We start from the raw sequence: 55,484 nt of genomic DNA, 5'->3' as shown, positions 1-55,484 counted from the left end.
GAGCACGTCGCGCCGGCTCGCCAGGGCGCCGCTGACCAGCAGGGCGATCCGCAACGCGGCCACGGTCGTGGTCACCGCGCGTTCCACGCCCCGGATCAGCTCGTCGTTGTTGCGCCGCACCAGGTCCAGGGCCAGGTAGCCCTGCGCGCTCACGGCGAGCTGCGTGAGCAGGTCCTGGTGCCGTTGCCGGATCGGGTGCAGCACGTCCGCGCGCAGCGCCCGCGCCCGGTCGGGGTCGGCCAGGTCGAGCACCTCGGCCTGCCGGTCGATCGCCGCGTCCACCGCCTCGGCGAACGCGGCGGCCTCGGCCAGCTTGCCCATGGCCCGCCACAGCCGCTCGCGCTCGCCCTTGATGGCCGCGTTGTCGCGGCGCAGCACGTCCTGCCGGTGGCGCAGGTCGACCACCAGCGCGTTCACCGGCTCGCCCGCCGCCCGGTAGCGGCCGAGGGCCTTCTTGGCCGCGTTGGCGACGGGGAAGACCTTCAGCAGCTTGCGGCCGGTGATCGGCAGCTTCGCCGGGTCCAGCTCGGCGACGGTGCGGCGCAGGTCCGACAGCGAGGTGGTGACCCGGACCTGGGGCGAGTCCTCGCGCAGCGCGCGGGCGGAGCGGTCGAGCATCGTGCCCGCCACGCCCGCCGCCGCGCGCATGTCCGCCTCGCCGACGGCGAGCGCGTCGTCCAGCACGGCGGTGAACTCCGGCGACCGGACGTCCAGCGCCCGGAGGCGTTCGGCGAACCGCTCGGCCCGCCGGTCGACGTCCGCGGGCACGTCCTCGCCGAGGGTGACCAGGCCGGCCGCGCGTTCGACGGGGACCGGGGTCACGGGCTCCGGCGGCGTGAGGGTGAACTCGTCCATCACGCGGAGACCGCGTCGAGCAGGCGTTCCAGCGTCTCGAACGACGGCGGCTCGACCGCGTCCACCAGGTCCGCGGGCGCCCGGTCGCCGACGACCTCGGCGAACACGCGCGGGTCGGACGTGCGGAAGCCGAACGTGGCGGCGAGCTCGGCCAGCTCCGGATCGGTGCTCAGCAACCGGCCGACCTGGTCGCCCCGGTCGGACAGCGGGACCAGGGTGTGCTTGGAGTAGACCGTCGGCGCGAGGTAGAGCAGGCGCATGTCGGCGCGGATCGAGCCGTCGGCGCGCCGCACCCGGTCGAGGTACTGGGACTCGTAGATCAGCGCGAGCGGCGTCTTGCCCATGCCCGCCGCGAGGTAGTCCTCGAACGGCCCTTCGGTGCTGTTCTGCGTGTAGCCCTGGTCGCGGAAGAGCCTGGCGACGTCGGGCAGCACGGCCGCTTCCTGCTCCGGCGTGCCGACCACGGTGTTGCCGTTGGCCACGAACGACACGATCGACAGGTACATCGCGGCGGAGTTCGACTCGCCCGGGTTGGTCGTGGTGATGAGGACGTTCTTGCGGGCCGGGTAGGCGGTGTTGCCGGGCAGCTGGTCCCAGCGCGTGCCCGCCCTGGTCAGCTCCAGGTACTCGGCCACGTCGAGCACCTGGTAGTCGCCCGCGCCCTTGGTCACCACGCCGGCGGCTTCGAGCAGCTTCACGATCGGCTCGAACGTCGCCACGGCCATCGGCGACTGGAACGGCGTGTGCGCGGCGGCCGTCTTGCGGTCGCGCTGGATCCGCTGCGCGGCCGGCGAGGACGACGGGAACGCGAACTCGTACTTGCCGAGGTCGACGGAGGTGGCGATCTGCCGTGAGCCGGCCGTGTCCACCTCGACCTTCAAGCCGTGCTTCGCGAACGCCTCGACCACCCTCGGGTCGCTGAAGAAGGCCAGCTTCTCCGACCCGATGACCCCGCGCACGGTGGTCAGCCCGCCTCGGGCCCCGCCCTCCGCGTCGTCCGAACGACCCCACACGACCACCGCGACGACGGCGGCCAACAACACCACGGCCAAGCCGATGGACACCCGGCGCTTCACCTGACCCGCTCACCCCCGTGTTCACCGGCGATCATCTCCGCCGCTCGACTCGTTTGACGCGCGAAGCGGCGATCAAGGGGCGAACGGTTGATGAACGGACGGCGTCGAAACCGCGTACACGGCGGCGGCCACGGTGAGCGCGCACGCCGCGTACGCGGTCGTGCGCGGAGAGGTGAGCTCGGCGAGCGCCGGCCCGGCCAGGGCGCCGACGACCGTCGCCGCCGCCTCACCCGTGACCAGCAGCGCGCCGACCCGGCCCAGCACTCCGGTCGGCGTCACCCGTTGCAAGGCGGTCTGCGTGACGACCAGTGCCGCCGAACCGGACAACCCGATCAGCGCGGCGGCGGGCAGGGCGGCGGTCAGCGACGCCGCGTTGAACAACAGCACGAAGCCGATGGAGGTGGTGGCGAGCGCGCCCGCCAGCAGCGGACCCGGCGGCAGGCGGTCGACCAGGACGCGGGTCGCCGGCGCGCCGAGGAGGAAGCCGACGCCCAGCGCCGACATCACCAACCCGACCGGCCCCTCGCCGCCCAACGCGGTCATCCCGAACGGGACCAGCAGCGCGCTGAGCGAGGCGTTCGCGGTCAGGAAGGCGGTGCTGACGACGAGGAGCACCCTGGCCGTCCGCCCCGATCGCACGAACGCGAGTCCTTCACGCAGTCCCCCGCCGACGCCCGGCCGTTCACCGCCGCCCGCCCCGTCACGGCCGCCCCGGGACAGCAACGCGATCAACCCGGCCGAGACCAGGTAGCTCGCCGCGTCCGCCACCACCAGCACCGGGAAGCCGACCAGCGCCGTCAACGCGCCGCCCAGCGGTGCGCCGACGAGTCGCGCCAGGCCGTCGGTGGTGGAGTTCAGGGCGTTGGCGCCGCTCAGCGCCGCGCCGGTGCCGACCACGACGGGCGTGTGCGCCTGGGCCGCCGGTCGGAACACCACCGTGCCCGTGCTCTCCACGACCACCGCGACGTAGAGCAGCCAGAGGTCGCCGGGCTCACGGGCGAAGAGCAGCAGCGTGACGGCGGCGGCACGCAGCACCTCGGCCGCGACCATCGCCCGCCGCCGGTCCCACCGGTCGACCAGCACCCCCGCGACCGGCCCGAGCAGCAACGGCGGCAGGAACTCCGCGGCCAGCGCCGCACCCGCGGCCGACCACGAGCCGGTCAGGTGGAAGACGTGCGCGGGCACGGCGACGACGAGCAGCCAGGTGCCGAGCACGCTGACGGTCCGTGCCGCCCACAGCAGCCGGAAGTCCCTCACGCGCAGAGCGGTCAACACCCGATGACTATCTCCAGAAGATAGCCATCGTGAACAGTGTTCTGACAAGATTGACCGCGTGGGACACGAACTCGGTCGGCGGCTACGGGCGCTGCGCGCCGCGAACGGGCGGACGGTGGCCGCGGTCGCCGCCGACGCGGGACTCTCCGTGCCGTACGTGGCGAACCTGGAGAACGGCCGGGGCAACCCCACCGTCGACGCGCTCGGCCGGCTGGCCGGGGCGCTGGGCACGCGGCTGACCGTCGGGTTCGCCGACGACGACCACCCCGCACCCCCGCCGACCGACGTGCCCGCGGCGCTGGTCCGGCTCGGCCGCACCACCCGCTTCCGCCGCGACGTCCGAGCCGTGGCCGAGGCGACCGGTCAGGACGCCGCCGACCTGGCCGGCCGACTGCTGGACGCGCTGGCCCGCCTGTCCGCCCTCACCGGCCGCGACCTCACCGAGCCGGACTGGCTGCGGCTGCTCGACGCGCTGCTGCTCGTCGCCGTGCACCCCGACCCGGGTGAAGGGGCTCAGTAAGCCATGAAAAGGATCTCGTCCCGCGAGTAGTCGTGGCCCGGGTGGTTCTCCTTGAGGTGCTTCTGGGTCTTCTCCACCAGGTCGTCCTCGTCCTTGCCCTGGATCGGCTCGCCGCAGGGGCAGGTGATGTTCCGCTTCATGACAATCCTCCGCTGGTGATCTCTCCCTTTCGACTCTACTGAACGTGACGACGTTGTCGACCGAGCGAGTTCGGGGCCGCCGGCGCCCGCAGCACGGCCGCCACCAGACGGTGGTTCTCCGCCGCGCCCCCACCACCACCGACCGCGAACCGGCGCCGGGTGTAGCTGTAGGCGACGCCGCTGCGCGGATCGGCGAACGCCTGCGCGCCCACCGCGCCGCTGTGCCCGAACGCGTCCGCGCCCAGCCCCGCGTACCGCACGCCCTGCGCCTCGAAGCCGAGCAGGAAGTGGTCCCGCTCCCCCGTCACCAGGTCGACGCCGGTCGAGTGCGGCCGGGTGAACTCGGCCAGCACGTCCGGTCCGAGCAACGGCTCCCGACCGTCCACCGGACCGATCGCCGCCGCGTACATCCGGGCCAACCCGCGCGCGCTGCCCACGCTGCCCGCCGACGCCTGCCCCAGCTCGCGCACGCGCCGCGTGTTCGCGAACGCCACCAGGTCCAACGGCGTGTTGAACGCGAGCGCGGTCAACCCCACCGGTATCGGCGACGGCGAGACGGCGGGCTGCACGGGCGCGTACCGGGGTTCCAGGTCCGCCGGCAGCCCGAGGTGGAAGTCCAGCCCGTACGGCGCCCGCACGCGCTCCTCGTACACCTGCCGCAACGTCCGCCCGGTCGCCCGGCGCACCACCTCGCCGGTCAGCGCGCCGATCGTCAGGGCGTGGTAGCCGTACCCGTCCCCGAACGCCGGGCGCTCGCCGGCCAGCCGTTGCGCGAGGAGCCGGTCGTCCGCCAACTCCTCCGCGTCGAACCCGCCGGGCACGCCGACGAGCCCGGCCCGGTGCGCGAGCAGGTCCCGCAGCGTCACCCGCTCCTTGCCGCCGGCGGCGAACTCGGGCCAGTACGACGCGACCGCGCGGTCCAGGTCGAGCACGCCGTCCTGCACCAGCAGCGCGACCACGAGGTGCGCCGCGCCCTTGCCCGAGGAGTACAGCGCGAGCAACGCGTCCTCCGCCAACCCCGCCCAGAGGTCGACCACCAGCTCTCCGCCCCGGTAGACGGCCAGCTGTGCGCCGAGACCGGGCTCGGCGGCCACCACCGCCGCGAATTCCTCGCGCACGCCCTCGTAGCCCGGCGCGACGGCGCCCTGGACGGTCATCACGCCGCCGCGACCGCGCGGGCGAAGCGGACCACGCGCTCGGCCTGCACCCGTGCCGCCGCGCGGACGGTGTCGTCCACGGCCGCCGTGCCGCCCGCGTCGTGGTGCGAGGTGCCGTACGGGTTGCCGTCGGCGAACTTGTCCGGGTGCGTGTAGCCGGGCGCGACCACGATGCCGCCGAAGTGGTGGAACGTGGTGGCCAACGCCAGCAGCGTCGACTCGTGGCCGCCGTGCAGCGTGCCGGTCGACGTGAACCCGCTGTAGACCTTGTCGGCCAGCAGACCCCGCTGCCACACGCCGCCGAGCGTGTCGAGGAACTGCTTGAGCTGCGAGGCGACGTTGCCGAACCGGGTCGGCGTGCCCACGATCACCGCGTCGGCCCAGACCAGGTCGTCGGCGACGGCGACCTGCAGGTCGGCGGTCGCGGCGTCGTTGGCGGCCCACTCGGGGTTGGCGTCGATCGCGGACCGCGGCGCGAGCTCCGCGACCTTGCGCAACCGGACCTCGGCGCCCGCCTTCTCCGCGGTCTCGGCCATCTCCTGGGCGATCTGCGCGATGTTGCCGGTGGCCGAGTAGTACACGATCGCGACCTTCACGCGGCCGTCCACGACGGCCCCCTCCTGCTGCTTGATCATGACCACGACGATATAGTCATAGTTGGTGATCGTCAATATTGGTGACTATCACCTCAGGTGACCAAAGGAGGGTCCATGCGCCGAGGCGAGCGCAAGCACACCGACCCCGACCTGGGCGTGCTCACCGGCCGGCTGCTGTTCGCCGTGCAGGAGGAGCTGTTCGACACCCTCGCCCGGGACGGCTACCCCGACCTGCGCCCGCAGCACGGCGCGGTGCTCGCCTACCTGGACGAGGAGGGCACCCGGGCCACCGACCTCGCCCGCCGGTCCGGTCAGCACAAGCAGGTCGTCGGCAAGGTGCTCGACGAGTTGGAGGCGCTGGGGTACGTCACCCGGCAGCCGGACCCGGACGACCGGCGCGCGAAGCTGGTCGTGCCCACCGAGCGGGGGCTGGCCCAGATGAGCCGGTCGGACGCGATCGTGGCCGCCATCGAGCGCCGCCACGCCGAACGCGTCGGCGAGGACGCGTTCGACGGGTTCAAGCGGCTGTTCCGGGAGGTCGTGGCCGGTCAGCGGGCATGGCGCGACGGGTGAGCCGGCGGCGCGGCACGCGCGGGTCAGCACCCGGTCGGGACGGGTGAGCGGAACGGCAACCGGGGCGTCTGCGGTGGCACGGGGGTGGTCCCGCCGGCGTCGTTGCCGCGGGACCACCCCCGGTCGAGGCGTCAGCCCGCGTACGCCTCGAACTCGGCGAGCTGCGCGGCGGGCCAGCCCGTGTTGCCGGTGAACGTCAGCCGCAGGTAGCGGTGCGCGCCGGAGACCGGGACGCTCACCTGGTTGCCGGACGCGGGGTCGAACCGGAACCCGGTCGACGCCACCAGTTGGCCGTAGGTCGCGCCGTCCGCGCTGCCGGACACGGACAACGTCTGCGTGCGCGCGGCCCACGCGGTGGCCGGCGGGAGCTTGAGCACGAGCCGGTTCACCGCGATGCGGCTGCCCAGGTCGACGGTGAACGTCTGCGGGAACGCGTTGTTCGGGCTCTCCCAGTAGGTGTTCGCGTCACCGTCCACCGCGTTGCCGCCGTTCTCCGACCGTCCGAGGTCGACGGTCAGCGACTGCGGGAACTGGTTGTTCGCGCTCTCCCAGTACGTGTTCGAGTCACCGTCCACGGCGTTCGCGGCCGGGAAGCCGCCGTTCACCGTGGAGGCGCTGACCGCCTTGCCCCTGGCCAGGTTGCCGCCCGGCGGAACGGTCGTGGTGGTCGTCGTGGTGCTGGTCGGCGGGTTGGTCGGATCGGTGTAGATCGGGTCCGGCCACGGGCCGCAGTACGACGGGCCGTCCCAGCCGGAGTTGCCCGCGCCCTTGGTGAGCTGGAACCCGTTCTCGCCGAGGCAGCTGTAGACGCCGGCCCGGCCGAGACCGGTCGCGGTGACGTTGGTGAACGACGCCGCGCCCGGCGACTGGAGCTGGATGCCGAACGTGCCCGCGCCGTTGATGCGCACGCCGTCGAAGTGGACGTTCGTGATCGTGCCGCTGATGAACTGGATGGCCTCGTAGTTGCTGTCGATCAGGTCGGTGTCGGTGACGTCGATCCGGCCGTTCATCGCCCCGTCCCGTGCGTCGAACCACAGCGCGCCCACGCCGAACTGCCAGTTCGAGTCGAGCACGCCGGCGCGCAGCGTGGTGTTCTTCGACAGGGTGGTCGTGCCGGACAGGGGCACCGACGAGAAGCGGTTGCCGACGTGGATGCCGCCGCCCTGGTCCTGGGTGTCGGCCACGACGTTCTCGGTGGCGACGTTGTCCCGGCCGCCGTAGATCGCGATGCCGTTGGCCTTCATCGGCACCACCACCGTGTTGCGCCGGATGGTGTTGCCGTGATCGGCCTGGTGCTCCGACCAGAACGCGATGCCGTCGTCGCTGATGTTGCGGAACAGGTTGTGCTCGATCAGCACGTCGCTGATGCCGCGGTGCAGGTTCATCCCGTCGGCCAGCTGGTCGACGACCTTGTTGTCGCGGATGGTGAGGCCGGAGAACGGGCCGTCCAGCCACAGGCCGACCTTGGTGTGCTGCAGGAACATGCCGGAGATCACCGAGCCGCCGCCCAGCGCGCCGCCGATGGCGTTGGTCTGGTCGCAGTCGACCCGGTTGGTGACCTCGCCGATGATCGCGAAGTCGTGCAGGCCGACGCGCGTGCTCACGCCGGAGTTGCCGCCCTGGCCGCAGCTCGACGGCTCGCCGAGGCCGTAGAAGCCGACCCGGTCGCCGGCGACCACGCTGTGCCAGTGGCCCGCGCCGCGGACGGTGACCTGGTCGACGGTGACGTGCTTGGTGACGGTGAACCGCCCGGCCGGGATCCACACCTCGCGGCCCGAGGACTTCCCGGCGGCGACCGCGGCGTCGAAGGCGGCGTTGTCGTTCGTGCCGTCGTCCGGCGTGGCGCCGTGGTCGGTGACGGAGACCGAGTTGGCGGGTCGCGCGGCCGCGGGGGCGACGAGCTCGAAGTCGGCCAGGTCGATCGTGTAGGACGGCGCGGTGTCGCCCGCGTCGACCTGGAGCATGACCTTCGAGCCCGCGGCGAGCGTGCGGCCGAACAGGGCGCGGGTGGAGTCGTAGAGGTGGTGGGGCTTGCCCTGGTTCGGGTCGTTGGCGTAGGGGTAGCCGCCGTAGCGCCACGCGTACTTCGAGGTCAGCGTGAGGCTGCCGGTCTTCGTGCCGTCGAGGTAGAGCGACAGGGGCGCGGTGATGCCCGCGCCGCCGTTGCCGTCCGGGACGCTGTACCGCAGGTCGATCGAGTTCGCCGGCTCGGTGAGGGTGAACTCGACGAACTTGCCCTGGCCGGACAGGGTCACGGCACGGCGGCCGGACGCCTCGCCCTCCAGCGTGCCCCGGCGTCGGCCGGGCCCGATCTTCGTGCCGTTCGTGGCGGCGGTTTCGGCCTCGTGCTCGACGAACGGCACGTCGGCGCCCCGGCCGGGGATCCCGAACGGCGACCTGGCCGCCGCGGCGACCTGGGCGGCGACCTCGCCCGGCGCGGCGGCGATGGTCAGCGCGGCGAGCAGGGACGTGGCCACCGCCGTCGCGCCGAGCGCCAGGGGGCGTCGGAGGGTGGGGTTGACTCGCATGGGTTCAGCCCTTCGTTGGACGGGACCTCGAGCTGCGGGCAGGGAAGTCACAAGGTGTGGCGTGGCGCACACCATAAGCAGGACGATCAGGTGACCGCAAGATGTCTACTGAAAGACGCAAAAAGTTGACTACCGCTTCTACGGGCAGGCCGCACTGGCCGCTTGCACGGCGCTTGCGGAAATTTGCGTTCGCTTGCGGGGGGCCGCTCGGCGGTCTTCCCGGCGGTCAGTAGGTGCCGCTGAGCTTGCGGTGGTCCCAGGAGACGACCGAGGTGGGCGCGAACCGCAGCCCGACCCGTTTCACCGCCTGGGCGGTCACGAACGCGTCCAGTTCCGGCCCGCTGTGCCCGGTGTAGCGCGCCGCCACCGCCACGCCGATGCGGGCCACCTCGGCCCGCTCCTCGACCAGCCGGGCGTCGCACTCCATGGCCACGCCGCGCAGCTGGTCGTAGGTCTCCCCCGCCTCCAGCTGCAACGTCGCCTCCGGCTTGCGGCGCAGGTTCGCCACCTTCTGCGACGACCGGTAGGTCCAGCCGACCAGTTCGCCGTCCTCCACCACGAACCACAGCGGCACGAGGTGCGGCCTGCCGTTCGGGCCGATCGTGGCCACCGTGACGACGCGCTGCTCCTCCAGGAACGCGCGCACCTCGTCCGTCGACATCGTGATCAGGGCCCGGCGCGACATGGCGTCAGGATAGGCGGCTGTCCTCCCGCGGCACCGCCGAGCCGGGTCCGGCGGACAGGTCGCCGACCACGCCCTTCTCCAGCAACGCCAGGAACACGTCGACCAGGTCCGGGTCGAACCGCGCGCCGCGGCCGGAGCGCAGCTCGCGCACGGCCTGCTCGTGGGTCAACGCACGCCGGTGCGGCCGGTCGGCGCGCATCGCCGCCCACGCGTCGCACACCGACAGGATCCGCGCCTCGACCCGGATGCCGTCGCGGGCCAGGCCGTTGGGGTAGCCGGCGCCGTCCCACCGCTCGTGGTGCTGGCGGATGACCTCGGCCACCTCGCCGTGGTCGGGCAGCACGCCGACCATGCGCGCGCCGCTGTCGGGGTGTTCGTGCAGCAGGTGCCACTGCTGGTCGGTGAGCGGGCCGGACTCGGTGAGCAGGTCGTCGGGCAGCACGATCATGCCGACGTCGAGCAGCCGTCCCGCGCGGTGCGCGTTGTGGACCTCGGCCTGGTCCCGCTTCAGGTGCTCGGCGACGGTGCGCGCCCACTCGGCGATGGCCAGGCTGCGCCCGGGACTGGCCACGCGCAGGTCGACCAGGTCCGCGACCTGGTTCAGGTAGTCCACCGCGACGTCCTCCCGGTGCTCGGTGAGCGATGTGCCACCGGCGACCGCCCGGTCCCGACCGAGATCCTTGGCCAGGTACAACGCGCGGTCAGCCGCCGACACCAACGCGGACGCGGTGCCGTAGTGCGGCGCGAACGCGGCGGTGCCGGCGGAGAGCGTAACCGTCACCGATCTACGACCGCTCACGGCGATCGGATGGTGGGAGACCCCGTGCCGCAACCGTTCCGCGAGGCGGCTCAGGTTCTCGGCGTCCACACCGGTCGCGATCAGCGCGAACTCCTCGCCGCCGTACCGGGCGAGCACCCGGCCCGGCCCGGCGATCGCGCGCAGCCGGTTGGCCACCTCGACCAGCACCCGGTCACCCGCCGGGTGCCCGAACCGGTCGTTGATCGACTTGAACCGGTCGACGTCGAGGATCACCACGCCGAGCGGTAGCCCGGTGCGCCTGGCCCGTGCCAGGTCGTCGGCCAGGCGCGCCTCGAAGTAGCGACGGCTGCGCAACCGGGTGAGGCTGTCGGTGATGGCGAGGCTGCGCTGGTCGACCGCGAGGCCCGCGAGGCGGGTGGCGGTCAGCGCGAACAGCACCGCGCAGCCCGCCGCGATCACCGGCACGTCCCGGCGCACGCCCTGGGCGTTCTGCACCAGCAACAACGCCGGTCCGATCAACGCGCCGCCGGACAGGATCGCCAGCCGCGGCCAGCTCAGCCGCAGCGCGGGCACGTCGACGGCCTGCGCCATCCGCCCCATCGACGGGTGCAGGGCGCACGCGCCGAGGGCCAGGTTGCCCGTCAGCCAGATCGCGTCCAGGAAGTTGCCCGCCGCGTAGCTGAGGTCAAGGCGCTGCAACACGTACACGGTGTCGGCCGTGAGGATCGCGGCCAGCCACAGGGCCAGCAGCACGAAGGACGCGTCACGCCGCCCGCCGCCGAACAGCAGCCGCAGCGAGACCAGCAGCAGCACCAGGTCCATCAGCGGGTAGGCCAGCGACACCATCTCGACCAGCAGCGGCGTGCCGAGCCGGGTCTGCGGGCCGATCACGAAGACCCACGACAGCAGGCCCGCGACGACCGTGAGCGAGACCGCGTCGAGGAGGCTGGGCAGGTCGCGGTCGGCGCGGCGCTGCCGGATCAGCATGAGCAGGCCGACCACGACGAGCGGGTAGTGGCCCAGGTAGAACGCGTCCGCGATGGACGGGTAGCTCGCGTCGTTGAGCACGTAGTGCGCGATGTAGAACGTGGTGTCGGCCAGGGCGTACACGAGTTGGCTCAGGCCGAGCACGATCCACGGCGCGCGGGGTTCGGGCCGGTTGCGCCGCACGCCCCACCACACGGCGAAGGCGGCGGACGTGCTCACCGCGCAGTAGACGACCACCCGCAGCGGAATCGTGCCGACGAAGATCGGCAGCGCGTAGTAGACCCCGACCGATAACAGGCCGAAAGCCAGGTAACCCATCCACAGCTGATGCTGTTTACCGATCGGGATTTCGCCGTTTTCGACCGACGGTTCTCCGGCGACGCGCAATCCCGGCACTCCCCACTGAGGCAACGCTGACGTTCGACAAGGCGGGGACATGAGACCGGTAAAGGGGAGTCCGCGTCAATCCCTGTTGCCGACTCTTCATCCACAGAACCGACGCGCATGCCCATCCGCGCGACGCCGGGAGGCTCTATAGAGTGCCTATTGGTCATGCCGCCGTCTGCGGTGACGGGCGGTGCCGGGACGAGGGGGAACGATGGCGAAGGACGCGAAAGACCTGTTGGAGCGGGTGCGGGAGGAACTGAAGGGCGAGGGCGGGACGAACCGGCTGGTGCCGCTGATCGCGTCCGGCGAGGCGCCGCTCGCCACGTTGCAGGCGTTGGCGGCCGAAGAGCACCGCATCGTGCAGAGCGACTGGCGAGCGTTCCTCACGTTGGCCGCGCAGTCTCCCGTGCCGGCGCAGCGCGAGTTCTTCGCGACGGTCGCCGGAGGCGAGGGGCTGGCGTTGGCCAAACTGGCCGATTTCGCCGCCGCGTGCGGCCTGACCTCGGATGACGTGGCCGCGTACCGACCGTTGCCGGGATGTCAGGCATATCCGTCGTTCGTGGCCAGGCTGGCGTTGGACGGCAATCCGCACGACGCGCTCCTCGCGATTCTGGCGAACTTCGCGGAATGGGGCGGCTATTGCGCGACGATCGCCGCCGCGCTGCGCGAGCACTACGGTTTCGACGACGCGGGCTGCGCGTTCTTCGACTTCTTCGCCGAACCCGCGCCGGAGCTGGACGCCCTCGGCCTGCGCGCGTTGGACGGCGTCCTGGACACCGGCTGGTCCCCCGCCGCCGCCATGCCGGCCGCCCGCCTCCTGCACTCCTACGAGCTGATGTTCTGGAACACCCTCGCCGACCTCCCCTGACTCGCGCGTGTCGAACGTCCAGGCCCCGCGTGTCGAACCCTCAGGCCCACTGAGTCCTACGTTCGGGTACCCGCCGGCGGTTCAACCCGGAAACCCGGGCGTTGAACCCAGGGGCCTGAAGGTTCGGCACGCGGGGTCAGTGGGGGACGGAGGGCTGGGTGTCCCAGTTCTCGGCCAGGTCGGGGCGGCCGAAGAGGTAGCCCTGGGCGTAGGCGCAGCCGGCGTTGCGGAGCCAGTCCGCCTGGGCCTGCGTTTCGATGCCCTCGGCCACGGTGTGGGCGCCCAGGACCTCCGCCAGGTCGATGATGCAGCGCACGACGCCTGCGGTGCGCCCGGTTTCGGAGAGGGCGTTGGTGAACGACCGGTCGATCTTCACCACGTCGAACGGGTAGCGCTGCAGGTAGCTCAGCGACGAGTAGCCGGTGCCGAAGTCGTCCAGCGCCACCCGCACCCCGGTCTCCCGCACCTCCATCAGCCCGCGCATCGCCGCGCCGTCGGCCCACACCGACTCGGTCACCTCGATCGTCAGCCGCTCCGGCGGGAGCCCGGTGGTCTTGAGCACCCGGTCCAACGACGGCAGGAACGCGGGCGCGGACAGCTGCCTGGTCGACACGTTCACCGTCACCCCGAGCGCACGCCCCTGCTCGCGCCACCGCATCGCCTGCTCGCACGCGCCGGCCAGCACCTTGTTGCCCAGCGGCACGATCAGGCCGGTCTCCTCCGCCAGCCCGATGAACTCGCCGGGCCCGAGCAGCCCGTGCCCCGGCCGCTGCCACCGCACCAACGCCTCCGCGCCCGCCGCCTGCGACGTCGCCAGGTCCACGATCGGCTGGTAGTGCAGCACCAGCTGCCCGTCGGACACGGCCGTGCGCAGGTCGGCCTTGTCGCGCTGCCGGGCCAGCACCCGCTCGCCCATCTCCGGCCGGAACAGCCGGATCCGCCCGCCTCCCTCGCGCTTGGCCACGTACATCGCGGTGTCCGCGTCACGCAGCAGGTCCGCCGTACCCACCCCCGGTGACGACACCGCGATGCCGACGCTGGCCCGGATCACGGTGTCGTGCCCCAGCCCGGTCAACGGCCGCGCCAGCTCCGACAGGATCCGGGTGGCCAGCCGTGCCGCGTCACGCACGTCGTGACCGGGCGCGAGGACGGCGAACTCGTCGCCGCCGAGCCGCGCGGCGGTGGCCACGGGCCCGACGGCCCGGCCGATCCGCTCGGCCGCCGACACCAGGTACCAGTCGCCCGCCTCGTGCCCCTCGGCGTCGTTGACCTCCTTGAACCCGTCGAGGTCGATCACCAGCAGGCCCACCGCCTCGCCGGCCGGCAGCGCCTGGTCCACCAGGTGCAGGAAGTGCGTGCGCCCGGCGAGCCCGGTCAGCTCGTCCCGCTCGGCCCGGGTGCGCAACTGGTCCTCCAGCTCACGGCGCTTGCTCACGTCCAGCGCGGTGACCAGGGTGTGCCGCTCGGAGACGTCGTCGACCGGCACCGCCTGCACCGCGAGCACGCCGGTCGAACCGTCCGCCCGGGTCACGCGGACCTCCACCGCGTCGTCGGCCGAGCGGCAGCCGCGCTCGCAGTCGGTGATGTCCGGACCGTGCGGGCACGGCACCCGCCCCGGGCTCGCCCCGGACCAGGCCAGCAGCTCACGGGCCCGGTCGTTGTGCAGCCGCGGCGCGCCGTCGGCGTCGACCAGCACCAGCCCGACCGGGCTGGCCCGCACGACGGCCTCGACGGTGCGGTGCGCGTCCCGCACGAGCCGCGCCGAGCGCGCCGTCTCGTGCAACGCCGTCGCCACGACCGCCAGGCCCACCAACGGCATCACGACGGAGGCGACCATCGGCCCCGTCACCGCGACGGGGGTGACCGAGAGCCACACCGTGAACCCGGTCAGGAACCCCAACAGGGCAGGCATCGCCCGGAGGGGGAAACGCTCGTGGTCGGCGCCGCGCAGCGCGCGCTGCACCGTCACGGCGAAGACGAAGCCGAGCGCGGGCTGCGGCGTGGGCAGCACGAACATCGCGCCGTGCACGACCGCGCACTCCACCAGCGCGATCAGCCAGCTGTCCCGGTTCGGTCGCGGCAGCCACGACACGAGCACCAGCGGCACCAGCGCGGCCAGCACGAAGCGGCCGGGCCCGGCCCCGATGACCACCAGCTGGACCGCGAACGCGATGGAGCTGAGCCAGGCGTAGGCCCCGGTGAGCAACCGGACCCGGCGCAGCCCGGCCTGACCGGGTGACGAAAGCGGGTCGTCCACCACGGAGCGGGTTGGACGAGCCACGCCCGGTTACCCCCAAGTCAAGCGGCGATCGGCTGAACACCCTCGCGGAAGATCGAACTATCCATACCGGTGTTCACGTTCTCAACCGCCATTCGGGTGAGTCCACTATGGACCTGCCCCGGAGGCGCGGCGAAGATCAGGATCCGGGGACGGGGCCGTGCGGCGGCTCGCTGTCGGGCAGGGGGTCCGGCGTGGTCCTGGCGAGGTCCGCGGCGACCGCCTTGGCCTCGTCGATCCGGCGCCGCGAGGCGGCCAGCCGCTCGTCCTCCTCCGGCGTCTCGACCCGGAACTCCTCCGGCGAGTGACCCTCGCGTTCGCGCTCGTCAGCCATGCGACCAGGGTTTCCGCCCACCCCGGCGGCAAACTTGGACACCGGCCGCACGGCGGGCTACCGTCGATAAGAGCCCGCTGGTTCGTAAAGCCGCCGAGGAGACCCGATGTCGAGCACGACGACCGCGCCGCCCCGCCCGTCCGCGCGGCGCCGCGTCATCTTCACGGCGGTGCTGCTCACGGTGACCGCGCTGCTGTTCTGGGTGCCCTGGACGGGCCTGCTCGCACCGGGCGCGCGGTGGCCGTGGCCGGTGCAGGTCCTCGGCACGGCGTTCTTCGTCGTCACGTCGGTGGCGTTCCCGCTGCTGCTGGTCCGCGCGCACGGCCGCCGGCACTCCGACCGGGCGTCCCGGGTCGCGCACCTGGTGCTGGGCGTGGCGTGGGTGTTCTTCGCCTGGACCCTGATCACGCACGTGCTGCGGATCGTGCTCGCAGTGGCGGGCGTGGAGAACCCGTTCCGGGCGCGGTTCGTCGCGGTCACCCTGCTCGTCGTCGGCCTGGCGCTGGTCGGGTACGGCCTCCGCGAGGCGCGCCGCGTGCCGCGGGTGAAGCGGACCGACGTGCCGCTCCCCCGGCTGGACGCGGCGTTCGACGGGCTCACCGTCGCGGTGCTCGCGGACACCCATTACGGCGCGATCGACCGCACGAAGTGGTCCGCGGACACGGTGGCGGCGGTCAACGCCCTCGACCCGGACGTCGTCGTGCACGTCGGCGACATCGCGGACGGCACGGTGGAGCAACGCCGCGGCCAGGCCGCCGCACTGGGCGACATCCGGGCACCGCACCGGTTCTACGTATCGGGCAACCACGAGTACATCAGCAACGCCCAGGCGTGGCTGGACCACATGACCGAGCTGGGTTGGACGAGCCTGCACAACCAGCACCGGGTGCTGGACCGCGGCGACGCCCGGCTGGTCTTCGCGGGCGTGGACGACATCACCGGAGCGCACTCGGGCGAGGCCGGGCACGGTGCGGACCTCGACGCCGCCCTCGCGGGCACGCGCGCCGACGACCCGGTGGTGCTGCTGGCGCACCAGCCCAGCGAGATCCCCAAGGCCGTCGCGGCGGGCGTCGACCTCCAGCTGTCCGGGCACACGCACGGCGGGCAGATCTGGCCGTTCCACCTGCTGGTGCGGCTCCAGCAGCCGGTGCTGGCGGGGTTGAGCCGCCACGGCGAGCGCACCCGGCTGTACACGAGCCGGGGCGCGGGTTTCTGGGGTCCGCCGCTGCGCGTCTTCGCACCGAGCGAGATCTCGTTGCTCACGTTGCGCGCCGCCTGATCCACCGCCCGTGCACGCGGGCGCGCACCCTGGGTACTTCGGCCCTACCCACAAAGGTGCACACCTGACACGAACGGGTGAGTGCCGTTGTTCGACGGCACGAGCGGTCGCACGCTCGGCGGAGAGGTGCGGTCGGTCGCGGTCGGAGTCACGACACCGTTGGGGGGCCTCGAAGAACCCGACGCCGCCGAAGGACTCCCATGAACGACATCTCCCGCCGAGACGTGTTCCGGCACGGCGCGACCGCCGCTCTCATCGCCGTCACCGCGGCCGGTTTCGCAGGCCTCGCCTCCTCCGGCGCCACGGCCGGTCCGAGCAGGGTCGCGGCCCTCGCCGATCCCCGTGACTTCGAGGAGACCTACAAGGGCAAGAAGATCAAGGGCGAGCACGACAAGGCCAACGGCAAGCACAAGGTCCACATCAACGGCAAGAAGCTCGGCGTCATGCAGGTCGAGCTGCCCGTGGCGCCCGACTCGACCGCGACCTACACCGCGGTGCTCAGCACGCTCAACCACTTCGACCCCGTCCCCCTGGACGAGGGGGACAACCGGGACGGCCTCAAGAAGCTGGCGAAGCTCGCCGTGGACCAGCTCGGAGACCAGGAGCTGACCCACGACGCCGACCACCCGCACAAGTGATCGGCGCCCGACCGCCCGCGAAAGGAACGAAGCCATGGGCACCCGCAAGAGCGCGGCCGCGCTGACGGCCACCGAGAAGGCCGACTTCGTCGCCGCCGTGAAGGCGCTGAAGGCGCAGGCCGGCGGCCGCAACTACGACTGGTTCGTGCGCACCCACATGACGTACTTCAACGCCGTCAACAGCCACAACTACGCGCACATGTCGTCGTCGTTCCTGCCGTGGCACCGGCGGTTCCTGCTGGAGCTGGAGAACGGCCTCAAGGCGATCAACCCGGCGGTGGACCTGCCGTACTGGAACTGGACGGCCAACCGCTCCACCACCGGCGCGCCCTTCACCTCCGACTTCATGGGCGGCAACGGCTCCGGCGGCAACGGCGCCGTGCTCAGCGGCCCGTTCGCCGGCTCCACGAGGTGGCGGATCAACGTCAGCGCCACGTCCTCGACGTCGTTGCGGCGGGCGATGGCGCTGCGCGGCTCGCTGCCCACGACCTCCGACGTCGACACCGTCATGGGCGTGTCGACCTACGACGTGTCGCCGTGGAACTCCTCGTCGAGCAGCGGCATGCGCAACCGCGCGGAGGGCGGCCTGTCGCCGAACCTGCACAACCGCGTCCACGTCTGGGTCGGCGGCCACATGGCGCAGGTCGACTCGCCGAACGACCCGGTGTTCTTCCTGCACCACTGCCACATCGACCGGCTCTGGTCCCGCTGGCAGGAGCGCTGGGGCTTCGGCGCCGACCGGTACCGGCCCGGTGGTGGCGTGGCGAACGTGGTCGACGTCGAGGAGACGTTGGAGCCCTTCGGCGTCACCGTGTCCTCGACCCTGGACCACCGGGGCAGCTACACCTACGCGTGACGGGACGGGCATGATCGGTCCGTGAAGGTCCTGGTGGTGGGTGCGAGCGGGTTGGTCGGGCAGCACGTCGTCGGACGGTTGCGGGCACGGGGGCACGAGGTGACGTCCGTGGCGCGGACCGCGCGCGACGGCGTCGACCACGCCCTCGACGCGACGACGGCCGCGGAGGCGGAGTTCCGGGCGTTGCTCGCGGGGCACGACGGCGTGGTGTTCGCGGCCGGCGCGGACGACCGGGAGGTGCCGCGCCGGCCCGCTTACCCGGTGTTCCACCGGGGCAACGTGGCGCCGGTCGTGCGGCTGCTCACCGCCGCGCGCGAGGAAGGGCTGAGCCGAGCCGTGGTGCTCGGGTCGTACTACACGCACTTCCACCGGCTGCACCCGGAGTGGGAGCTGGCCGAACGCCACCCGTACGTCCGCAGCCGGGTCGAGCAGGCACGGGCGGGCCGTGCGGCGGCGGGGCCGGACCTGCCGGTGGCGGTGCTGGAGCTGCCGTTCGTGTTCGGCCGGGCCGGTGACCGGCTGCCGAACTGGTCGGGCCCGTTGGACAAGTGGGTCCGGTCACGGTCCCCGCTGCTCGCGCCGCCCGGTGGCAGCGCCGCCACGACGGTCGCGCAGGTGGCCGAGGTCGCCGTCGACGCGCTGGAGCGGGCGTCCGGTCAGGACATCCCCGTGGCGGCCGAGAACCTGACGTGGCCGGACATGATCGGTCGCATCGCGGCCGCCGCCGGTCATCCGCGCGAGGTGCGCCGCCTGCCGGGCGCGGTGGTGCGGGTGGCGTTGCGGTTGACCGGGCTCGTGCAGCGGCTGACGGGCAGGCAGTCCGGGTTGGACCCGGCGCGCGCGGCCTCGCTGCTGCTGCGCGAGCTGTTCGTCACGCCGATCCGGCCGGGTTCGGTGGACGACGCCCTCGCCGAGACGTTCCCGCGGGCCTAGTACGCGCGCCGGCCGGGTGCCGGCGGGTCGTAGTCGTAGTCGTCGTCCTCGGGCACGTCGAACGGGAGCGGGCGGTTGGTCCACGAGTCGATGAGCACCACGAGGGCTCCGCAGACGATGACGACGACGCCGACCCAAGCCAGGCCACCCCAGATCAGGATGCCCGCGATCAGCACCAGCGGCAGGACCATGAACAGGCAGAACGGGTCCACTCGCCCGAAATGCCGTCGTCCTCCGGAACTCGCCATCTACGCCCTCCCAGTCAAGCGCCTCCCCGGGTGAACTTACGCGACGTGGTGCGCGCGGCCTTCAGCCGGGCGGTCACGCACCGCGTTGTTCGCGGCCGGGGTACCGGCCTCGGGCGCGTTCGGCGACCGTGGCGAGCACGGCCGAGATGATCATGCCGGCTCCGAGCCCGAGGTGCAGCAGGTTGTCGGCCGGGTTGACCGGGGCGAAGTTCGCCGCGCCGCCGTCGTGGTCGATCGAGTGCACCACCGAGCCGTAGGCCCACAGCACCAGGTAGAGGAACCCGCCGGCGACCAGGAACAGGCGTGACGCGCCCCGTGAGGACGCCGCCAGGATCCCGGCCACGCCGAACAGCAGGTGCAGGGCGTTGTGCAGCACCGAGACCTGGAACACGCCGAACAGCAGGGCCTCGGAGGCCGGTCCGGCGAAGCGGATGCCGTCGAGGGCGACCGTCGCGCCCGGCACGAACCCCAGCACCCCCACCAGCAGGAACACCGCTCCGCCGATCAGCGCGAGCGCCTGGACGGGACTGCGGCGGGCGCCGACGCGGTCGTTCGAGGTCGTCATGGCGGTCCTCCGATCAGGGTTCGGGTGGCGTACCCGGCGGGTCGGGGGTGAAACGAAGATCACAAACTTCCGCAGGTGCGGAGTTACACTGCTGGATGTGCCGAATCTGCGGATCAGTGACGCCGCCGCCCTGCTCGGGGTGAGCGACGACACCGTGCGCCGGTGGATCGACCAGGGCCGCCTGGCCGAGGTGCAGCTGGACAGCGGGCGCAAGGGTGTCGACGGTCGCGAGCTGGCCGAGTTGGCCCAACGCCTGGCCGAGGCGCCGGAGCCGGGCGTGACGGTGGCCGCGTCGGCGCGCAACCGGATGCGCGGGATCGTCACGCGCGTGGTCAAGGACGGGGTCATGGCGCAGGTCGAGCTGCAGGCCGGGCCGTTCCGGGTGGTGTCGTTGATGAGCCGCGACTCGGCCGACGAGCTCGGCCTCGAGGTGGGCGCCGTGGCGGTCGCGTCGATCAAGTCCACGCACGTCGTCGTCGAGATCCCGGAGGCGTGATGCGCGCGCCGGCGCTGGTGGCGCTGCTGGTGGTGCTGGCGGGTTGCGGCGCGTCGGGAACCACCGCGGACGACCGGATCACGGTGTTCGCGGCGGCGTCGTTGACCGAGGCGTTCACCCGGCTGGGCGAGGATTTCGAGGCGGCCAACCCCGGCGTGGACGTCGTGTTCAACTTCGGCGGCAGCTCGGCGCTCGCGCGGCAGATCGGGCAGGGCGCGCCGGCGGACGTGTTCGCCTCGGCCGCGACCGCGAACATGGCGCAGGTGGTCGACGCGGGCGGGACGGCCGCCGAGCCGGTCACGTTCGCGCGCAACCGGTTGGCGATCGCGGTGCCCGCGGGCAACCCGGCGGGGATCACCGGCCTGGCGGGCTTCGCGGACGACGCGGCCAAGATCGCGCTGTGCGCGCAGGAGGTGCCGTGCGGCGCGGCGGCGAAGCGGGCGTTCGAGGCCGCCGGGGTGGTGGCGCGGCCGGACACCGTGGAGCAGGACGTGAAAGCGGTGCTGACCAAGGTGCGGCTCGGCGAGGTGGACGCGGCTCTGGTGTACCGGACGGACGTGGCGTCGGCGGCCGGCGAGGTCGAGGGCATCGGGTTCCCGGAAGCCGACCGGACGGTCAACGACTACCCGATCGCGCCGTTGGCCAAGGCCCGCAACGCCGCTGGCGCGCGGGCGTTCGTGGCTCACGTGCGGTCCGACCGGGGTCGGGCGGTGCTCGCCGGGGCCGGGTTCGACGCGCCGTGAGGTCGACCCGTCGTCGGACCCGGGGCCGGCTGCCGGTGGCGCTGGCGCTGCCGGCCGTGGTCGGGCTCGCGTTCCTGCTCGTCCCGTTGGTGGGCCTGCTGATCCGCGCGCCGTGGCGCACGCTGCCGTCGCGGCTGTTCAGCGCGTCGGTCGGCGAGGCGCTGCGGCTGTCGTTGGTGTGCGCGAGCCTGGCGACGGTGGTGTGCCTGGTGCTGGGCGTGCCGCTGGCGTGGCTGCTGGCGCGCGGCGACGTGCCGGGGCGGGGCGTGCTGCGGGCGCTGGTGACGGTGCCGCTGGTGCTGCCGCCCGTGGTGGGCGGGGTGGCGTTGCTGTTCGTGCTCGGCCGGCGCGGGCTCGTCGGGCAGCACCTCGACGCGTGGTTCGGCGTCTCGCTGCCGTTCACCACCGCCGGGGTGGTGCTGGCGGAGGCGTTCGTGGCGATGCCGTTCCTGGTCATCTCGGTGGAGGGCGCGCTGCGGGCGGCCGATCCGCGTTACGAGGAGGCCGCCGCGACGCTGGGCGCGTCGCGCTGGCTGGCGTTCCGGCGGGTCACGTTGCCGTCGATCCTGCCGGGCGTGGTCGCGGGCACGGTGCTGTGCTGGGCGCGGGCGTTGGGCGAGTTCGGGGCCACCATCACGTTCGCGGGCAACTTCCCGGGCGAGACGACCACCATGCCGCTGGCCGTGTACCTGGCCCTGGAGACCGATCCGGACGCGGCGATCGTGTTGAGCGTGGTGCTGCTGATGGTGTCCGTGGGCGTGCTGGCCGCGCTGCGCGACCGGTGGGTCAGCGGGCCGTCATGACGCTGCACGCCGACCTGAGGGTGACCCGCGGCGCGTTCCGGCTCGCCGCGGAACTGGTGGTGGAGCCGGGCGAGGTGGTCGCCCTGCTCGGCCCGAACGGCGCGGGCAAGAGCACCGCGCTGCGCGCCCTGGCGGGGCTGCTCCCGTTGAGCGGCGGGCACATCCGGCTCGGCGGGCAGGCGTGGGACGTGCCGCCGGCCGTGTTCCGGCCCGCCGAACGGCGTCCGATCGGCGTGGTGTTCCAGGACTACCTGCTGTTCGCGCACCTGTCGGCGTTGGAGAACGTCGCCTTCGGGCTGCGGGCCCGGGGCGCGGGCCGTGCGGCGGCGCGGGCGGAGGCGGCCCGGTGGCTGGACCGCGTCGGGCTGGCCGCGCACGCGAAGGCCAAGCCGCGCGCGCTGTCCGGCGGGCAGGCGCAGCGCGTCGCGCTGGCCCGCGCCCTGGCCACCGGCCCGGACCTGCTGCTGCTGGACGAGCCGCTGGCCGCGCTGGACGCGGCGACCCGGCTGCACGTGCGCGCGGAGCTCGGCAGGCACCTGCGCGACTACCCCGGCCACACGCTGCTCGTCACGCACGACCCGCTGGACGCGATGGTGCTCGCCGACCGGCTGGTGGTGCTGGAGCACGGCGAGGTCGTGCAGGAGGGAACGCCGGCCGACGTGGCCCGCCGCCCGCGCACGGACTACGTCGCCGACCTGGTCGGCCTCAACCTGTACCGCGGCACGGCCCACGGCACGACCGTGTCGTTGGACGCCGGCGGCACGCTCACCGTGGCGACGCCGGTGACCGGACCGGTGCACGTGGTGTTCCCCCCGACCGCGGTCGGCCTGCACCCGGAGCGCCCGGTCGGCAGCCCGCGCAACGCGTGGCGCGTCACCGTGGCCGGGATCGAGCAGCACGCCCACACCACGCGCGTGCGACTGGACGGCGTGCCGCCCGTGCTGGCCGACGTCACCACCGCGACCGTCGCGGACCTCCGGCTCCGGCCCGGTGACGAGCTGTGGGCCGCCGTGAAGGCCACCGAGGCACACGCGTACCCGTCGTAACGAGTGTGAGTGACCAACCACTCTTTTCCTGATTCGCCTTGACATGACCCCTGTCGGCCGCGTTGACTCAGTCATGAGTGACTGACCACTCACAGACTCTGGAGGAAGCGATGAGCAAGCAGTCCGCCGAGCAGGTCCTGGAAGTCGTGCTGCCGGGCGTGGTCGAGCCCGAGGGCCTTGAGCTGCACCACCGCGAGCGCCCGACCCCCGGTCCGGGGCAGGCGTTGGTGCGGGTCGAGGCGTCCGGGGTCTCCTTCGCCGAGAAGCAGATGCGCAAGGGCAAGTACTTCGACCAGCCCCCGTTCCCGTTCGTGCCCGGCTACGACCTGGTCGGCACGGTCGCGTCGGTCGGCGCCGGCGTGGACCCGGGCCTGGTCGGCGGGCGGTTCGCGGCGCTGACCAAGACCGGCGGCTGGACCAGCCACGCCCTGGTGGAGGCGGCCGACCTGGTGCCGGTGCCGGCGGGCGTGGACGCGGCCGAGGCGGCGGCGCTGGTCGTCAACGGGGTGACCGCGTGGCAGATGGCGCACGGCTTCGCCAAGGTCCGGGCCGGCCAGACCGTGCTGGTGCTGGGCGCGAACGGCGGCGTCGGGTCGTTGCTCGTGCAACTGGCCGTGCTCGCCGGCGCGCGGGTGATCGGCACCGCTTCGGCGCGGCACCACGACGCGGTCCGGGCGCTGGGCGCGATCCCGGTCGACTACCGCGACGCCGACGTGCCGGGCAAGGTCCGCGAGTTGGCCCCGGACGGCGTGGACGCGGTGTTCGACCACGTCGGCGGCCCCGGCCTGGTCGACTCCTACCGCCTGCTCGCCCGGCGGGGCGCGCTCGTCGCGTACGGCAGCGCGTCGACGAAGGACGAGCCCGGCTCGGCCATGCTGCCGGTGTTGAAGCTGGTCGTGCGCCTCCTGTGGTGGAACGCGCTGCCCAACGGGCGCCGCGCCACGTTCTTCAACGTGTGGGCGGGCAAGCGCAACGCCGCGAAGTTCCGCGCCCGGCTGGCCCGCGACCTCGGCACGGTGTTCGGCCTGCTCGCCGACGGCTCCCTGACGCCCACGATCGCCGCCCGCGTGCCGCTGGAGCGGGTCGCGGACGCCGTGCGCCTGGCCGAGTCCGGCACCGTCACCGGCAAGGTGGTCCTCCTCCCGCAGCCCTGGACGGAGTAGTCGCGCGCCGGAACACCCACTCGGCGTGTTCTTTCCATCACCGGTGCGGGTGAAAAATGCCGCATTGAGTGAGAGAAGTAGTCTAGGTGGATTCTCTTTTCCCCTGTCGACCGTGCCACTCAAATGGGTGACTGCGCCCGTCCGGAGCACGGTGTTAGTTTCGCCGAAGACCAAAACAGGCGTGGGTCGCGGCAAACGACGTGGGGAGCTCATTCAATGGCGACATTCCAGGACACCGAGGGCCGGCCGGTGCTGCGCACCGATTACCAGCGCTCGATCGCCACGTACTGGAACAACGAAAAGAATCCGGTCAACCTGCGCCTGGGTGAGGTCGACGGCCTCTACCACCACCACTACGGCATCGGCGACTACGACCCCGCCGTGCTGGAGGTGCCCGCCGAGCGGCGCGACGAGGCCGTGATCGCCGAGATGCACCGGCTCGAGACCGCGCAGGCCGACGTGCTGCTCGACAACCTGGGCGACATCGGGCCCGACGACCGGCTGCTCGACGCGGGCTGCGGCCGGGGCGGCACCAGCATCATGGCCAACCAGCGCTTCGGCTGCCGGGTCGACGGCGTGTCCATCTCGGAGAAGCAGGTCGAGTTCGCCAACGCGCAGGCCCGGAAGCGGGGCGTCGCCGACAAGGTGAGGTACCACCTGCGCAACATGCTCGACACCCGCTTCGAAACGGGCTCGATGAAAGGCATCTGGAACAACGAGAGCACCATGTACGTCGATCTGCACGAACTGTTCGCCGAACACGCGCGCCAACTCGCGCCGGGCGGTCGCTACGTCACCATCACCGGGTGCTACAACGACGTCACCGGCGGCCGTTCGCGCGCGGTGAGCCAGATCGACCAGCACTACATCTGCAACATCCACCCGCGCAGCGAGTACTTCAAGGCGCTGGCGGCCAACGATTTCGTCCCGATCAACGTGATCGACCTGACCGCGGCGACGATCCCGTACTGGGAGTTGCGCGAGAAGTCCTCGGTGGCGACCGGGATCGAGGAGGCGTTCCTGACCGCTTATCGCGAGGGCAGCTTCCACTACCTGCTCATCGCGGCCGACCGTGTCTGAGCGGGTGGGCGCGATGCTCGACGACGTGGTGGCGGGGGCGTCCCGGCTCGCCGGGCCGTCCGGGCTGGGCACCTCCGCCGCTCGCCTCGCCGAGCTCTTCGGCCACCACCCCGCCTACGCCGAACGGCCGTGGGGCGACGGCACGGCGCCGCCCCTCTACGTCCCCGTGGTGGAACGGGTCGACGAGCCGCTCGGGGCGGAGGTCGACGACCGGCTCGTCGCCTGGGCCAGGGAGTGCGGGTTCGCCGAGGACGACCTCGAACCGCTGCGCAAGGCGGGCTTCGGGCGGCTGGCCATGCTCACCCACACCGACACCGACGACCCCGAGCGCCTGCTGATCGCGGCACGGCTCAACGCCGCCTGGTGGGCGGCCGACGACCTCTACGCCGACGACAGCGGGATGGGCGCCGTGCCGGTGGACCTGCCGCCGCGGCTCGCGCTGGTGATGTCGGCCATGGACCCGGTGGCGCCGGCCGGCGAGTTCTCCGCCGAGCTGGACGAGGCGCTGCGCGGCGACCCGGTGCTGGTGGCCCTGAACTCCGCGATCGGCCACCTCGCCCGACGAGGCACGCCGGCGCAGGTCCAACGAGCCTGCTACGCCACGTTCGCGATGTTCGTGAGCTGGAACTCCTACGCGGCGTGGCGGCACACGGGCAAGTACCCGCCCGCGTGGGAGTACCTCGCCGCCCGGCAGCACGACAGCTTCTACACGTCGATGACCGTGGTCGACGCCGTCGGCGGCTACGAGCTCACCGCGAACCTGTACTACGACCCGCGCGTGCGCCGCCTGCTCATGCAGGCCGGGACCGCCTCGGTGCTGGTCAACGACCTGCACTCGGTGGCGAAGGACGCGGCCGACGAGACCCCGGTCTGCAACATGGTCCTGCAGGTCGTGGCCGACCGGAACTGCTCGGTCGAGGAGGCCACCGCCGTCACCGTCGGCCTGCACAACGACGTCGTCCGCGACTTCGAGGCGGGCCATCGGGAACTGCAGGCCCTGCCGTCGCCGGAACTGCAGCAGTTCCTGCGCGGCGTCCGGGCGTGGATGGGGGGCGGGTTCGAATGGCACTCCACCAACCCGCGCTACCGGACCTGACGCTCCGCTCCCCCGATCCCATCGACGACGACAGGTGGTTCTGGCAGTGACTGTCACGGAGTCCGCGGACCTGGACGTGAACGGCGACCGACCGCGGCAGAGCCTGGACACGGCCGCCGCGCGGAACCTCGCGACGACCACCAAGTCCGAACCCCAGATGCAGAACATCTCGTCGAGGTGGCTGCTGCGCCTGCTGCCCTGGGTCGAGGCGTCCGGCGGCACCTACCGGGTGAACCGGCGGCTCAGCTACACCGTCGGCGACGGTCGGGTGACGTTCACCCGGGTGGGCGCGCAGACCCGGGTGATCCCGCAGGAACTGCGGGAACTGCCGCTGCTGCGCGACTTCGACGACGACGAGGTGCTGGCCGCGCTGGCCGACCAGTTCGTCCAGCACGAGTACGGGCCGGGCGACGTGATCGTGGAGCGGGGCCGTCCCGCCGAGGAGATCTTCCTGCTCGCGCACGGCAAGGCGGACAAGGTCGGCGTGGGCGAGTACGGCGACCAGGTCGTCCTCGCCGTGCTGGCGGGCGGCGACCACTTCAGCTACCAGGCCGTGGTGGAGTCGGACGACTTCTGGGAGTACACCGTCAAGGCCGTCACGGCGTGCACGGCGCTGCGGATGACGCAGACGGCGTTCGAGGCGATGGTCGAGCGGTCGGACGCGTTGCGCGCCCACGTGGAGAGCTTCCGCGCCGGTCGGCGTCCCGCGCAGAACGCCGCGGGCGAGGCCGAGATCGAGCTGGCGTCCGGCCACGAGGGCGAGGTGTCGCTGCCGGGCACGTTCGTCGACTACGAGGTGTCGCCCCGCGAGTACGAGCTGAGCGTGGCGCAGACCGTGCTGCGGGTCCACACCAGGGTCGCGGACCTCTACAACGAGCCGATGGACCAGGTCGAGCAGCAGTTGCGGCTGACCATCGAGGCGTTGCGGGAACGCCAGGAGCACGAGCTGGTCAACAACCGCGAGTTCGGCCTGCTCGCCAACGCCGACCTGTCCCAGCGCATCCACTCCCGCACCGGCCCGCCGACCCCGGACGACCTGGACGCCCTGCTCGCCGTGGTGTGGAAGGAGCCGACCTTCTTCCTGGCCCACCCGCGCACGATCGCGGCGTTCATGAAGGAGTGCAGCCGACGCGGGGTCTACCCGAGCGGTGTCGACCACAACGGCCACCAGATCCCCGGCTGGCGTGGCGTGCCGATCTTCCCGTGCGGCAAGATCCCGGTCAGCAGGACCAGGACCAGCTCGATCATGCTGATGCGCGCCGGCGAGGACGCGCAGGGCGTGATCGGCCTGCGCCAGACCGGGTTGCCCGACGAGTACCAGCCCGGGTTGAACGTGCGGTTCATGGGCATCGACGAGAAGGCGATCACGTCCTATTTGGTCAGCGCCTACTACTCGGCCGCGATCCTGGTGCCGGACGCGCTCGGTGTGCTGGAGGACGTGGAAGTCGCCCGGGAGTAGCGCCGGCGCGCGCGGCGACGGCGCCGACCCTGCTCGGCCGAGGACCGGTGGAGCCTGGGACAATCGCCTTCCGACGAAGGAGGCTGTGTCAGGTGAGTGCCCACCACCAGGAGGTGCCGTCGCTGCTGGAACGGATCGCCACGACGATGTCGGAGGCGATCGGCCGGGTCCGTGAGGACCTGGCGGGCGCGGATCCGGTGGTGCGACGATCCGATCGCGCCGATTTCCAGTGCAACGCACCGCTGGCGCTGGCCAAGCGGGTCGGCGTGCCGCCGCGCGACCTGGCCGCGCGGGTCGTGGCCGCGCTCGACGTCGAGGGCGACGCGGTGATCGGGTCGGTGGAGCCGTCCGGGCCGGGTTTCCTCAACGTCACCGTGACCGATGGCGCGGTCTGGGAGCAGGTCGCCGCCCGCCTGGCGGACGCTCGCCTCGGGGTGGGCGCGACCGAAACCGGTCGCCGGGTGGTGGTCGACTACTCCGCGCCCAACATCGCCAAGGAGATGCACGTCGGGCACCTGCGCACGACGATCATCGGCGACGGCCTCGCGCGCGTGCTGGGCTTCCTCGGCGCGGACGTGCTCCGGCAGAACCACCTGGGCGACTTCGGGACCCAGTTCGGGATGCTGATCCAGTACCTCGACGAGCACCCCGACGCCGCGTGGCACCAGGACGAGCTGGGCGAGGGCGCCTCGGCGGTGTCGGCATTGGACGGTCTGTACCGGTCGGCGCGGGCGAAGTTCGACGCCGACCCGGACTTCGCCGACCGGTCCCGCTCGCGGGTCGTGGCGCTCCAGGCGGGCGACCCGGAGACGGTCGCGGTCTGGCAGGACATCGTCGCGGAGTCCGAGCGGTCGTTCAGCGCGATCTACGACCGGCTGAACGTGCTGCTGACGCCGGAGGACTCGGTCGGCGAGTCGTTCTACAACCCGATGCTGGGCGACACCGTGCAGGAGCTGGTCGACGCGGGCCTGGCGGTGGAGAGCGACGGCGCGCTCGTGTTCTACTCGCGGGAGGTCTCCGGGCCCGAGGGCAAGCCGGTCACCCTGATGGTCCGCAAGCGCGACGGCGGGTACGGCTACGACACCACGGACCTGGCCACCATCCGCTACCGCCTGCGCGACCTCAAGGCCAACCGGTTGGTCTACGTCACCGACTCGCGGCAGGCGCTGCACTTCCAGCTGGTCTTCGAGGCGGCCCGACGGGCGGGCTGGCTCACCGACGGCGTCACCGCCGAGCACGCCGCCTACGGCACGATCCTCGGTCCGGACGGGACGCCGTTCAAGACCCGGGCGGGCGGCACGGTCCGCCTGATGGACCTGCTCGACGACGCGGTGTCGCGCGCGCGGGCGATCGTCGAGGAGAAGAACCCCGACCTCGACGCGGCCGAGCTCGACCGGATCGCCGAGTCCGCGGGCATCGCCGCGGTCAAGTACGCCGACCTGTCGACCTCGCGGGTGAAGGACTACTCGTTCGACGTCGACCGCATGGTGTCCTTCACCGGCAACACCGGGGTCTACCTCCAGTACGCCCACGCCCGGATCAGCTCGATCCTGGGCCACGCGGGCGACGAGGGCACGACGGTCGACCGCACCGTGCCGCCGCACCCCGCCGAGCGGGCGCTCGGTCTGGCGCTCGACGCCTACGGCGCCGTCGTCACCGAGGTCGCCGCCACCCTCGAACCGCACCGGCTCTGCGGCTACCTCTACGACCTGGCCCGCGCGTTCACCGCCTTCTACGACAACTGCCCCGTCCTCAAGGCCGAGGAACCCGTGCGCGGCAACCGACTGGCCCTGTGCCGGCTGACCGCGCGGACCCTCGGCCACGGGCTCGACCTGCTGGGGATCACGGCGCCGCAACGGATGTAGTCCGACCGCGGCGTTCAGGTGGTCGCGGTGGCCGTTCCCGCCGGGTCGGGCGGGAACAGCCGGGCGGCGGCCGGGTGCGGGGCCGGTGGTGCATGCTCGTACCCGTGATCGACGACTTCGCGAAGCAGTACCTGCACGGCGACCTGCGAGAGATCCGCGAGGTGATGCTCCGGAAGCTCGACGGGCTGTCCGAGTACGACGTGCGCCGTCCCCTGACCGCGACCGGCACCAACCTCCTCGGCCTGGTCAAGCACCTGTCCTTGTCGGAGTCCCGGTACTTCGGCGAGGTCTTCGGCCGGCCGTTCCCGGAGGCCCTCCCCCGGTGGGACGACCGCTCGCAGCGCGGCGCCGACCTGTGGGCGACCGAGCACGAGACGCGCGAGGACATCATCGGCCTGTACCGCCGCGTCTGGACGCACTCCGACGCGACGATCGCCGCGCTCGCCGTCGACGCGCCCGGTCACGTCCCCTGGTGGCCGCGTCCCGACGTGATGTTGTTCAACGTCCTGGTCCACGTGCTCACCGAGACCAGCCGGCACGCCGGGCACGCCGACATCCTGCGCGAGCAGCTGGACGGCGCGGTGGAGATGGACGCGGGGAGCATGGCCCGGCAGGGGCGGGACGCGGCCTTCTGGGCGGACCGGCGCGCGCGGATCGAGCGGGCGGCCAAGGCGGCCGACGCGGCGACGACCTGATCCGTCGAGCGCCACCACCGCTTCCGCCCCAGGCTCACGGGCTGGATCGCCGACCGGTTCGTGCGGCCCACCCGGGACGACCGAGCTCCGATCACGGCCGGGTGGTCGCGGCGGGTCGGGACGGCCGGTGGCCGCGGGTTCAGAGGTAGTGGACGCCGGTCAGGTCCTCGGCCGCCGCCCAGAGCCGCCTGCCGATGGCAGGGTCGGCTGCTTCCCGGCCGAAGCGGGCTTCGGCGACGGGGCCCACGGTCTCCCAGAGCCTGGCCGGCCCGAAGAACTGGCCGCCCCGCACGCCGGGTTCGGTCGCGGCGTGCAGCTGCGGCAGGGCTCCCCGCTCCACCGGCTGGGTGGCCAGCAGGCCGAGCCGCGCGATCACCCGCCCGAGCCGGCCGCGGTGCTCCCACGCGCGCGGGGTCAGGTTGGTGCGGGTCAGGCCGGGGTGGGCCAGCACGCCGAGGATCGGCGACCCGACGGCGCGCAGGCGGCGGTCGAGTTCGACGCCGAGGACCGTGGTGGCGAGCTTGGACCGGCCGTAGGCGGGGGCGCCCCGGTAGCGGCGCTCGGACATCAGGTCGTCGAAGTCGAGGTGCGCGTTGCGGTGGGTGATCGAGCTGAGGTTGACCACGCGGGCTTGCGGGGCCGCGGCCAGGTTGTCGAGCAGCAGGCCGGTCAGCGCGAAGTGGCCCAGCGCGTTGGTGGCGAACTGGAGCTCGAAGCCGTCGGCGGAGGTGCGGCGCGGGCCGAGCAGGACGACGCCCGCGTTGTTGACCAGCAGGTCGATCGCCGGGTGGTCGACGGCCAGCTTCGCGGCGAACGCGCGCACCGAGTCGAGGGACGCCAGGTCCAGCTCGCGCACCTCGGTGTCGCCGCCGATGCGGACGGCGGCCCGCTCGCCGGCGGCGGTGTCGCGGACGGCGAGCACGACGTGGGCGCCGCGGCGGGCCAGTTCGGCCGCGGTGACCAGGCCGAGGCCCGAGTTCGCGCCGGTCACGACGGCGACCCGGCCGCGCTGGTCGGGGATGCGGTCGGCGGTCCATGCGGTCATCTGCTGCTCCTGGAGGTGGGGTGTCCGGCGCCGACGACGTTAGGTGTGGTCGGGGCAGGCTCGGTCGGTCCCGGTTTCCTGGGTCTGCGGGACCTACCCCGGGTGTCCGGCGGCGGGACACACTGGTGGCATGAGCAGCCCTCACCCCTACGCCCGCGAGCTCGGCGACTTCCTGCGCGCCCGGCGCGGCCGGCTGCGCCCGCACGACGTCGGCCTGGAGCCGGGCGGGCGGCGCAAGGTCTCCGGGCTGCGGCGCGAGGAGCTGGCGTTGCTGGCCGGGTTGAGCACCGACTACTACCAGCGGATCGAGCAGGGCCGGGAGGTGCGGCCGTCCGACGACGTCCTGGACGCGCTGGCCGGCGCGCTCGGCCTCGGCGACGAGGAGCGCCGACACCTGTTCACCCTGGCTCACGCGGCCCGCCGGCCGATGCCCACCCGGGTGGACCGCGAGCCGGAACGGGTGCCGGCCGGCACGCGTCGGCTGCTGCGGGTGGCGGACACGCCGGCGGTGGTGCTCGGCAGGCACCTGGACCTGCTCGACTGGAACCCGATGGCGGAGGCGCTGCTCGGCGACCCGGGCGACTACCCGCCCGACCGGCTCAACATGCTCCTGCTGCTGTTCGACGACGCGCGGACCGGCGCGCGCAGCTGCCCGGACTGGGAGCGGCAGGCGCTGGACTACATCGGCATGATGCGCGCCGCGGTCGCCACCGACCCGACGCACCCCCGGGCCACCGCGATCGTCGGCGAGCTGAGCATCCGCAGCGCGGAGTTCCGGCGGCTGTGGGCCCGGCACGACGTGCGCGAGTCGGTCAGCGGCACCAAGACGTTCCGGGTTCCGGAGGTGGGCGACATCGTCCTGGACTGGGACAGCTACCCGCTGCCCGGCAACCCCGGACCGGTCATGCTCGTCTACACCGCCGAACCGGGCAGCGCCGACGCGGACCGGCTGCGACTCCTGGCCTCGCTGCACGCGACCCGCTCGGCGTCCGCGGGCGGGCGCCCCTCCTAGCGTCCGGGGGCGTGGGCGGGCGGGGCGGTCACCCGTCGAGGTGGTGTCGGTCGAGTCCGGCCCGGAGCCGGTCGAGCCACTCCGCGCCGAGCCGGCGGCCGTCCGGGAACCGGTCGTCGCGGTCCCAGCGCCAGGTGGTGATCATCGCCAGGACGAGGAGCCTGCACTCGCGCACCGACTCCCGGTCGACGCCCCGGTAGTGCTCGTCGACGTCTTCGGGCGCGTGGGCGAGGTCGAACTCGACGGGTCCGCGGCAGCACGTCTCGAGGTCGATGAACAGCGGTCCGCCCGTCGTGGCCAGCACGTTGCCGGGGTGCGGCTCGCCGTGCAGCAGCTGCTCGGCGGCGCCGCGCCCGGTGATCGCCCGTCGCAGGCTCCGCAGCGCGTCGGCGAGGAGTCGCCGGTCGGCGTCGGCGAGCGCCGGGGTGCGGTCGCGGTCTGCCACGAGTCGTTGTGCCTGCTCGATCCGATCGGTGAAGTGCGGCGCGGGGACGTCGACCCGGCGCAGGCCGGCGTGCAGCCGTTCGAGCGCGTCGGCGTAGTCGGCCGGCGGGATCTCCTGGTGCGTCGCGGATTCGTAGTAGGTCCACAGGGTGATGGCGAAACCGTCGCGTTCGTGGACGCGTGGCTCGACCCGCGGCTCGAGAGCGCCCACCGGACCACCGGCGGCGGCGAGCCGTCGTGCGAGGTCGATCTCGAACTGCGCGACCTGCTGCGCCACCGGCGCCACCCGGGCCAGCACGTCACACGGCAGCAGGCGCAGGGTGAGCGTGTTCGAGGCCTGGAGGACGACCGCGTCGTCGACCGCCAGACCGAGCGCGGCGGCCGTCGAGGTGCTCGCGGCCACCGCGCGTGGCACGTCCGGTGCGTCCATCGTCCCCCTCCGTGGCGCGGGCGGGGCGATTGTCCGGCAGGACGCCCGCCGGTGTGAAACGACTTCGTCGGGCGTCCGCCGCGATCCGCGGGTCAGGCCGGGTCGGACCGGGTGAGGACCAGCGCCTCCCACGGCCGGAGGTCGACCCGCCCGGGTGAGATCAGCGCCTCGTCGGTGTTGGCCAGGACGACGTCGGCGGCGGACCAGTCGGGGTCGAGCTCGGCGGTCTGCGGTGTGCCGCCGAGGTTGGCCACGACGAGCAGCCGGGTGTCGTCCAGGGTGCGTTCGTAGGCGTAGACCTGCGGGTGGTCGGGCAGGAGCATGCGGAAGTCGCCGAGGGCGACGACGGGGAGTTCGTGGCGCAGTCGGATGAGCGCGCGGTAGTGGTTGAAGACGGAGCGGGGGTCGTCGTACTGGGCCTGGGCGTTGAGCCAGGTGTGGTTGGGGTTCACCGCGAGCCACGGTTCGCCGGTGGTGAAGCCGGCGTTCGGGGTGGCGTCCCACTGCACGGGGGTGCGGGCGTTGTCGCGGCCCATCGCGCGCAGCCCGCGCAGCACCGACTCGGGGTCGCCGCCGGCGGCGACGGACTGGCGGTAGTGGTTGAGCGACTCGACGTCGCGCATCTCGTGCACGCCGGCGAACGGCGCGTTCGTCATGCCCAGTTCCTCGCCCTGGTAGACGTAGGGCGTGCCGCGGTGCAGGTGCAGCACGGTCGCCAGCGCGGTCGCCGCCTCGCGCCAGTGCTCCCCGTCGTCGCCGAACCTCGACACCACGCGGGGTTGGTCGTGGTTGTTCCAGTACAGGCTGTTCCAGCCCACCTCCGCCAACGCCGTCTGCCAGCGGCCCAACGACGCCTTCAGGTCGCGCAGGTCCAACGGCTTCGGGTCGAACTTCCCGCCGGGCCCGTGGTCGAGCGAGACGTGCTCGAACTGGAACACCATGTCCACCTCGCGCCGCGCGGGGTCGGTGAACAGCCGGGCTTGTTCCCAAGTCACGCCCGGCATCTCCCCGACGGTCAGGAACTCGCCGGACCGCCCTTCGAACACCTCGCGGTTCATCTCGCGCAGGAAGTCGTGCACGCCGGGGCGGGTGGCGACGTGCGGGAACCCGTCGCCGAGTCCGCCGACGCCGGTGGTGGCGCCGTCGGGCAGGTCGGGGTCCTTGGAGATGAGGTTGATGACGTCCATCCGGAAGCCGTCCACGCCCCGGTCCAGCCACCACCGCATCATCGCGTGGACGGCTTGGCGGACCTCGGGGTTCTCCCAGTTCAGGTCCGGCTGCTTGCGGTCGAACAGGTGCAGGTAGTACTCGCCCGTGGCCTCGTCCAACGTCCACGCGGGGCCGGAGAAGAACGACCCCCAGTTCGTCGGCTCCGCGCCCGGCTGACCGGCTTCGAAACCGTCGCGGGGCGGACGCCACCAGTACCAGTCGCGCTGGGGATTGTCGCGCGACGACCGGGACTGCGCGAACCACGGGTGCTCGTCGGAGGTGTGGTTGACCACCAGGTCCATCACCAGCTTCATCCCGCGCGCGTGCACCTGCGCCAACAGCGCGTCGAAGTCCTCCAGCGTGCCGAAGACCGGGTCGATCGCCTGGTAGTCCGAGATGTCGTAGCCGTTGTCGGCCTGCGGCGAGGCGTACACCGGCGACAGCCAGATCACGTCCACGCCGAGCCGCTCCAGGTGGTCCAGGCGTGACGCGAGCCCGGCCAGGTCGCCGACGCCGTCACCGTTCGAGTCGGCGAAGCTGCGGGGGTACACCTGGTACACCACCGCCGAGGTCCACCACGGCGCCGTGGTCCGGGTCGTAGCCCGCGCCTGGTCCAGTGTCATGTCCCATCCTCACCTGGTTCGTCGGACGTCGTCCCAGTCCACCACTACCCGCGCGGCGCCGCACCCGACACCGCCGTCCCCCGTCCGGACGCACGCCCCGGCCACCCGAACCCCGGTCCTATGTGGATGGTCAGCGCGGGCACCGGCAGGGACCGCACGAGCAGGGTGTCCAGCAGCACGCCGAACGACACCAGGAACGCCATCTGGACCAGCCTCGCGCAGCACGAAGTCGCAGAGCAACCACCGGTTGTCGTCACCGACGCCCACCACGGCGTGCGCGGTGTTCGCGCCCGGGGACCAGCCGAACAGGTGGTGAGGGCCGGGGCTGGCGGCGCGGCGCGGCCGGACCTGGTGCTCAGCGAGGGGGAACGGGAGGCGAGCACGCTGCGCGAGGCGTTGGCCGGCCGCGGCACGACCAGCCAGGCCGTCGGCCTGCTGATGGCCGGGCACCGCTGCGACGCCGACGCCGCGTTCCGGCTGATCACCGCGATGTCCCAGCGCCGCAACGTCAAGGCGCGCGACGTCGCGGCCGAGCTCGTCGCCCGGTTCGTGGCCGGGCTGCCGTCCGGGCGGTCCGACGTGCCGTCCGACGGCTGAGGCCCGGTCAGGCGGGCAGGCCCGCCGGGGCGTGCGCGGGCACGCGGAGCAGCGTGATGGCGGCGGGCGTGCGCACCCGGAAGCCCAGCGACTCGTAGAGCCGGATGGCGGAGGTGTTGGTCGCGGCGGCGTGCATCAACACCTGCTCGCCCCGGGCCCGGATCCCGGCCGCGACGGCGAGCACCAGCCGGGTGGCCAGGCCCTGGCCGCGGTGCGCGGGATCGGTGCACACGGCGCTGATCTCCGTCCACCCCGGCGGGCGCAGGCGTTCGCCGGCCATCGCGACCAGCGCGCCGTCGCGCCGGATGCCCAGGTAGGCGCCCAGTTCCACGGTCCGCGGCCGGAACGGTCCGGGCTGGGTGCGCTCCACCAGGTCCAGCATCTCCGGCACGTCCGCGGGCCCGAGCCGGACCGCCTCGGCGTCCTCGGCGACCCGCAGGCCGTCCTCCACCAGCTGCACCACGTCGATGCGCTCGACGACCTCCCAGTCGGCGGGCGGCGCGAGCGCCGAGGTGATCGGCACGATCGCCTCGGGCCCGGCGAGCGCGGCGACGTCGGACCACACCCGCTCGTCCGGCCGGTCGGGCAGCCCCACGAACGTCGCCACGTCCGGCGGGTAGCGCACCGCCTGGCCGTGCCGTTCGGCGAATTGGGCGTGCGGTCCGGTCAACGACGTCCAGGCCGGGTTGTCCAACGGCGAGGCCATGCGCGGTACCCCCAGTAGTTCGCGACTGCGCGAATCATCCGCGCCGCCGGGCCGGTCTGTCCACCGCCCCATCGCTCTCGGCGGAATCCGTCCTGGGTCGGACGGGCGGCGGTCCGCGTGCCCCGGGCGGGCGCGGTCGCCAACGTCCGCCGGCATGGGGCGACGACCGGGACCGGACTTCACCAAGCTGTGGTTCGCCTCCGCCGTGTCCAACCTCGGCGACGGCATGACGATGGCCGCCGGTCCGCTGCTGCCGGCCTCGCTCACCGACGACCCGGCGCTGGTGGCGGGCGCGGTGTTCGCCCAACTGCTGCCGTGGCTGCTGTTCTCGCTGGTCAGCGGCGTGATCGTGGACCGGTTGGACCGGCGGAAGCCGGCCGTGGCGGCGAACCTGGCCCGCGGCACCGGCGCAGACCCCGGTCGAACGGCGGACGGTGCGCGCGGAGATCGGCGAAGGGCTGCGCCGGCTGTGGCGGCACGAGGTGCTGCGGACGCTGGGCCTGTGCCTGTGCCTGTGCCTGATGAACCTCACGCTCATGGGCGCGCTGTCGATCCTGGTGCTGTACGCCGGTGAGCGGCTGGGCCTGGACCCGAGGTGGTTCGGCCTGCTGCTCAGCACGATCGCGGTCGGCGGCGTGCTCGGCACGGCGCTCGCCGGCCGGTTGATCGACCGGTTCGGACCGACCGCGCTGCCGCGGGTCGGCCTGGTGGTCGAGGCGGGCACCCACCCGGGGTTGGCGCTGGCGCGCGAGGTGTGGGTCGCGGGCGCGGTCCTCGCGGTGTTCGGCGTGCACGCGGTGGTGTGGACCGTGATCACGCAGTCCGTCCGGCAGCGGGAGGTGCCCGACGAGCTGCGCGGCCGGGTGGGCAGCGCCTACTCCCTGCTCAGCGTCGGCGGGTCCGCGCTGGGCACGCTCGTCGGCGGCCTGCCGGCCCGCCGGTTCGGCGTCACCGCGCCGTTCTGGTTCGCGGTCGTGGTGGTGGCGGTCGCGTGGCGGCCGTTCGCGGCGGCGACCGACCTGCACCGGTCGGCCGCCGCCGCGAGCTGATCAGGTCACCTCGCCGTCCTCCAGGTGCAGCCGGGTGCCGCGGAACCCGGCCCGGGTGCGCCGGTCGTGCGTCACCACGACCAACGCGCCCGGGTAGTCCGCCAGGGCCTGTTCCAGGTCCTCGACCAGGCCCGGTGACAGGTGGTTGGTCGGCTCGTCCAGCAGCAGCAGGTCGACCGGCCTGGTCACCAGGCGGGCCAGCTCGGCGCGCCGCCGCTGCCCGTAGGACAGCTCCCCGACGCGGGTGCGCAGGTCGCGCCGGTCGAACAGGCCCAACGCCAGCAGCACGTCCACGTGCTCGTCGGGGTGACCGGGCAGGCCCTCGGCGAACGCCTGGAGCACGGTCAGCTCCGGCCGCCACGGCGGCTCCTCCTGCCGCAGGTGCCCGACCCGGCCCGGCACGTCGACCACGCCGGAGTCCGGGCGCAGCTCACCGCTGAGCACCCGCAGCAGCGTGGTCTTGCCCGCGCCGTTGGGGCCGGTCACCAGCAGCCGCTCCCCCGGCCGCACGGTCAGGCGCAGCACCCGCAGCCGGTCGCCGACGCGCACGTCCGACAGCTCGGCCGCCCACCGGGCGTCGCCGTCGCCGCCGGGGAGTCGGGTGGAGAACCGCAACGGCTCCGACGGCGGGGCCACCGGGTTGGCGGTCAGCCGCGCCCGGCGTTCCTTGGCGTTGCGGATGCGGCTCATCGCGCCGTGCCCGCGGCCCCTGGCGCGGAACGGCCCGGCGGCGAACACGGCCAGCGGCAGCTTGCGCGGGATCTCCCCGAGCTGCCGCGTCGCCGTGGACAGCAGGCGGTCCTGGCGGGTCAGCTCGGCCCGCCACTCCCGGTGCTCGCGCAGGCGTCGCGCCCGTGCCGCGGCCTTGGCCACGAGGTAGCCGTCGTAGCCGTCGCCGAACCGCGCCGCGCGGCCCGCCTCGACCTCGACGATGGTGGAGGTGACCCGGTCCAGGAACTCGCGGTCGTGGGTGATCGCGACGACGGTCCCGGTGTGCCGGGCCAGGTGCTGTTCCAGCCACGTCACGGCCTGGTCGTCCAGGTCGTTGGTCGGCTCGTCGAGCAGCAGCAGCTCCGGAGAGGACGCCAGGGTCGCGGCGAGCGCGAGCCGCGAGAGCTCGCCGCCGGACAACGTGCCCAGCGCGCGCCGCCGGTCCAGGCCGGGCAGCCCGAGGCCGTGCAGGGCCACCTCCACCCTCGTGTCGGCCTCGTACCCTCCCCTGGCCTCGAACAGCTCCACCAGGGACGCGTAGTGCTCCGGGTCGGCGCGCGGACCGGCCAGGTCTGCCTCGGCCCGGCGCATCCGGTCCTCCAGGTCGCGCAGGTCGGCGAGCGCGAGGTCGACCACGTCGGCCACGGTGGCGTGCGGCGGCAGGTCCACCGACTGGGCCAGGTACCCGATCCCGCCGGGCGCGACGACGGTGACCTCGCCGTGGTCGGGCGCCACCCGGCCCGCGACGATCGCGAGCAGCGTGGACTTGCCGGACCCGTTGTCGCCGATCACGCCGACCTTCTCGCCCGGTTTGACGGTCAGCGAGACCGCGTCGAGCACGACCCGGTCGTGATAGCTCTTGGTGACGTTGTGCAGGGCTAGTTGCGCGGTGCGCAAGGCAGACTCCTGTTCCCGGCGCGGCACGCCGAGTCATCGGTGCGGAGGGTGTGGAGAAGCGCTCGCGGAGCGGGGCTCGACGCGATCGCGGATACCGATGATCACAGGAAGTACAACATCGCCCGAAACCCTAGCCGAACGGCCGACCCGGCGGTACGTGACGGGCGACACAGCGATATTCCATCCCACCGCACGGTTTGAGTCGTCTAGACTCAAACTATGTTCACCAGGGACGAAGCGCTCGAACGAGTAGAACGGGCGGGCTCGGCGGCCGACCTGTTCGGCCCGGTCGACCCCGACCCCGCCCGCCGCAAGGAGGCCCAGCGGCTCTACCGCGGCCTCGCCGCCGTGCTGCACCCCGACCGGGTCGGCGCGGACGACACCAGGGCGCACGCGGCGTCGGCCGAGCTGACCCGGCTGCACCACGAGTGGCAGCACGGCACGTCGGTCGAGCTGCGCACCGACCGCGGCGCCTACCGGCTCGCCGGACGGCACGCGGTCGGCAGCGTCGCCACCGTCTACCGCACCGACGGCGCCCCCGTGGTCAAGGTCGTGCGCAACCCCGCCCTCAACCCCCTCCTGCACGCCGAGTGGGACGCGCTGCGCCGACTCGCCCGCTTCACCGACCGGCACGACTGGCTGCGGCCCTACTACCCGCACCTGATCGACACCTCCGGCGAGGTGGCCCGCGGCTCGCGCGCCTTCACCGTGCTCGCACCGCTGGTGGACGGCTTCGTCACGCTCGCCGACGTGCGCGGGGCGTTCCCGCGCGGCCTGGACGGCCGCGACTACGCCTGGATGCACCGCAGGCTGCTGCGGGCCGTCGCCGGCGCGCACCGGGTCGGCCTCGTGCACGGCGCGATCACCGCCGAGAACGTGCTGGTGCACCCCGGGCAGCACGGCGTCGTGCTGGCCGGCTGGACCTTCGCGGTCGGCGCGGGCGAACGACGCCTGGCCACCGACAAGACCACCGCCTACCCGCCGGAAGTCCACGACGGACGACCGGCCACCCCCGCCACCGACGTCCACATGGCGCACGCGCTGATGCTGGACCTCCTGGCGGAGGGCGAAACCGCACAACGCAGGTTCGCCCGCGGCTGCGCGCAGGACGACCCGACCCGACGGCCCGACGCCGTCGACCTGCTCACCGAGTACGACGACCTGCTCGAAGACCTCTACGGCGAACGGACCTTCCGCCCGTTCGCACTACCCAGGACAGGAGCCTGACATGGGACACGGCAAGTGGGACGACAACGCCTACGCGGCGGCCAGGACCTTCCGCGCCGCCAAGGGCATCGACGACTTCGGCTACACCGCCACCATGCGGTCGCGCCCCTCGAAGGAGTGGAAGGCCGACCCGTCGCTCGACCCCAAGGGCGTGGCCGCGCGCGAGTGCCGAGACTCGCCCGACCACGCCGACTCGACCCCGATCGCGGTGCTGTTCGACGTCACCGGCTCGATGGGCCGCGTGCCGCAGATCATGCAGCGCAAGCTCGGCAAGCTGCACGGCCTGCTGCAGCGCAAGGGCTACCTCGCCGACCCGCAGCTGATGTTCGGCGGCATCGGCGACGCCGACAGCGACCGCGTGCCGCTGCAGGTCGGCCAGTTCGAGTCCGACAACCGGATGGACGAGCAGCTGCGCACCATCTTCCTGGAGGGCAACGGCGGCGGGCAGAAGAGCGAGTCCTACGAGCTCGCCGCCTACTTCGTGGCCCGGCACGTGGTCACCGACGCCTGGCAGAAGCGCGGCCGCAAGGGCTACCTGTTCCTCATCGGCGACGAGCTCAACAAGCCACGCCTGGAGGCGCGCCACATCCGCCGGATCATCGGCGACGACGTCAAGGAGGACATCGACCCCGCCTCGGTGTACCGGGAGCTGAGCCGCAGGTGGCACGTGTACTTCGTGCTGCCCAACCAGTCCTCGTACTACCACGACCAGGACATCGCCGACCACTGGCGCGACCTGCTCGGCCAGCGCTTCCTCAAGCTCGACGACCCCGGCGCGGTGTGCGAGCTGATCGCCGCCACGATCGGCATGGAGGAACGCGTGGTCGACCTCGACCAGGCGATGGTCGACCTCGCCGAGGTCGGCTCGGTCGCGGAGAGCGAGGCCGTCGGCAAGGCCCTCGTCCACGTCGGCGGGAAGACCGTGGCCACCACGGCCACGCCCCCGCTGCTGGACGGCCCCGACGACGTCACCCTCACGTGATGGACGGGCACGTCATCGTCGTCGGCCTCGGGTTCGGCGACGAGGGCAAGGGCGCCGTCGTCGACGCCCTCTGCCACGACGCCCCGGTCACGTCGGTGGTCCGGTTCAACGGCGGCGCCCAGGCCGCGCACAACGTCGTCGTCGGCGACCGGCACCACACGTTCAGCCAGTTCGGGTCCGGCACGCTCGCGGGCGTGCCGACCCACCTCTCCCGGCACGTCCTGGTCGAACCGATCGCCCTGGCCGGCGAAGCGAACGCACTGGCGGACCTCGGCGTCACCGACCCGCTGCGGCTGCTGTCGATCGACGCCGACGCCCTGCTCACCACACCGCTGCACGTCGCCGCCAACCGTGCCCGCGAGGACGCTCGCGGGCACGCCCGGCACGGCTCGTGCGGCAAGGGCATCGGCGAGACGGCCTGGTACGGCCTGCTCGCCGACCGCGGCGCGACGCCCGGCGAGGTCGTCGAAGGCCAGGAGGTCATCGGCGACCCCGGGCCGCCGCCGACCGTCGGCGACTGCGCCCACCCGGCCGTGCTGCGGGCCAAGCTCGACGCCCTGACCCGCTTCTACGAGCCGCTGATCGGCGCCGGCCCGTCCGTCGACGACCTCGTGTCGCTGTACCGGGACTTCGCCGGCGCCGTCCGGGTCACCACCGGCGACGAGGTGGGCCGCCTCGCCGACCGCGGACGCCTGGTGTTCGAAGGCGCCCAGGGCGTGCTGCTCGACCAGTGGCACGGGTTCCACCCGCACACCACCTGGTCCACCGTCACGCCCGACAACGCCCGCGGCCTCCTCGGGCACCGCCGCGCCACCGTCCTCGGCGTGACCCGGACCTACCAGACCCGGCACGGCGCCGGACCGCTGCCCACCGAGGACGACCAAGTGCTCGCACGCTTCCCGGAACGCCACAACGACACCGGCCGCTACCAGGGATCGTGGCGCGCCGGACACCTCGACGCCGTGCTGCTCCGGTACGCGGTGGACGCGTGCGGCGGCGTAGACGCGCTGGCCGTCACCCACCTGGACGCACGCGACCTCCAAGTCGCCACCGCCTACGACGCCCCCCTGCCGGCCACGGACCTCACCGCGTTCCTCGGCCACCGCACGCCCACCCTCACCGCCATGCCGGACCCCGAGGCGTGGCTGGCGCACCACCTCGACGTGCCGGTGCTCGTCACCGGCGCCGGGCCCGACCGCGCGGACTACACCGTGCGCGCACCGGCGCTTCGCTGAATGCGGGACAATCGGGCCATGATCGAGTCGACCCTGGTGTCGGTGGACGTGCTGGCGCTGCGCTTCGACCCGACCGCGCGCGCCGTGCTCCTCGGCATCGCACCACGCGCCCTCGACCCGTTCGCGGGCGTCCTCGCCCTGCCCGGCGTCCTGCTGGGCAAGGGCGAACGGCTGCGTGACGCGGCACGGCGCGCGGTCACCGGCAAGCTCGGCGTGCCCGAGCACGCCATCTCCGCCTCCGGCCAGCTGACCACGTTCGACGAACCGTCCCGCGACCCGCGCGGACCCACGTTGTCCATCGCCCTGTGGGCCACCATCGACCCCGCCGGGCTCACCGGCGACGGCCCGACCTGGACACCGCTCGCCGACGTGCCGCCGCTCGCGTTCGACCACGACCGCATCGTCCGCGACTGCCGCCCCCTGCTCGCCGACCACCTCTGGCGCGACACCGCCTTCACCGCCGGTCTCCTCGGCCGCGAGTTCACCACCGCCCACGCGCTCGACGTCACCGAATCCCTCACCGGCGACCGGCCCTACCCCGCCAACCTCGGCCGCACCATGGAACGCGTCCCCGGCCTGGAACGCACCACGCAGCACGCCGCCGCCCTGCCCAAGGGCGGACGACCGCCGTCCGTCTGGCGCTGGACCACCTAGCCCGGCGGTCGCGCCACGCGACGGGCCCGTCTTCGATCGTGTGACGGGACTGCGATGACGGGTGACGCCGCCAGGGTTGCCTTGAACAGCGTGACGGCCACGGCCGACGATGCCCCAAGGGGGACGGCGAACACACCTGGAGCGCCTGATGCCACTCAAGGCACAAATCGCGGACCTGTCACGCTTCCAGCAACTGCTGATCGGCACCTGGACCAACCAGGACCTGCCCGGCACCGGCAAGGGCGGCCCGAACAGCCCGTACTCCTACAACGTCATGCCCCTGCCGCAGCAGTCCCCCCAGAACGGAATGGACCTGGGGTACATCCTCAAGAACTTCACCTACTACGAGACCATCGTCTTCAAGGGCATGGACGACGTGGCCAGTCCGGTGGAAGCGCCGAACCGCGGCGGCACCTACCAGCAATCACCCTACGTCCTGTTCTACGACCAGCAGATCCGCTTCGCCGAAGGCCCCGGCATCAACACCATCGTCCACGAGGAGAACGGGGCGTGGCTCCACCTGCAGACGGAGAAGCAGCAGATCGGGCCCTACCCCTACCCGACGGACAACCCGGCCACCGAACCCGGCGAACCCGAACCGCAGCCACCGACCCAGACGATCTGCAAGCAGATCTCGGTGCCGCACGGCGTCTCGGTCCTGGCCCTCGGCTACTCCAAGGACGGCCTCTTCGCGCCGCTGATCCCCGACGCGGACCCGCCGTTGCCGACCCCCGGCGGCCTCGACACCTCCGTGTACGACGACACCCTCACCGACCAGGGCAACTACCAGAACCCCCAACCCGCGCTGACCAAGCAGATCACCCTGCCGCTGCAAGCCGCGATCCTCGACCTCGTCGGAGCAGGCCACGGCATCAGCGACTACATCCACTGCCAGGTCGACACCGGCAACGGCGGCGCGGTGATGAACATCCCCTTCGAGAAGGGCAAGGCGGCGCTCACCGGCTACGCCGCCGACTACTGGCTCATGTCACTCGACGGCGGGACGAACTACGACATCCTCGCCTACACGCAGCGGATCGTCCTCGACCTCGTGATCCGCGACAACCACTACACCTTCCCCCACCCGACGTCCAACGTCCTCACCAGGCTGAAGACGACGTAGCGCCGCGGACCGCGTCGGCCACCGGGAGGATCGCCCACCACGGCCGACGCGGTCCACCACGCCACTAGAGGTCCTTCGGCATCTGGTCGCTGATCAGCCACAGCACGCTGTTGTCCCCGCCCAGCACCGGGTAGTGCGGCACCACCCGCTCGCACAACTCCTTCAGGTGCCGGGTCATCGACTCCCCTTCCGGGAACTCGTAGTACTCGAACGTCGGCGCGGCCTGCATGCCCTTGTAGGGCCCCGTGGTGATCGTCGTCCGGACCAACTCCTTGATCACCCCGAACAGCAGGCCCTGCATCGCCGCGATGAACACGCGCTCCAACCCGTAACGCGCGCTCGTCGCGCCCGGCTTCACGTCCTTCCCTGACGTGTTGTACAGCTCGTCCAGCAGGGCGAGCACGTAGGTGTAGGCGGCGCACGCCAACTGCCCCAGGTCACGGACCGGGCCTTCGGGGTACTCGGCCACGCGCGGGTTCCGCGGCACCGGGTGGACGTCGCCGATCAGCTCCCAACCGTCGGCGATGCGCTTGAACTTCACGTAGTGCGGGAACTCGAACAGGCCCTGCTTCGCCTTGTCCGGGTCGTCCGGGTTGTCCGACACCTCCTGCTGGTCCGGGTCCATGCCCTCGCCCTGCTCCACGATCACGTTGATCGCGGTGAGCGCCGTGTACAGGTCGTGCACGATGATCGGCTCGCCGCCACCGCCCTCGTTCCAGTAGGTGTTGGTGTACTGCAAGTCCAACCTGTTGTGCTTGAACAGCTCCCGCTCCTGCTCGTCGCCCGGCCCGTGCCGCGTCGGCGCCGTCGGGTCGACACCGCACAACCGCTCGAAACCGTCGTAGATCGCCTTGTAGAACTGCCCGATCGTCTGGTACTCGCCCGACTGCCCCGGCGCGCCCACCTTCGCCGGGAGCTCCAGCGGCATGAAGACGTCCTTGACCAGGTCCGTGGTCAGCGGGGCCAGGTCGAGCTCGAGCCGCGGCACCCGGTGCAACATGTCCGAGGGGTACGCCGGCACGAAGTCCGGGTTCTGGAACTTGATGTCGTCACCGCGCCCGATGGCCACGATCAGGTTGCGCACCAGGGACAGGTGCAGCATCTCCTCGACCACGACGCTCTTGATCAACCGGAACGCGCCCGGCCCCGCCGACCACTGCGACACGTTGTCGGTCTTGATCGAGTACGCCGCGTACAGGTACAGCGGGATGGTCGACAGCTCCAGCCGCGCCGCGTCGTAGAGGTGCGAGAACAGCGAATCGACCGAGTCGATCGGCTTGTCGGCCCTGGGGACCCGGTAACCCCCGGGCAGAGCGGTGTGGGTGGTGGTCATCGGTGCGACGTCCTTCCGTTGAGTCCGACGATCAGTCGTTCGGCCAGCCAGTCCCGCAGGCACGCGTCGGTCTGCCGCGGGGCCAACCCCGCCTCGTCACCGGCCCGCCCCAGCGGCGTGCCGGCCCGCAGCGCCGCCAGCAGCCGGAAGCGCGGTTCGTCCAGCTCCGCCACCGTCACCACGAAGTCCTTGCGCGACACCACCAACCGGACCTCGACCGGCCGCGGCAACGGCGGATCCTGCCCGGCGCGCACCGCCACGGCCAAGGTGTGCACCGGGAAACCCGCCCGCACCAGCCGCAGGCACTCCACAGTGGACACCACGGTGCCGCCCCACGCGGCTGAGCCGAACACAGGCGGGGCCGGTGGCGGATCGCGGAACTCCGCGCCGGCCGCACCGTGCGCCTCGGTGAACGCCCGCTCGAACCGGACGACGTCGACCAGCAGGTCGATCCAGGGCTCCCGCTCCCCCGAGACCACATCCGGCCGACCGGCGACCAGGTGGTCCGCGAACCCCGCGCCCAGCGCCTCCAACGTGTAGCTGCGCGAAGGACGGGACCGCAGGTACTCCCGCGCGAACTCCTCGAACAACTCCGCACCGAGCAGGCGCCGGGCGACCGGGTAGTGCGCGCTCAGGCAGTCGACCAACCGCGCGCGGTAACCGTGCTGGTAGATCGCCAACCGCCGCGCCGCCGGCAGCCGCGCCGTCCCCACCACCACGCCCGCCACCTCACCGACACCCTCCGGATCCAGGATCGCGCCCTGCAACCAGCCCTGCAGCCGGCGCAACCCCTCAGCCGACACGGGCCGCCCGCTCGCGCGCCTTGTCCAACTCGGCGGTCAGCACCGGGAACGGCGGGATCCGGTCGTCCCACTCGAGCAGCACCGACACCGACGGCAGCAGACCGGTCGCGAACTCGTACAGGTCCCACACCGGATCGGCCACCGGCCGGTCGTGCGTGTCGATCAGGTGCGTGCCGCGGTCCGCGTGCCCCGCGAGGTGCACGTACACGACCCGGTCGGCCGGCAGCGCCCGGACGTAGTCGTACGGGTCGAACTCGTGGTTGACCGCCGACACGTAGACGTTGTTCACGTCCAGCAGCAACCCGCACCCGGACTCCTCCGCCAACCGGGCCAGGAACTCGCACTCCGGCACGGTCGACTCCGCGAAACCCAGGTACGTGCTGGGGTTCTCCAGGACCAGCGGGCGCTCCAGCACGTCCTGCGCCACCCGGACCCGGCGCACGACGTGCCGCAACGACTCCTCCGTCAACGGCAGGGGCAGCAGGTCGTGCGTGTTCACCCCGAGCACCCCGGTCCAGCACAGGTGGTCCGACACCCACGCGGCGCGCACGGAGGTGGCCAGCCGCCCCACGCGGCGCAGGTAGTCCAGGTCCAGCGGGTCGGTGCTCCCGATCGACAGCGACACCCCGTGCAGCACCACCGGGAACCGCTCGGCGACCTGGTCGAGGAGGTACCGGGCGTAACCGCCGTTGTCCAGGACGTTCTCCGTGATGACCTCGAACCAGTCCACCCCGGACGGCCCCCGCAGCACCTCGTCGGCATGACGCGAGCGCAGGCCGACGCCGAAGCCCAGCTCCGGCAGGCCGAGCCGGTCGGGCGCCGGCATCAGGTGCGGCCCACGTAACGCGGGAGTTCGCCGGCCTTCCCGGGCTCCGCGGCCCGCTTCGTCCTGCCGGCCCTCTTGGTCTTCCCGGTCTCCTCACTCTTCCCGGTTCCCTTGGCCTTCCCCGCCTTCGCGGTCGCGGTCGGTTTCGCGCTCAGGGTGGCGAAGAGCTGCGCGCGATCCGTCTCGTAGGGCGGCACCTTGTCGTTCGGGTAGCCCTCGCCGGGCGCCGGGTCGAACGCCACGCCGGCGTCCCACATCCGCGCCTCGAACCGCGTGCGCGCCAGCTTCCACACGCTGGTGCCCTTGAACGGGCCCGCCGACGCCACCCGGCACTCGTTGATCGGGCTCGCGCAACTGCCGTTGGCGCTGCAAGACTGCTCGCCCGGCTTGGTCTGCTCGAACTCGCTGCCGGCGTAACCGCACCCGCCCTGCCCGCGGCAGTGGTTGTCGCCGTGGCAGACGTGCAACGCCGTGGCGCAGGTGCCCGCGCCCGGCAGCTTCGCGTTGCCGGACTCGTCGTGGCCCTTGCAGGCGTTCAGCCCCATGCACACGTGCAGCTCGAGCACCGGCGCGGTCGTGGTCATGCTCTCCCGCGGACCACCTGCCTCGTGGCTGCCCTCCCGCAGCTGCCGCCCCGCCGGCCCGCCGGTCAGGAACAGCGCGGCCTGTTCCGCCGACATCCCGTCGGCGCCATGGCCGTTGCCGTGATCGTGCCCGCCACCCGTCATCGCAACCACCTTCCAGCGCACAGCGTCACCGGGCTCCCCGGCCGGAGCCGGCCAATCCCTCTCTACACCCCGGATGCGCGCGAACCGACGACCGTCGCGATGCCCGCCCCGTTAGGGGACGAACGTCATCAGCCCGAGGCGGACTTCATCACGTGCAGTGAGGCCAACCGAGGGTGGGTCCTTCGAACGTGGCGACGTCCGGGCGTCTGTCCGAACGCGACCGCGCGGGATCGGCTTGGTGATTACTTTCGGTCAGCACTGAAGCTATCGTGATAACAATTCACGAAAGGTCTCGGAAGCCACCCGAACGGGTACTCCCCGGTGGTCCATCCGACCAAGGAGGCCGAGATGCACCCGCTCCCCATCCCCTTCATGCCGTGGGCTTGGCGCAACGTCGGCGACCTGCTCGACGGGCGCGACACCGACTCACCCGAGGCCGACGAGGCGACCCGGTCCGCCGACCGCCACGACCGCCCGGACATCGGCCTGCTCGGGTACCGGGTCGAGGCGCTCGACGGCGCGATCGGCGAGGTCGACCAGGCCAACGCCCGCGTGCCCGCCGACTGCCTGCTGGTCGACGCCGGCACGTGGCTGTCCCACCTGAAGGTCGTGCTGCCGGTCGGCGCGGTGGCGAAGGTCGACCACGACGCGAAGACGGTCTTCGTGGACCGCACCAAGGACCAGGTGCGGCAGGCGCCGGAGTACGACGAGGACACGTTCGACCCCGACGACTACCGGCAGCGCCTCGGCGACTACTACACCGAGAGCTACCGGACCACGCCGCCCGCGTGAACCGCGGCAAGCGTGAGTCCGACAGCCGTGAACCCGGTCCACACCGGACCGACGCCCGGCGGCCGCCACCCGGCCGCCGGGCGCGGGCGGGCTAGGCGCCCAGCTCCATGATCCGGGCCGCGACCTCGGCCGGCGCTTCCAGCGGCAGCATGTGGCCCGCGTCCTCCACCACCACCGACTCGCCGCCGACCGCCGCGGCCAGCGCCTTGGCGTTGGACTCGGGCACCAGCCGGTCCTCGTCGCCCACGATGGCGATCACCGGGCGTTCGCCCGCGACGGTCAGGGCGGCCTCCCGGTCGTACCGGTCGACCGCCGGCCGGAACAACGCGATGGTCTCCGGCCAGTGCGACCACACCATGTCCGCCGTGAGGTCCACGTCCTCGTCGCGGGGCTCGTCGCCGAACAGCCACCAGCGCAACCCGGCCGTCTTCGCGGGCTCGATCTTCTCCCGCACCGCCCGCACCAGCGGCCCGAACGCGCGTTCCAGCTCGCGCACCAGCTTGCCGAGCGCCTTGGGCCAGGCCAGCGACGTCTCCGCCAGCCCGGTGGCGGCGGTCGAGACGAACACCACGCCCGCCACCCGCTGCCGGTAGAGGCGGGGACGGCGTTCGGCCATCGCCATCGCGGCCATGCCGCCCATCGAGTGACCCGCGACGACGACCCGCCCCTCGGGGACCAGCCACTCGATCAACTCGCCCAGGTCGTCGCCGAGCTGCTCGATCGTCGCGGTCTCCTTGTCGGCGGGAGAGGACGCGCCGTGGCCGCGGTGGTCGTAGGCGATCACCCGCACGGACTCCGGCAGCGCCGCCACCACCCGGTGCCAGCTGCGGTGGTCCAACGCGTAGCCGTGGGCGAGCACCACGGTCAACTCGGCGTCGGGCGGGCCGCTGCGTGCCACGTTCAGCTCCGTGCCGTCCTCAAGCCGCAACCGCTCGGTCGCCATGGCCGCTGCCCCTTCCGTCGTCGGACCTCGACTTGACCAACGAGTAACAAGGGCGGACGTCACGCGCGGCCGGCCGCTACGACCAGTCGGGCTGCCGGAGCAGCGCCAACCTCCGGTCGAGGAGGGCGGCGAAGTCGTGCGGGCGCCCGACGACCAGTTCGACGTCGTGCGCCGCGGCGGTGCGGACCACGACCACCTCGCCGCCCGGCGCGTCCCGGGTGTCGGCGACCCAGACGTCGGTGATCTCGCGCAACGGCAGCTCGCCGCCGGAGACGTCCGGGGTGGACGGTCCGGTGACCACGTGCCAGCGCAGCAGCTCGCCGTCGAAGTTGGCGTGGGCGAGCACGGGGTGCCCGGTGGCGTTGCGCACCTGCCGCGACGAGCTGCGCACGCCGAGCGTGGTGCCGGCGATCGCGCCGCCGGACGCGTCCAGCAGCACCGCCTTCGCCTTCGTCACCAGCGCGCCCGCGACCGCCGTCGCCACGACGACGGGCAGGGCGAGCAGCGCGCTCCCGGTGAGGAAGCCGAGCCCCAGCGCCTGCGCCGCCCCCGCGTAGAGGACCAGCCCGGCCCACCACCCCGGCCGGTGCACGTAGACCCGCCGGACCAGGAACCACACCGGTATGACGGCGCCGATCACCAGCAGGACGCAGCCCGGCACGGCCAGGCCGGACCAGGGCGCCACCAGGGCGAGGACCAGGCTGATCACCGGTGGCGCGAGGAAGCCGAGCAGCACCAGCGCCCGGGCCCGCGACCACCGCCGCTCGAACTCCACGCGCACCGACTCGTGCACGCCGAACGGCATCCGCACCCCGCACCACCTCCCGACATCAGCGTAACGTCACCGTTTCCGGCGCATTCGGCACGCACGGTGATGATCGTCGGGCGGCCGCACCCCTGCGGACCGGGTTCGGCCGGAACGCGGTGTTCGGGTGCACCCTGCCGGCCGAGCCGGGGCGGGGCCGGGCAACCGGCACGACGAGGCGGTCGGGCGGCTGGGCGCCGATCGCTAGGCGGAGGTCGGGGTCCGTCGAGTGGCCGACCGCAGCGCCTCGCGCAGGAGCGTGACGGCCGCCGGGATCTCGGTGTCGCCGATGTTGCCGTACCCGAGGACGAGGGCGCGTCCCGGCGACTCCTCCGCGCGGTAGTCGTCCAGGTCCGCCAGGCGCAGGCCGGCGGACGCCGCGACCTGGACCGCGCGCCGGGTGTCGGTGTCGTCCGGCAGGTGCAGGAGGACGTGCAGCCCCGCGGCGGTGCCGGCCGGACGGCCCTCCGGCACTTCGGCGGCGAGGGTCTTGAGCAGCAGGTCGCGGCGGGCGCGGAAGCGGCGGCGGGCGGCGCGGAGGTGGGCGTCGTACCAGCCCCGGTCGATGAAGGTGGACAGCGCCAACTGGTCGAGGACCGGTGGCGCGACGGCCACCGGGTTCGCGGTCCGCAGCGCGGGGATCACGGTCGCGGGCGCGACCAGCCACCCGAGGCCGAGCGCCGGTGAGAGGGTCTTGCTGACCGTGCCGAGCAGGAAGACCCGGCCCGGGTCCATGCCCTGCATGACGGCGACCGGGTGGTGGTCGTAGCGGAACTCGGCGTCGTAGTCGTCCTCGATGACGAACCCGTCGACCTCGCGGGCCCACCGCACCAGGCGCGCCCGGCGCGCCGGCGACAGCACCGTGCCGGTCGGGAACTGGTGCGCCGCGCCGACCACGACCGCCCGGGCCGGTGTGCGGGCCAGGTCGTCCACCCGCAGGCCGTCGTGGTCCACCGGCACGAGGTGCACGCGCAGGCCGGTGCTCGTCGCGGCGGCGCGCAGCCGCGGCCAACCCGGGTGTTCGACGGCCACGTCCCTGATCCCCTCCGCGTGCAACGCGCGGCACGTGCGGACCAGGCCGTCGGTGACGCCGGCGCACACGAACACGGACGCGGCGTCGGCGTCCGCGGCGCGCGACCGTCGCAGGTAGTCCGCGAGCGTGCCGCGCAGCGCCGGGTGCCCGGCCGGGTCCGGGATGTCCAGGTCGTAGTGGACGGCCGAGCCGATGACCGCGCGGACCGCGTCGGCCCACCGACGGCGCGGGAACGCCCGCAGGTCCGGCAGACCGGGCGCCAGGTCGTACCGGATCGCCGGCCGGGCCGGTGCGCCCTGCGCGCGGGGGCGCAGGGCGTCTGCCGCCGGTGACCACGAGACCCGCGTGGCCGAACCCACCCGCGCGGTGAGGTAGCCCTCCGCGACCAGTTGCCCGTACGCCTCCGTCACGACCCAGCGGGAGCAGCCGAGGTCCTCGGCCAGCGCCCGGCTCGGCGGCACGGCGGCGCCCTCCGCCAGCCGGCCGTCCCGGATCGCGGCACGCAGCGCATGCGCCAGGCGGTCGTGCAGGCGGCCACGCCCACCGACCTCCAGGAGCGTCGCCCACGCGAAATTGGTCTGGGAAACCGTCACGGGATTGGAGCGTACTGCCGAGCCGACTCCGCCTACGGTGACGGTCATGGTTGAGAAGTTGGCTCTTGGGGCCATGTTGTTCGGCACGGCCACCGACGAGCGGCGGTCGTTCGAGATCCTGGACCGCTTCGTGGACGCAGGCGGCGTCTGGATCGACACCGCGAACTGCTACGCGTTCTGGGCGGACCCGAGCGGGTTCGGCGGGCAGAGCGAGGCGTTGCTCGGACGGTGGCTGGCGAGCCGCCCCGGCGTGCGCGACCGCGTCCGGATCAGCACCAAGGTGGGCTGCGAGCCGACCGAGGCGGGCCGGTTCCCGGAGACGGCCGAGGGCCTGTCGGCAGGCGTCGTCAAGAACGGGATCGAGGCGAGCCTCCGGCGGCTCGGCACGGACCACGTCGAGCTGTACTGGGCGCACAAGCCCGATCCGGTGACACCGCTGGAGGAGACGGTCGCCGCGTTCGACGAGCTGGTGTCCGCCGGCCTGGTCGGCCGCCTCGGCTGCTCCAACTACCCCGTCTGGCAGGTCGAACGGGCGCGGCAGCTCGCCCTGGCCGACGGCCGGGTCGGCTACACCGCGGTGCAGCAGCACCACACGTACCTGCAACCGCGCCCCGGGACGCGGCCCACGGTGGTGCACCGGTTCGGCGCCGTCAGCGACGAGGTGATCCACTACCTTGAACACCACTCCGACATGGCGCTGTGGTCCTACACGCCGCTGCTGAGCGGCCGGTACACCCGCACCGACAAACCGCTGCCCGCCGAGTACGACCACCCCGGCACCACCGACCGCCTGGCCGTCCTCGACGAGATCGCCGCCGAGACCGGCACGAACCGCAACCAGGTCGTGCTCGCGTGGCTGACCGGCGGCGGCACGGACGTCACGCCGATCGTCGGCGTCAGCGCGGTCGAGCAGCTGGACGACGCGTTCGCCGGGGTGTCCTTGGAGCTGACCGGCGACCAGCGCCGACGCCTCGACGCGGCCGCCTGAGGGCCGGGTTCACCGGAGGGGGTCCGGTGAACCCGGCCACCGGTCCCGCTCGCCCGGCCTACGCTCGGGGAGGGCTCGGGTCGGGCGTCCGTTCGAAGCACGTCTCCAGCACCACGATCGCGTTCGTGCCGGACACGCCGGCGATGTCGTGCACGTCCTTCAGCACCGCCTGCAACGCGCGGGTATCCGTCGTGCGCACCTTGAGCAGCAGCGACGCCGTGCCCGCCACGATGTGCGCCTCCTCCACCGCGGGCAGGGCGCGCAGCGCGGCGGCCGTCTCCGGCGAGCCGACCCACGCCGACGAGTCGACCAGGACGAACGCGAGCACGTCCAGCCCCAGCGCGATCGGGTCGATCTCCACCGTCGTCCGCCTGATCACACCCCGCTCGCGCAGCTTGCGCACCCGCTCGTGCGCCGCCGCGGCAGACAGCCCGACTTGCGCGCCCAACACCGCGTACGACTGCGTCGCGTCCGTCCGCAGCGCGGCCAGCACGGCCCGATCCGTGTCGTCCATCTCTCCCACCCTCACCTGATGTCATCCGGCAGTATAGGTTGTCCACCGGATGTGATTCGGAGCAAAAGGGGAAACGATGGACGTCATCCCGACGACGGTGGAATCGTTCGACGACCGGCTGCTGCTGTTCGGCGACGACCTGCTGGAGCGCCTGGCCACCGGGTGCAAGTGGACCGAGGGCCCCGCCTACGTCCCCGCCGGCCGGTACCTGCTGTTCAGCGACATCCCCAACGACCGCGTCCTGCGCTGGGACGAGACCACCGGCCACGTCGGGGTGTTCCGCTCACCGGCCGGCTACGCCAACGGCCGCACGCTCGACGCGCGGGGCCGCGTCGTCACCTGCGAGCAGGGCGAGCGGCGGGTCGTGCGCACCGAGCACGACGGCTCGACCACGGTCATCGCCGACCGCTTCGACGGCAAGCGGTTCAACAGCCCCAACGACGTCGTGGTCGCGGCCGACGGCGGCGTGTGGTTCACCGACCCGCCCTACGGCATCCTCAGCGACTACGAAGGCGTGCGCGCGGAGTCCGAGATCGGGGCCTGCCACGTCTACCGGGCCGACCCCGTGACCGGCGCGGTGGAGGCCGTCGCGGAGGACTTCGTGCGACCCAACGGCCTCGCCTTCTTCCCCGACGGCACCCGGCTCTACATCGTGGACACGCGCCGCAACCACATCCGGCGCTTCGACGTGGACGGCACGAGGCTGCGCGGCGGCGACGAGATCGCCCGCTGCGCGAACGGCCAGTTCGACGGCATCCGCCTCGACGACCAGGGCCGGATCTGGGCAGCCGCCGGCGACGGCGTCCACTGCATCCACCCCGACGGCACGCTGCTGGGCCGGATCGGCGTGCCCGAGGTGGTCTCGAACGTGTGCTTCGGCGGCCCCAAGCGCAACCGCTTGTTCATCACCGCCACCACGTCGGTCTACACGTTGCTGTTCAACGTCAACGGCGCCCGGCCGCCCTACTCGGTCGCCCCCGATTCGCCCGGCGCGACCTTGCCCGCCTGAGGCAGCGCGGAGCACCGGCCGCACCGGGCGGTAACCGCTTTCCACCCTGTCAAGGCTTGACCGATCCACGTTGTGTTAACGCTAACCGAGGACGTTGAGCGTGAGCTTCGCGCGACGCGCAGTGCCCGGTTGATTTCGTGAAGGATCAAGTTCGCCACCAGACTGTGACCCGCAACACCCTTTCTGTTAGCGTTCCCAACTAACGACCCCGATCCAGTCGTCCACAATGGACCTCTGGAAGGTTCCGGAACGACTCCGACGTACTATGATCCACCGATGGTCACCATCGCCGACGTCGCCCGGGCGGCGGGAGTCTCGCCCAGCACCGTGTCGTACGTGCTGTCCGGCAAGCGCTCGATCTCGGAGACCACCCGCCGTCGCGTGCACCACAGCATCCGCGCGCTGGGCTACCGGCCGAACGCGGGCGCGCGGGCGCTGGCGAGCAGCCGCACGAACGTGCTCGCCCTCGTCGTGCCGCTGCGCGTCGACCTGAACGTCCCCGTGGTGATGCAGTTCGTCGCGGCCACCGTCACCGAGGCCCGCTCCCACGACCACGACGTGCTGCTGCTGACCGCGGACGAGGGCGCGGACGGCCTGCACCGGGTGGTGGCCTCCTCGCTCGCCGACGCGATCATCGTGATGGACGTCGAAGCGGCCGAGCCCCGCGTGCCGGTGCTGCGCGAGCTGGGCAGGCCCGCGGTGCTGATCGGCGTGCCGGACGACCCGCACGCGCTGACCTGCGTCGACCTCGACTTCACCGCCGCCGGGTCGGAGTGCGTGCACCACCTCGCCGACCTCGGTCACCGCGACATCGCGCTCATCGGCCCCTCCCCCGCCGTCTACCGGCGCGGCACGAGCTACGCCGGCCGGTTCCTGAGCGGGTTCCGGCGGACCGCCGCCAGCCTCGGCGTCGAGGCCGCGACGCTGGCCTGCGTGCCGACCTACGACGGCGTCCGGGAGTGCCTGGACGGCCTGCTCGCCGGTCACGGCCCCGTCACCGGACTGGTGGTGCACAACGAGGCCATCCTCGGCCCGCTGCTGTCGGAGCTGGCGCGTCGGGGCCTGAGCGTCCCGCGTGACATCTCCGTGCTGGCGGTCTGCCCGCCGGACGTGGCGCAGGCGCAGGCCGTGCCGCTGTCCTCGGTGGACCTGCCGGCCGTCGACCTCGGGCGGCTGGCCGTCGAGCTGG

Annotated in this window: 55 protein-coding genes and 2 pseudogenes (1 of these 57 running past the window's edge); 30 read left to right on the top strand and 27 right to left on the bottom strand. The window is 72.7% G+C overall.

The features are described from left to right. The 3 genes from AB0I91_RS22645 to AB0I91_RS22635 form a co-directional block, all read right to left on the bottom strand. Positions 1-855, bottom strand: the 5' portion of a protein-coding gene (locus AB0I91_RS22645; protein ID WP_499638592.1) for a toxic anion resistance protein. It extends 297 nt beyond the left edge of the window; 855 of the gene's 1,152 nt are visible here — the first part of the coding sequence; it begins with the start codon at positions 853-855; the stop codon falls past the left edge of the window. Beyond that, positions 855-1,931 (bottom strand): hypothetical protein, encoded by a 1,077-nt coding sequence (locus AB0I91_RS22640; protein WP_499638590.1) that lies wholly within the window; start codon positions 1,929-1,931, stop codon positions 855-857. Before AB0I91_RS22640 ends, AB0I91_RS22645 begins: the two co-directional genes overlap by 1 nt. Before the next feature lie 72 nt (positions 1,932-2,003). Further along, positions 2,004-3,206, bottom strand: coding sequence for an MFS transporter (locus AB0I91_RS22635; RefSeq protein WP_499638588.1), 1,203 nt, complete (start codon positions 3,204-3,206; stop codon positions 2,004-2,006). A gap of 58 nt (positions 3,207-3,264) precedes the next feature. Here AB0I91_RS22635 and AB0I91_RS22630 point away from each other — a divergent pair, with 58 nt between their 5' ends. Continuing rightward, complete coding sequence (locus tag AB0I91_RS22630) at positions 3,265-3,726, top strand: helix-turn-helix transcriptional regulator (RefSeq protein WP_498780355.1); 462 nt, start codon at positions 3,265-3,267, stop codon at positions 3,724-3,726. Here AB0I91_RS22630 and AB0I91_RS22625 read toward each other — a convergent pair. Genes AB0I91_RS22625 through wrbA form a run of 3 tightly spaced genes read right to left on the bottom strand, consistent with a single transcriptional unit; the run spans position 3,720 to position 5,658 of the window. Beyond that, on the bottom strand, positions 3,720-3,866 hold the full coding sequence (locus AB0I91_RS22625; protein ID WP_498780356.1) for a hypothetical protein: 147 nt from the start codon (positions 3,864-3,866) through the stop codon (positions 3,720-3,722). The two genes, AB0I91_RS22630 and AB0I91_RS22625, sit on opposite strands and share 7 nt — an antisense overlap. Positions 3,867-3,901: 35 nt before the next feature. Next, positions 3,902-5,023, bottom strand: a complete 1,122-nt coding sequence (locus tag AB0I91_RS22620; RefSeq protein ID WP_499638586.1) for a serine hydrolase domain-containing protein — start codon at positions 5,021-5,023, stop codon at positions 3,902-3,904. Then, positions 5,023-5,658: an NAD(P)H:quinone oxidoreductase gene (gene wrbA / locus AB0I91_RS22615; RefSeq protein ID WP_498780359.1), complete on the bottom strand. Its 636-nt coding sequence runs from the start codon at positions 5,656-5,658 to the stop codon at positions 5,023-5,025. Before wrbA ends, AB0I91_RS22620 begins: the two co-directional genes overlap by 1 nt. A 75-nt stretch (positions 5,659-5,733) precedes the next feature. Between wrbA and AB0I91_RS22610 the strand changes: the two genes are divergently transcribed. After that, positions 5,734-6,192 carry a MarR family winged helix-turn-helix transcriptional regulator gene (locus tag AB0I91_RS22610; protein ID WP_498780360.1) on the top strand — a complete coding sequence of 153 codons (459 nt, stop codon included), beginning with the start codon at positions 5,734-5,736 and terminating at the stop codon, positions 6,190-6,192. A gap of 131 nt (positions 6,193-6,323) precedes the next feature. Here AB0I91_RS22610 and AB0I91_RS22605 read toward each other — a convergent pair whose 3' ends face one another. The 3 genes from AB0I91_RS22605 to AB0I91_RS22595 all read right to left on the bottom strand — a co-directional run bounded on the left by AB0I91_RS22605 (position 6,324) and on the right by AB0I91_RS22595 (position 11,470). Next, the gene (locus AB0I91_RS22605; RefSeq protein WP_499638584.1) at positions 6,324-8,720 is read right to left on the bottom strand and encodes a discoidin domain-containing protein; all 2,397 of its coding nucleotides are present in this window, start codon (positions 8,718-8,720) and stop codon (positions 6,324-6,326) included. A 226-nt stretch (positions 8,721-8,946) separates the two neighbouring features. Beyond that, the gene (locus AB0I91_RS22600) at positions 8,947-9,405 is read right to left on the bottom strand and encodes a pyridoxamine 5'-phosphate oxidase family protein (protein ID WP_498780364.1); all 459 of its coding nucleotides are present in this window, start codon (positions 9,403-9,405) and stop codon (positions 8,947-8,949) included. A gap of 4 nt (positions 9,406-9,409) precedes the next feature. Continuing rightward, positions 9,410-11,470, bottom strand: a complete 2,061-nt coding sequence (locus tag AB0I91_RS22595) for a diguanylate cyclase domain-containing protein (RefSeq protein WP_499638582.1) — start codon at positions 11,468-11,470, stop codon at positions 9,410-9,412. 280 nt (positions 11,471-11,750) lie between these two features. On the opposite strand from AB0I91_RS22595, the gene AB0I91_RS22590 reads away from it, so the two are divergent. Next, positions 11,751-12,407, top strand: coding sequence for a thiaminase II/PqqC family protein (locus tag AB0I91_RS22590; protein ID WP_499611469.1), 657 nt, complete (start codon positions 11,751-11,753; stop codon positions 12,405-12,407). A gap of 136 nt (positions 12,408-12,543) precedes the next feature. Here the strand turns inward: AB0I91_RS22590 and AB0I91_RS22585 are convergent, their stop codons facing one another. Both AB0I91_RS22585 and AB0I91_RS22580 read right to left on the bottom strand, forming a co-directional pair. Next, positions 12,544-14,688 (bottom strand): putative bifunctional diguanylate cyclase/phosphodiesterase, encoded by a 2,145-nt coding sequence (locus tag AB0I91_RS22585; protein ID WP_498780367.1) that lies wholly within the window; start codon positions 14,686-14,688, stop codon positions 12,544-12,546. A gap of 136 nt (positions 14,689-14,824) precedes the next feature. Then, on the bottom strand, positions 14,825-15,019 hold the full coding sequence (locus AB0I91_RS22580; RefSeq protein WP_498780368.1) for a hypothetical protein: 195 nt from the start codon (positions 15,017-15,019) through the stop codon (positions 14,825-14,827). Positions 15,020-15,125: 106 nt separating this feature from the next. On the opposite strand from AB0I91_RS22580, the gene AB0I91_RS22575 reads away from it, so the two are divergent. The 4 genes from AB0I91_RS22575 to AB0I91_RS22560 all read left to right on the top strand — a co-directional run bounded on the left by AB0I91_RS22575 (position 15,126) and on the right by AB0I91_RS22560 (position 18,725). Further along, positions 15,126-16,298: a metallophosphoesterase gene (locus tag AB0I91_RS22575; RefSeq protein ID WP_499611475.1), complete on the top strand. Its 1,173-nt coding sequence runs from the start codon at positions 15,126-15,128 to the stop codon at positions 16,296-16,298. A gap of 200 nt (positions 16,299-16,498) precedes the next feature. Next, positions 16,499-16,936 carry a tyrosinase family oxidase copper chaperone gene (locus tag AB0I91_RS22570; protein ID WP_498780371.1) on the top strand — a complete coding sequence of 146 codons (438 nt, stop codon included), beginning with the start codon at positions 16,499-16,501 and terminating at the stop codon, positions 16,934-16,936. Positions 16,937-16,970: 34 nt separating this feature from the next. Next, a complete protein-coding gene (locus AB0I91_RS22565) occupies positions 16,971-17,792 on the top strand; it encodes a tyrosinase family protein (protein WP_499638579.1) in 822 nt (273 codons plus the stop codon). 21 nt (positions 17,793-17,813) lie between these two features. Further along, positions 17,814-18,725 (top strand): NAD-dependent epimerase/dehydratase family protein, encoded by a 912-nt coding sequence (locus AB0I91_RS22560; protein ID WP_499638577.1) that lies wholly within the window; start codon positions 17,814-17,816, stop codon positions 18,723-18,725. Here the strand turns inward: AB0I91_RS22560 and AB0I91_RS22555 are convergent. Both AB0I91_RS22555 and AB0I91_RS22550 read right to left on the bottom strand, forming a co-directional pair. Beyond that, the gene (locus AB0I91_RS22555; protein WP_498780376.1) at positions 18,722-18,973 is read right to left on the bottom strand and encodes a hypothetical protein; all 252 of its coding nucleotides are present in this window, start codon (positions 18,971-18,973) and stop codon (positions 18,722-18,724) included. The genes AB0I91_RS22560 and AB0I91_RS22555 overlap by 4 nt on opposite strands. Before the next feature lie 73 nt (positions 18,974-19,046). After that, entirely contained in the window at positions 19,047-19,538 is a 492-nt protein-coding gene (locus AB0I91_RS22550) for a DUF4383 domain-containing protein (RefSeq protein ID WP_499638575.1), read from the bottom strand. A 97-nt stretch (positions 19,539-19,635) separates the two neighbouring features. Between AB0I91_RS22550 and AB0I91_RS22545 the strand changes: the two genes are divergently transcribed. The 10 genes from AB0I91_RS22545 to AB0I91_RS22500 all read left to right on the top strand — a co-directional run bounded on the left by AB0I91_RS22545 (position 19,636) and on the right by AB0I91_RS22500 (position 29,984). Beyond that, positions 19,636-20,034, top strand: a complete 399-nt coding sequence (locus AB0I91_RS22545; protein WP_498780379.1) for a TOBE domain-containing protein — start codon at positions 19,636-19,638, stop codon at positions 20,032-20,034. Continuing rightward, positions 20,034-20,777: a molybdate ABC transporter substrate-binding protein gene (gene modA, locus AB0I91_RS22540; protein WP_499638573.1), complete on the top strand. Its 744-nt coding sequence runs from the start codon at positions 20,034-20,036 to the stop codon at positions 20,775-20,777. The genes AB0I91_RS22545 and modA overlap by 1 nt, the downstream gene beginning before the upstream one ends. Further along, positions 20,774-21,580 carry a molybdate ABC transporter permease subunit gene (modB, locus tag AB0I91_RS22535; RefSeq protein WP_499611491.1) on the top strand — a complete coding sequence of 269 codons (807 nt, stop codon included), beginning with the start codon at positions 20,774-20,776 and terminating at the stop codon, positions 21,578-21,580. Before modA ends, modB begins: the two co-directional genes overlap by 4 nt. Beyond that, positions 21,577-22,626 (top strand): ABC transporter ATP-binding protein, encoded by a 1,050-nt coding sequence (locus tag AB0I91_RS22530; RefSeq protein ID WP_498780384.1) that lies wholly within the window; start codon positions 21,577-21,579, stop codon positions 22,624-22,626. The genes modB and AB0I91_RS22530 overlap by 4 nt, the downstream gene beginning before the upstream one ends. 110 nt (positions 22,627-22,736) lie before the next feature. Continuing rightward, a complete protein-coding gene (locus AB0I91_RS22525) occupies positions 22,737-23,789 on the top strand; it encodes a medium chain dehydrogenase/reductase family protein (protein WP_499611495.1) in 1,053 nt (350 codons plus the stop codon). A 216-nt stretch (positions 23,790-24,005) separates the two neighbouring features. Continuing rightward, positions 24,006-24,869, top strand: a complete 864-nt coding sequence (locus AB0I91_RS22520; protein WP_498780387.1) for a geranyl diphosphate 2-C-methyltransferase — start codon at positions 24,006-24,008, stop codon at positions 24,867-24,869. Positions 24,870-24,882: 13 nt separating this feature from the next. After that, positions 24,883-25,965 carry a family 2 encapsulin nanocompartment cargo protein terpene cyclase gene (locus AB0I91_RS22515; protein ID WP_499611548.1) on the top strand — a complete coding sequence of 361 codons (1,083 nt, stop codon included), beginning with the start codon at positions 24,883-24,885 and terminating at the stop codon, positions 25,963-25,965. 46 nt (positions 25,966-26,011) lie between these two features. Then, positions 26,012-27,424: a family 2B encapsulin nanocompartment shell protein gene (locus tag AB0I91_RS22510; protein WP_499611498.1), complete on the top strand. Its 1,413-nt coding sequence runs from the start codon at positions 26,012-26,014 to the stop codon at positions 27,422-27,424. 92 nt (positions 27,425-27,516) lie between these two features. Then, positions 27,517-29,289 (top strand): arginine--tRNA ligase, encoded by a 1,773-nt coding sequence (gene argS, locus AB0I91_RS22505; RefSeq protein WP_499638571.1) that lies wholly within the window; start codon positions 27,517-27,519, stop codon positions 29,287-29,289. A gap of 92 nt (positions 29,290-29,381) precedes the next feature. Further along, positions 29,382-29,984 carry a DinB family protein gene (locus AB0I91_RS22500; RefSeq protein ID WP_499638569.1) on the top strand — a complete coding sequence of 201 codons (603 nt, stop codon included), beginning with the start codon at positions 29,382-29,384 and terminating at the stop codon, positions 29,982-29,984. A 139-nt stretch (positions 29,985-30,123) separates the two neighbouring features. On the opposite strand, the gene AB0I91_RS22495 is transcribed toward AB0I91_RS22500, so the two are convergent. Further along, a complete protein-coding gene (locus AB0I91_RS22495) occupies positions 30,124-31,029 on the bottom strand; it encodes an oxidoreductase (protein ID WP_499638567.1) in 906 nt (301 codons plus the stop codon). Positions 31,030-31,159: 130 nt separating this feature from the next. Here AB0I91_RS22495 and AB0I91_RS22490 point away from each other — a divergent pair, with 130 nt between their 5' ends. Then, entirely contained in the window at positions 31,160-32,041 is an 882-nt protein-coding gene (locus AB0I91_RS22490) for a helix-turn-helix transcriptional regulator (protein WP_499611508.1), read from the top strand. A 28-nt stretch (positions 32,042-32,069) separates the two neighbouring features. Here the strand turns inward: AB0I91_RS22490 and AB0I91_RS22485 are convergent, their stop codons facing one another. From AB0I91_RS22485 to AB0I91_RS22475, 3 genes are all read right to left on the bottom strand, one after another. Beyond that, a complete protein-coding gene (locus AB0I91_RS22485) occupies positions 32,070-32,915 on the bottom strand; it encodes a phosphotransferase (RefSeq protein WP_499638566.1) in 846 nt (281 codons plus the stop codon). Positions 32,916-33,007: 92 nt separating this feature from the next. Beyond that, positions 33,008-34,747 (bottom strand): glycoside hydrolase family 13 protein, encoded by a 1,740-nt coding sequence (locus tag AB0I91_RS22480; RefSeq protein WP_499638564.1) that lies wholly within the window; start codon positions 34,745-34,747, stop codon positions 33,008-33,010. A 44-nt stretch (positions 34,748-34,791) separates the two neighbouring features. Continuing rightward, complete coding sequence (locus AB0I91_RS22475) at positions 34,792-34,950, bottom strand: hypothetical protein (RefSeq protein ID WP_499638562.1); 159 nt, start codon at positions 34,948-34,950, stop codon at positions 34,792-34,794. Between the two features lie 109 nt (positions 34,951-35,059). Between AB0I91_RS22475 and AB0I91_RS22470 the strand changes: the two genes are divergently transcribed. After that, positions 35,060-35,344 (top strand): ANTAR domain-containing protein, encoded by a 285-nt coding sequence (locus AB0I91_RS22470; RefSeq protein ID WP_499611516.1) that lies wholly within the window; start codon positions 35,060-35,062, stop codon positions 35,342-35,344. Between the two features lie 7 nt (positions 35,345-35,351). On the opposite strand, the gene AB0I91_RS22465 is transcribed toward AB0I91_RS22470, so the two are convergent. Further along, a complete protein-coding gene (locus tag AB0I91_RS22465) occupies positions 35,352-36,050 on the bottom strand; it encodes a GNAT family N-acetyltransferase (RefSeq protein WP_499638560.1) in 699 nt (232 codons plus the stop codon). Between AB0I91_RS22465 and AB0I91_RS22460 the strand changes: the two are divergent. Then, positions 36,049-36,429, top strand: a pseudogene (locus AB0I91_RS22460) (MFS transporter); the annotation flags it as partial. The gene AB0I91_RS22465 and the pseudogene AB0I91_RS22460 overlap by 2 nt on opposite strands. 40 nt (positions 36,430-36,469) lie before the next feature. After that, positions 36,470-37,099, top strand: a pseudogene (locus AB0I91_RS22455) (MFS transporter); the annotation flags it as partial. Here the strand turns inward: AB0I91_RS22455 and AB0I91_RS22450 are convergent. Next, complete coding sequence (locus tag AB0I91_RS22450; RefSeq protein WP_499638558.1) at positions 37,100-38,707, bottom strand: TlrC/CarA/OleB/SrmB family ABC-F type ribosomal protection protein; 1,608 nt, start codon at positions 38,705-38,707, stop codon at positions 37,100-37,102. 219 nt (positions 38,708-38,926) lie between these two features. Between AB0I91_RS22450 and AB0I91_RS22445 the strand changes: the two genes are divergently transcribed. The 5 genes from AB0I91_RS22445 (at position 38,927) to AB0I91_RS22425 (ending at position 43,928) form a co-directional block, all read left to right on the top strand. Next, the gene (locus AB0I91_RS22445; protein ID WP_498780405.1) at positions 38,927-39,934 is read left to right on the top strand and encodes a protein kinase family protein; all 1,008 of its coding nucleotides are present in this window, start codon (positions 38,927-38,929) and stop codon (positions 39,932-39,934) included. 1 nt (position 39,935) lies between these two features. Further along, a complete protein-coding gene (locus AB0I91_RS22440; protein WP_498780406.1) occupies positions 39,936-40,916 on the top strand; it encodes a hypothetical protein in 981 nt (326 codons plus the stop codon). After that, positions 40,916-42,151, top strand: a complete 1,236-nt coding sequence (locus AB0I91_RS22435; protein WP_499638556.1) for an adenylosuccinate synthetase — start codon at positions 40,916-40,918, stop codon at positions 42,149-42,151. Before AB0I91_RS22440 ends, AB0I91_RS22435 begins: the two co-directional genes overlap by 1 nt. An 18-nt stretch (positions 42,152-42,169) precedes the next feature. Further along, a complete protein-coding gene (locus AB0I91_RS22430) occupies positions 42,170-42,805 on the top strand; it encodes an NUDIX hydrolase (protein ID WP_498780410.1) in 636 nt (211 codons plus the stop codon). 148 nt (positions 42,806-42,953) lie between these two features. Continuing rightward, positions 42,954-43,928, top strand: a complete 975-nt coding sequence (locus tag AB0I91_RS22425; RefSeq protein WP_499638554.1) for a heme-binding protein — start codon at positions 42,954-42,956, stop codon at positions 43,926-43,928. 64 nt (positions 43,929-43,992) lie between these two features. Here the strand turns inward: AB0I91_RS22425 and AB0I91_RS22420 are convergent, their stop codons facing one another. From AB0I91_RS22420 to AB0I91_RS22405, 4 genes are read right to left on the bottom strand one after another with little or no spacing between them, the layout of a single operon-like run. Next, positions 43,993-45,261, bottom strand: coding sequence for a ferritin-like domain-containing protein (locus AB0I91_RS22420; protein ID WP_499638552.1), 1,269 nt, complete (start codon positions 45,259-45,261; stop codon positions 43,993-43,995). Beyond that, positions 45,258-46,064: an HvfC/BufC family peptide modification chaperone gene (locus AB0I91_RS22415; protein ID WP_499611529.1), complete on the bottom strand. Its 807-nt coding sequence runs from the start codon at positions 46,062-46,064 to the stop codon at positions 45,258-45,260. The genes AB0I91_RS22420 and AB0I91_RS22415 overlap by 4 nt, the downstream gene beginning before the upstream one ends. Further along, positions 46,054-46,890, bottom strand: coding sequence for an MNIO family bufferin maturase (bufB, locus tag AB0I91_RS22410; protein ID WP_499638550.1), 837 nt, complete (start codon positions 46,888-46,890; stop codon positions 46,054-46,056). Before bufB ends, AB0I91_RS22415 begins: the two co-directional genes overlap by 11 nt. Continuing rightward, entirely contained in the window at positions 46,890-47,618 is a 729-nt protein-coding gene (locus AB0I91_RS22405; protein WP_498784131.1) for a hypothetical protein, read from the bottom strand. The genes bufB and AB0I91_RS22405 overlap by 1 nt, the downstream gene beginning before the upstream one ends. Positions 47,619-47,966: 348 nt before the next feature. On the opposite strand from AB0I91_RS22405, the gene AB0I91_RS22400 reads away from it, so the two are divergent. Then, positions 47,967-48,410: a PRC-barrel domain containing protein gene (locus AB0I91_RS22400; RefSeq protein ID WP_498784133.1), complete on the top strand. Its 444-nt coding sequence runs from the start codon at positions 47,967-47,969 to the stop codon at positions 48,408-48,410. 91 nt (positions 48,411-48,501) lie between these two features. Here AB0I91_RS22400 and AB0I91_RS22395 read toward each other — a convergent pair whose 3' ends face one another. The 3 genes from AB0I91_RS22395 to pdxR all read right to left on the bottom strand — a co-directional run bounded on the left by AB0I91_RS22395 (position 48,502) and on the right by pdxR (position 51,784). Next, a complete protein-coding gene (locus AB0I91_RS22395; protein ID WP_498784134.1) occupies positions 48,502-49,353 on the bottom strand; it encodes an alpha/beta fold hydrolase in 852 nt (283 codons plus the stop codon). A gap of 76 nt (positions 49,354-49,429) precedes the next feature. Further along, positions 49,430-50,164 (bottom strand): hypothetical protein, encoded by a 735-nt coding sequence (locus tag AB0I91_RS22390; protein ID WP_499638548.1) that lies wholly within the window; start codon positions 50,162-50,164, stop codon positions 49,430-49,432. Positions 50,165-50,362: 198 nt separating this feature from the next. Further along, positions 50,363-51,784 carry a MocR-like pyridoxine biosynthesis transcription factor PdxR gene (gene pdxR, locus AB0I91_RS22385; RefSeq protein WP_499611539.1) on the bottom strand — a complete coding sequence of 474 codons (1,422 nt, stop codon included), beginning with the start codon at positions 51,782-51,784 and terminating at the stop codon, positions 50,363-50,365. Between the two features lie 46 nt (positions 51,785-51,830). Between pdxR and AB0I91_RS22380 the strand changes: the two genes are divergently transcribed. Further along, positions 51,831-52,772: an aldo/keto reductase gene (locus tag AB0I91_RS22380; RefSeq protein WP_499638546.1), complete on the top strand. Its 942-nt coding sequence runs from the start codon at positions 51,831-51,833 to the stop codon at positions 52,770-52,772. Between the two features lie 58 nt (positions 52,773-52,830). On the opposite strand, the gene AB0I91_RS22375 is transcribed toward AB0I91_RS22380, so the two are convergent. Then, positions 52,831-53,286: an Lrp/AsnC family transcriptional regulator gene (locus tag AB0I91_RS22375; RefSeq protein ID WP_498784142.1), complete on the bottom strand. Its 456-nt coding sequence runs from the start codon at positions 53,284-53,286 to the stop codon at positions 52,831-52,833. 76 nt (positions 53,287-53,362) lie between these two features. Here AB0I91_RS22375 and AB0I91_RS22370 point away from each other — a divergent pair, with 76 nt between their 5' ends. Further along, on the top strand, positions 53,363-54,295 hold the full coding sequence (locus tag AB0I91_RS22370; protein ID WP_499638544.1) for an SMP-30/gluconolactonase/LRE family protein: 933 nt from the start codon (positions 53,363-53,365) through the stop codon (positions 54,293-54,295). 276 nt (positions 54,296-54,571) lie between these two features. Next, on the top strand, positions 54,572-55,484 hold a 913-nt coding region (locus AB0I91_RS22365; RefSeq protein ID WP_499638542.1), incomplete at its 3' end, for a LacI family DNA-binding transcriptional regulator.

It is taken from the genome of Actinosynnema sp. NPDC049800 (assembly GCF_040656635.1).
Taxonomy (GTDB): domain Bacteria; phylum Actinomycetota; class Actinomycetes; order Mycobacteriales; family Pseudonocardiaceae; genus Actinosynnema.
Note: the sequence above shows the minus strand (reverse complement) of the source record. Positions and strands in the feature narration are given on the sequence as shown.

Coding starts and splice junctions, on each gene's coding strand:
- AB0I91_RS22625 (WP_498780356.1), bottom strand. CDS start 3,866: ATGAAGCGGAACATCACCTGCCCCTGCGGCGAGCCGATCCAGGGCAAG.
- AB0I91_RS22620 (WP_499638586.1), bottom strand. CDS start 5,023: ATGACCGTCCAGGGCGCCGTCGCGCCGGGCTACGAGGGCGTGCGCGAG.
- wrbA (WP_498780359.1), bottom strand. CDS start 5,658: ATGATCAAGCAGCAGGAGGGGGCCGTCGTGGACGGCCGCGTGAAGGTC.
- AB0I91_RS22610 (WP_498780360.1), top strand. CDS start 5,734: ATGCGCCGAGGCGAGCGCAAGCACACCGACCCCGACCTGGGCGTGCTC.
- AB0I91_RS22605 (WP_499638584.1), bottom strand. CDS start 8,720: ATGCGAGTCAACCCCACCCTCCGACGCCCCCTGGCGCTCGGCGCGACG.
- AB0I91_RS22600 (WP_498780364.1), bottom strand. CDS start 9,405: ATGTCGCGCCGGGCCCTGATCACGATGTCGACGGACGAGGTGCGCGCG.
- AB0I91_RS22595 (WP_499638582.1), bottom strand. CDS start 11,470: ATGGGTTACCTGGCTTTCGGCCTGTTATCGGTCGGGGTCTACTACGCG.
- AB0I91_RS22590 (WP_499611469.1), top strand. CDS start 11,751: ATGGCGAAGGACGCGAAAGACCTGTTGGAGCGGGTGCGGGAGGAACTG.
- AB0I91_RS22580 (WP_498780368.1), bottom strand. CDS start 15,019: ATGGCTGACGAGCGCGAACGCGAGGGTCACTCGCCGGAGGAGTTCCGG.
- AB0I91_RS22575 (WP_499611475.1), top strand. CDS start 15,126: ATGTCGAGCACGACGACCGCGCCGCCCCGCCCGTCCGCGCGGCGCCGC.
- AB0I91_RS22570 (WP_498780371.1), top strand. CDS start 16,499: ATGAACGACATCTCCCGCCGAGACGTGTTCCGGCACGGCGCGACCGCC.
- AB0I91_RS22565 (WP_499638579.1), top strand. CDS start 16,971: ATGGGCACCCGCAAGAGCGCGGCCGCGCTGACGGCCACCGAGAAGGCC.
- AB0I91_RS22555 (WP_498780376.1), bottom strand. CDS start 18,973: ATGGCGAGTTCCGGAGGACGACGGCATTTCGGGCGAGTGGACCCGTTC.
- AB0I91_RS22550 (WP_499638575.1), bottom strand. CDS start 19,538: ATGACGACCTCGAACGACCGCGTCGGCGCCCGCCGCAGTCCCGTCCAG.
- modA (WP_499638573.1), top strand. CDS start 20,034: ATGCGCGCGCCGGCGCTGGTGGCGCTGCTGGTGGTGCTGGCGGGTTGC.
- AB0I91_RS22530 (WP_498780384.1), top strand. CDS start 21,577: ATGACGCTGCACGCCGACCTGAGGGTGACCCGCGGCGCGTTCCGGCTC.
- AB0I91_RS22525 (WP_499611495.1), top strand. CDS start 22,737: ATGAGCAAGCAGTCCGCCGAGCAGGTCCTGGAAGTCGTGCTGCCGGGC.
- AB0I91_RS22520 (WP_498780387.1), top strand. CDS start 24,006: ATGGCGACATTCCAGGACACCGAGGGCCGGCCGGTGCTGCGCACCGAT.
- AB0I91_RS22515 (WP_499611548.1), top strand. CDS start 24,883: ATGCTCGACGACGTGGTGGCGGGGGCGTCCCGGCTCGCCGGGCCGTCC.
- AB0I91_RS22500 (WP_499638569.1), top strand. CDS start 29,382: ATGCTCGTACCCGTGATCGACGACTTCGCGAAGCAGTACCTGCACGGC.
- AB0I91_RS22495 (WP_499638567.1), bottom strand. CDS start 31,029: ATGACCGCATGGACCGCCGACCGCATCCCCGACCAGCGCGGCCGGGTC.
- AB0I91_RS22490 (WP_499611508.1), top strand. CDS start 31,160: ATGAGCAGCCCTCACCCCTACGCCCGCGAGCTCGGCGACTTCCTGCGC.
- AB0I91_RS22485 (WP_499638566.1), bottom strand. CDS start 32,915: ATGGACGCACCGGACGTGCCACGCGCGGTGGCCGCGAGCACCTCGACG.
- AB0I91_RS22480 (WP_499638564.1), bottom strand. CDS start 34,747: ATGACACTGGACCAGGCGCGGGCTACGACCCGGACCACGGCGCCGTGG.
- AB0I91_RS22475 (WP_499638562.1), bottom strand. CDS start 34,950: ATGGCGTTCCTGGTGTCGTTCGGCGTGCTGCTGGACACCCTGCTCGTG.
- AB0I91_RS22465 (WP_499638560.1), bottom strand. CDS start 36,050: ATGGCCTCGCCGTTGGACAACCCGGCCTGGACGTCGTTGACCGGACCG.
- AB0I91_RS22445 (WP_498780405.1), top strand. CDS start 38,927: ATGTTCACCAGGGACGAAGCGCTCGAACGAGTAGAACGGGCGGGCTCG.
- AB0I91_RS22440 (WP_498780406.1), top strand. CDS start 39,936: ATGGGACACGGCAAGTGGGACGACAACGCCTACGCGGCGGCCAGGACC.
- AB0I91_RS22435 (WP_499638556.1), top strand. CDS start 40,916: ATGGACGGGCACGTCATCGTCGTCGGCCTCGGGTTCGGCGACGAGGGC.
- AB0I91_RS22430 (WP_498780410.1), top strand. CDS start 42,170: ATGATCGAGTCGACCCTGGTGTCGGTGGACGTGCTGGCGCTGCGCTTC.
- AB0I91_RS22425 (WP_499638554.1), top strand. CDS start 42,954: ATGCCACTCAAGGCACAAATCGCGGACCTGTCACGCTTCCAGCAACTG.
- AB0I91_RS22420 (WP_499638552.1), bottom strand. CDS start 45,261: ATGACCACCACCCACACCGCTCTGCCCGGGGGTTACCGGGTCCCCAGG.
- bufB (WP_499638550.1), bottom strand. CDS start 46,890: ATGCCGGCGCCCGACCGGCTCGGCCTGCCGGAGCTGGGCTTCGGCGTC.
- AB0I91_RS22405 (WP_498784131.1), bottom strand. CDS start 47,618: ATGACGGGTGGCGGGCACGATCACGGCAACGGCCATGGCGCCGACGGG.
- AB0I91_RS22400 (WP_498784133.1), top strand. CDS start 47,967: ATGCACCCGCTCCCCATCCCCTTCATGCCGTGGGCTTGGCGCAACGTC.
- AB0I91_RS22395 (WP_498784134.1), bottom strand. CDS start 49,353: ATGGCGACCGAGCGGTTGCGGCTTGAGGACGGCACGGAGCTGAACGTG.
- AB0I91_RS22380 (WP_499638546.1), top strand. CDS start 51,831: ATGGTTGAGAAGTTGGCTCTTGGGGCCATGTTGTTCGGCACGGCCACC.
- AB0I91_RS22375 (WP_498784142.1), bottom strand. CDS start 53,286: ATGGACGACACGGATCGGGCCGTGCTGGCCGCGCTGCGGACGGACGCG.
- AB0I91_RS22370 (WP_499638544.1), top strand. CDS start 53,363: ATGGACGTCATCCCGACGACGGTGGAATCGTTCGACGACCGGCTGCTG.